The 55596-nt window shown below is 48.1% G+C and carries 62 protein-coding genes (1 of these 62 only partly in view); 24 read left to right on the plus strand and 38 right to left on the minus strand.

Annotation, left to right across the window (positions count from 1 at the left end):
* Positions 1-14: 14 nt before the first annotated feature.
* Positions 15-158: a T9SS type B sorting domain-containing protein gene (locus tag HC229_RS16675; protein ID WP_332871661.1), complete on the plus strand. Its 144-nt coding sequence runs from the start codon at positions 15-17 to the stop codon at positions 156-158.
* A gap of 257 nt (positions 159-415) precedes the next feature.
* On the opposite strand, the gene HC229_RS14805 is transcribed toward HC229_RS16675, so the two are convergent.
* Positions 416-1609, minus strand: a complete 1194-nt coding sequence (locus HC229_RS14805) for a pyridoxal phosphate-dependent aminotransferase (RefSeq protein WP_191021283.1) — start codon at positions 1607-1609, stop codon at positions 416-418.
* Positions 1610-1733: 124 nt separating this feature from the next.
* Between HC229_RS14805 and HC229_RS14810 the strand changes: the two genes are divergently transcribed.
* A complete protein-coding gene (locus tag HC229_RS14810; protein WP_191021284.1) occupies positions 1734-3059 on the plus strand; it encodes a PDZ domain-containing protein in 1326 nt (441 codons plus the stop codon).
* Positions 3060-3095: 36 nt separating this feature from the next.
* Here HC229_RS14810 and HC229_RS14815 read toward each other — a convergent pair whose 3' ends face one another.
* Positions 3096-3533 carry a DUF1573 domain-containing protein gene (locus HC229_RS14815; RefSeq protein ID WP_191021285.1) on the minus strand — a complete coding sequence of 146 codons (438 nt, stop codon included), beginning with the start codon at positions 3531-3533 and terminating at the stop codon, positions 3096-3098.
* A gap of 156 nt (positions 3534-3689) precedes the next feature.
* Here HC229_RS14815 and HC229_RS14820 point away from each other — a divergent pair, with 156 nt between their 5' ends.
* The gene (locus tag HC229_RS14820; protein ID WP_191021286.1) at positions 3690-6317 is read left to right on the plus strand and encodes a valine--tRNA ligase; all 2628 of its coding nucleotides are present in this window, start codon (positions 3690-3692) and stop codon (positions 6315-6317) included.
* Positions 6318-6391: 74 nt separating this feature from the next.
* On the opposite strand, the gene HC229_RS14825 is transcribed toward HC229_RS14820, so the two are convergent.
* From HC229_RS14825 to rsfS, 8 genes are all read right to left on the minus strand, one after another.
* Positions 6392-6763: a pentapeptide repeat-containing protein gene (locus HC229_RS14825; protein WP_191021287.1), complete on the minus strand. Its 372-nt coding sequence runs from the start codon at positions 6761-6763 to the stop codon at positions 6392-6394.
* Between the two features lie 141 nt (positions 6764-6904).
* Positions 6905-7669, minus strand: a complete 765-nt coding sequence (locus HC229_RS14830; RefSeq protein ID WP_191021288.1) for a superoxide dismutase — start codon at positions 7667-7669, stop codon at positions 6905-6907.
* A gap of 2 nt (positions 7670-7671) precedes the next feature.
* Positions 7672-7941, minus strand: coding sequence for an acyl-CoA-binding protein (locus tag HC229_RS14835; protein ID WP_191021289.1), 270 nt, complete (start codon positions 7939-7941; stop codon positions 7672-7674).
* Entirely contained in the window at positions 7934-8593 is a 660-nt protein-coding gene (locus HC229_RS14840) for a phosphatidylserine decarboxylase family protein (protein ID WP_191021290.1), read from the minus strand. Before HC229_RS14840 ends, HC229_RS14835 begins: the two co-directional genes overlap by 8 nt.
* Positions 8583-9383 (minus strand): phosphatidate cytidylyltransferase, encoded by an 801-nt coding sequence (locus HC229_RS14845; RefSeq protein WP_191021291.1) that lies wholly within the window; start codon positions 9381-9383, stop codon positions 8583-8585. The genes HC229_RS14840 and HC229_RS14845 overlap by 11 nt, the downstream gene beginning before the upstream one ends.
* A 1-nt stretch (position 9384) precedes the next feature.
* On the minus strand, positions 9385-9984 hold the full coding sequence (locus HC229_RS14850) for a lactate utilization protein B/C (RefSeq protein WP_191021292.1): 600 nt from the start codon (positions 9982-9984) through the stop codon (positions 9385-9387).
* A 105-nt stretch (positions 9985-10089) separates the two neighbouring features.
* Positions 10090-12018: an ATP-dependent zinc metalloprotease FtsH gene (gene ftsH, locus HC229_RS14855; protein ID WP_191021293.1), complete on the minus strand. Its 1929-nt coding sequence runs from the start codon at positions 12016-12018 to the stop codon at positions 10090-10092.
* Positions 12019-12032: 14 nt separating this feature from the next.
* Positions 12033-12404: a ribosome silencing factor gene (gene rsfS / locus HC229_RS14860; protein WP_191021294.1), complete on the minus strand. Its 372-nt coding sequence runs from the start codon at positions 12402-12404 to the stop codon at positions 12033-12035.
* Between the two features lie 96 nt (positions 12405-12500).
* Between rsfS and HC229_RS14865 the strand changes: the two genes are divergently transcribed.
* Complete coding sequence (locus HC229_RS14865) at positions 12501-13229, plus strand: biotin--[acetyl-CoA-carboxylase] ligase (protein WP_191021295.1); 729 nt, start codon at positions 12501-12503, stop codon at positions 13227-13229.
* Here the strand turns inward: HC229_RS14865 and HC229_RS14870 are convergent.
* The 9 genes from HC229_RS14870 to pyrE form a co-directional block, all read right to left on the minus strand.
* The gene (locus tag HC229_RS14870) at positions 13226-14554 is read right to left on the minus strand and encodes a TolC family protein (protein ID WP_191021296.1); all 1329 of its coding nucleotides are present in this window, start codon (positions 14552-14554) and stop codon (positions 13226-13228) included. The two genes, HC229_RS14865 and HC229_RS14870, sit on opposite strands and share 4 nt — an antisense overlap.
* 1 nt (position 14555) lies before the next feature.
* Positions 14556-15785 (minus strand): HlyD family secretion protein, encoded by a 1230-nt coding sequence (locus HC229_RS14875; protein ID WP_191021297.1) that lies wholly within the window; start codon positions 15783-15785, stop codon positions 14556-14558.
* Complete coding sequence (locus HC229_RS14880) at positions 15763-17214, minus strand: ABC transporter ATP-binding protein (protein WP_332871662.1); 1452 nt, start codon at positions 17212-17214, stop codon at positions 15763-15765. The genes HC229_RS14875 and HC229_RS14880 overlap by 23 nt, the downstream gene beginning before the upstream one ends.
* Positions 17106-18155, minus strand: coding sequence for a cysteine peptidase family C39 domain-containing protein (locus tag HC229_RS16635; protein WP_223845632.1), 1050 nt, complete (start codon positions 18153-18155; stop codon positions 17106-17108). The genes HC229_RS14880 and HC229_RS16635 overlap by 109 nt, the downstream gene beginning before the upstream one ends.
* 197 nt (positions 18156-18352) lie before the next feature.
* Positions 18353-20614, minus strand: coding sequence for an ATP-binding protein (locus HC229_RS14885; RefSeq protein WP_191021299.1), 2262 nt, complete (start codon positions 20612-20614; stop codon positions 18353-18355).
* On the minus strand, positions 20611-21198 hold the full coding sequence (locus HC229_RS14890; RefSeq protein ID WP_191021300.1) for a biliverdin-producing heme oxygenase: 588 nt from the start codon (positions 21196-21198) through the stop codon (positions 20611-20613). The genes HC229_RS14885 and HC229_RS14890 overlap by 4 nt, the downstream gene beginning before the upstream one ends.
* A gap of 5 nt (positions 21199-21203) precedes the next feature.
* Complete coding sequence (locus tag HC229_RS14895) at positions 21204-21644, minus strand: response regulator (RefSeq protein ID WP_191021301.1); 441 nt, start codon at positions 21642-21644, stop codon at positions 21204-21206.
* A gap of 280 nt (positions 21645-21924) precedes the next feature.
* Positions 21925-22317 (minus strand): SRPBCC family protein, encoded by a 393-nt coding sequence (locus HC229_RS14900; RefSeq protein WP_191021302.1) that lies wholly within the window; start codon positions 22315-22317, stop codon positions 21925-21927.
* A 10-nt stretch (positions 22318-22327) separates the two neighbouring features.
* Positions 22328-22975, minus strand: coding sequence for an orotate phosphoribosyltransferase (gene pyrE, locus HC229_RS14905; protein WP_191021303.1), 648 nt, complete (start codon positions 22973-22975; stop codon positions 22328-22330).
* 7 nt (positions 22976-22982) lie between these two features.
* Here pyrE and HC229_RS14910 point away from each other — a divergent pair, with 7 nt between their 5' ends.
* The 5 genes from HC229_RS14910 (at position 22983) to HC229_RS14930 (ending at position 26005) form a co-directional block, all read left to right on the plus strand.
* Positions 22983-23585, plus strand: coding sequence for an NUDIX hydrolase (locus HC229_RS14910; protein ID WP_191021304.1), 603 nt, complete (start codon positions 22983-22985; stop codon positions 23583-23585).
* A gap of 110 nt (positions 23586-23695) precedes the next feature.
* Positions 23696-24112, plus strand: coding sequence for a DUF1801 domain-containing protein (locus tag HC229_RS14915; RefSeq protein ID WP_191021305.1), 417 nt, complete (start codon positions 23696-23698; stop codon positions 24110-24112).
* 2 nt (positions 24113-24114) lie between these two features.
* A complete protein-coding gene (locus HC229_RS14920) occupies positions 24115-24759 on the plus strand; it encodes a DNA alkylation repair protein (protein WP_191021306.1) in 645 nt (214 codons plus the stop codon).
* 212 nt (positions 24760-24971) lie between these two features.
* Positions 24972-25544 (plus strand): Crp/Fnr family transcriptional regulator, encoded by a 573-nt coding sequence (locus tag HC229_RS14925; protein WP_191021307.1) that lies wholly within the window; start codon positions 24972-24974, stop codon positions 25542-25544.
* A 71-nt stretch (positions 25545-25615) separates the two neighbouring features.
* Positions 25616-26005 (plus strand): RidA family protein, encoded by a 390-nt coding sequence (locus HC229_RS14930; protein ID WP_191021308.1) that lies wholly within the window; start codon positions 25616-25618, stop codon positions 26003-26005.
* A 53-nt stretch (positions 26006-26058) separates the two neighbouring features.
* Here HC229_RS14930 and HC229_RS14935 read toward each other — a convergent pair whose 3' ends face one another.
* From HC229_RS14935 to HC229_RS14945, 3 genes are all read right to left on the minus strand, one after another.
* On the minus strand, positions 26059-27786 hold the full coding sequence (locus HC229_RS14935; protein WP_191021309.1) for a M14 family metallopeptidase: 1728 nt from the start codon (positions 27784-27786) through the stop codon (positions 26059-26061).
* A 344-nt stretch (positions 27787-28130) separates the two neighbouring features.
* Positions 28131-28592: a pantetheine-phosphate adenylyltransferase gene (gene coaD, locus HC229_RS14940; protein ID WP_191021310.1), complete on the minus strand. Its 462-nt coding sequence runs from the start codon at positions 28590-28592 to the stop codon at positions 28131-28133.
* Between the two features lie 55 nt (positions 28593-28647).
* On the minus strand, positions 28648-29625 hold the full coding sequence (locus HC229_RS14945) for a D-alanine--D-alanine ligase (protein WP_191021311.1): 978 nt from the start codon (positions 29623-29625) through the stop codon (positions 28648-28650).
* A 244-nt stretch (positions 29626-29869) separates the two neighbouring features.
* Between HC229_RS14945 and HC229_RS14950 the strand changes: the two genes are divergently transcribed.
* The 3 genes from HC229_RS14950 (at position 29870) to yaaA (ending at position 32629) form a co-directional block, all read left to right on the plus strand.
* Complete coding sequence (locus HC229_RS14950; protein ID WP_191021312.1) at positions 29870-30478, plus strand: PASTA domain-containing protein; 609 nt, start codon at positions 29870-29872, stop codon at positions 30476-30478.
* 4 nt (positions 30479-30482) lie between these two features.
* Positions 30483-31538, plus strand: coding sequence for an RluA family pseudouridine synthase (locus HC229_RS14955; protein WP_191021313.1), 1056 nt, complete (start codon positions 30483-30485; stop codon positions 31536-31538).
* 332 nt (positions 31539-31870) lie between these two features.
* Complete coding sequence (yaaA, locus tag HC229_RS14960; protein ID WP_191021314.1) at positions 31871-32629, plus strand: peroxide stress protein YaaA; 759 nt, start codon at positions 31871-31873, stop codon at positions 32627-32629.
* A 45-nt stretch (positions 32630-32674) separates the two neighbouring features.
* Here yaaA and HC229_RS14965 read toward each other — a convergent pair whose 3' ends face one another.
* The 15 genes from HC229_RS14965 to HC229_RS15035 form a co-directional block, all read right to left on the minus strand.
* Positions 32675-33028: a hypothetical protein gene (locus HC229_RS14965; RefSeq protein WP_191021315.1), complete on the minus strand. Its 354-nt coding sequence runs from the start codon at positions 33026-33028 to the stop codon at positions 32675-32677.
* 98 nt (positions 33029-33126) lie between these two features.
* Positions 33127-34716: a DHA2 family efflux MFS transporter permease subunit gene (locus tag HC229_RS14970; RefSeq protein ID WP_191021316.1), complete on the minus strand. Its 1590-nt coding sequence runs from the start codon at positions 34714-34716 to the stop codon at positions 33127-33129.
* A gap of 235 nt (positions 34717-34951) precedes the next feature.
* A complete protein-coding gene (locus HC229_RS14975) occupies positions 34952-36049 on the minus strand; it encodes an HlyD family secretion protein (RefSeq protein ID WP_191021317.1) in 1098 nt (365 codons plus the stop codon).
* 8 nt (positions 36050-36057) lie between these two features.
* Positions 36058-37389, minus strand: coding sequence for a TolC family protein (locus HC229_RS14980; protein ID WP_191021318.1), 1332 nt, complete (start codon positions 37387-37389; stop codon positions 36058-36060).
* Positions 37376-38002, minus strand: a complete 627-nt coding sequence (locus HC229_RS14985; protein WP_191021319.1) for a TetR/AcrR family transcriptional regulator — start codon at positions 38000-38002, stop codon at positions 37376-37378. The genes HC229_RS14980 and HC229_RS14985 overlap by 14 nt, the downstream gene beginning before the upstream one ends.
* A 93-nt stretch (positions 38003-38095) precedes the next feature.
* The gene (gene trpA, locus HC229_RS14990; RefSeq protein WP_191021320.1) at positions 38096-38857 is read right to left on the minus strand and encodes a tryptophan synthase subunit alpha; all 762 of its coding nucleotides are present in this window, start codon (positions 38855-38857) and stop codon (positions 38096-38098) included.
* A 191-nt stretch (positions 38858-39048) separates the two neighbouring features.
* The gene (gene trpB, locus HC229_RS14995; RefSeq protein ID WP_191021321.1) at positions 39049-40230 is read right to left on the minus strand and encodes a tryptophan synthase subunit beta; all 1182 of its coding nucleotides are present in this window, start codon (positions 40228-40230) and stop codon (positions 39049-39051) included.
* Positions 40227-40829 (minus strand): phosphoribosylanthranilate isomerase, encoded by a 603-nt coding sequence (locus HC229_RS15000; RefSeq protein WP_191021322.1) that lies wholly within the window; start codon positions 40827-40829, stop codon positions 40227-40229. Before HC229_RS15000 ends, trpB begins: the two co-directional genes overlap by 4 nt.
* A complete protein-coding gene (locus tag HC229_RS15005; protein WP_191021323.1) occupies positions 40826-41620 on the minus strand; it encodes an indole-3-glycerol phosphate synthase TrpC in 795 nt (264 codons plus the stop codon). The genes HC229_RS15000 and HC229_RS15005 overlap by 4 nt, the downstream gene beginning before the upstream one ends.
* A complete protein-coding gene (trpD, locus tag HC229_RS15010; protein ID WP_191021324.1) occupies positions 41617-42609 on the minus strand; it encodes an anthranilate phosphoribosyltransferase in 993 nt (330 codons plus the stop codon). The genes HC229_RS15005 and trpD overlap by 4 nt, the downstream gene beginning before the upstream one ends.
* Positions 42610-42648: 39 nt before the next feature.
* Entirely contained in the window at positions 42649-43212 is a 564-nt protein-coding gene (locus HC229_RS15015) for an anthranilate synthase component II (RefSeq protein ID WP_191021325.1), read from the minus strand.
* Positions 43213-43261: 49 nt separating this feature from the next.
* Entirely contained in the window at positions 43262-44659 is a 1398-nt protein-coding gene (locus HC229_RS15020) for an anthranilate synthase component I family protein (protein WP_191021326.1), read from the minus strand.
* 332 nt (positions 44660-44991) lie between these two features.
* On the minus strand, positions 44992-45561 hold the full coding sequence (locus HC229_RS15025) for a YceI family protein (RefSeq protein ID WP_191021327.1): 570 nt from the start codon (positions 45559-45561) through the stop codon (positions 44992-44994).
* A 33-nt stretch (positions 45562-45594) separates the two neighbouring features.
* Entirely contained in the window at positions 45595-46230 is a 636-nt protein-coding gene (locus HC229_RS15030) for an NAD(P)H-dependent oxidoreductase (RefSeq protein ID WP_191021328.1), read from the minus strand.
* A gap of 16 nt (positions 46231-46246) precedes the next feature.
* Positions 46247-46702, minus strand: coding sequence for a MarR family winged helix-turn-helix transcriptional regulator (locus HC229_RS15035; protein WP_191021329.1), 456 nt, complete (start codon positions 46700-46702; stop codon positions 46247-46249).
* 120 nt (positions 46703-46822) lie between these two features.
* On the opposite strand from HC229_RS15035, the gene HC229_RS15040 reads away from it, so the two are divergent.
* The 11 genes from HC229_RS15040 (at position 46823) to HC229_RS15090 (ending at position 54708) form a co-directional block, all read left to right on the plus strand.
* Positions 46823-47365 (plus strand): TlpA disulfide reductase family protein, encoded by a 543-nt coding sequence (locus tag HC229_RS15040; RefSeq protein ID WP_191021330.1) that lies wholly within the window; start codon positions 46823-46825, stop codon positions 47363-47365.
* Positions 47366-47368: 3 nt separating this feature from the next.
* A complete protein-coding gene (locus HC229_RS15045) occupies positions 47369-47974 on the plus strand; it encodes a thioredoxin family protein (protein WP_191021331.1) in 606 nt (201 codons plus the stop codon).
* 79 nt (positions 47975-48053) lie between these two features.
* Positions 48054-48365 carry a rhodanese-like domain-containing protein gene (locus HC229_RS15050; RefSeq protein ID WP_191021332.1) on the plus strand — a complete coding sequence of 104 codons (312 nt, stop codon included), beginning with the start codon at positions 48054-48056 and terminating at the stop codon, positions 48363-48365.
* Positions 48366-48511: 146 nt separating this feature from the next.
* On the plus strand, positions 48512-50089 hold the full coding sequence (locus tag HC229_RS15055) for an NADP-dependent glyceraldehyde-3-phosphate dehydrogenase (protein ID WP_191021354.1): 1578 nt from the start codon (positions 48512-48514) through the stop codon (positions 50087-50089).
* Positions 50090-50109: 20 nt separating this feature from the next.
* Positions 50110-50400: a thioredoxin gene (gene trxA / locus HC229_RS15060; RefSeq protein ID WP_191021333.1), complete on the plus strand. Its 291-nt coding sequence runs from the start codon at positions 50110-50112 to the stop codon at positions 50398-50400.
* A 99-nt stretch (positions 50401-50499) separates the two neighbouring features.
* Entirely contained in the window at positions 50500-50778 is a 279-nt protein-coding gene (locus HC229_RS15065; protein WP_191021334.1) for a hypothetical protein, read from the plus strand.
* A 101-nt stretch (positions 50779-50879) separates the two neighbouring features.
* Positions 50880-52163, plus strand: coding sequence for an MFS transporter (locus HC229_RS15070; protein WP_191021335.1), 1284 nt, complete (start codon positions 50880-50882; stop codon positions 52161-52163).
* A gap of 274 nt (positions 52164-52437) precedes the next feature.
* The gene (locus HC229_RS15075; RefSeq protein ID WP_191021336.1) at positions 52438-52989 is read left to right on the plus strand and encodes a helix-turn-helix domain-containing protein; all 552 of its coding nucleotides are present in this window, start codon (positions 52438-52440) and stop codon (positions 52987-52989) included.
* Between the two features lie 25 nt (positions 52990-53014).
* Complete coding sequence (locus tag HC229_RS15080; RefSeq protein WP_223845633.1) at positions 53015-53476, plus strand: response regulator; 462 nt, start codon at positions 53015-53017, stop codon at positions 53474-53476.
* Between the two features lie 214 nt (positions 53477-53690).
* Entirely contained in the window at positions 53691-54242 is a 552-nt protein-coding gene (locus HC229_RS15085; RefSeq protein ID WP_191021337.1) for a helix-turn-helix domain-containing protein, read from the plus strand.
* Positions 54229-54708: a response regulator gene (locus HC229_RS15090; RefSeq protein WP_223845634.1), complete on the plus strand. Its 480-nt coding sequence runs from the start codon at positions 54229-54231 to the stop codon at positions 54706-54708. The genes HC229_RS15085 and HC229_RS15090 overlap by 14 nt, the downstream gene beginning before the upstream one ends.
* 73 nt (positions 54709-54781) lie before the next feature.
* Here HC229_RS15090 and HC229_RS15095 read toward each other — a convergent pair whose 3' ends face one another.
* The gene (locus tag HC229_RS15095; protein ID WP_191021338.1) at positions 54782-55411 is read right to left on the minus strand and encodes a YciE/YciF ferroxidase family protein; all 630 of its coding nucleotides are present in this window, start codon (positions 55409-55411) and stop codon (positions 54782-54784) included.
* 150 nt (positions 55412-55561) lie between these two features.
* Between HC229_RS15095 and HC229_RS15100 the strand changes: the two genes are divergently transcribed.
* Positions 55562-55596, plus strand: the 5' portion of a protein-coding gene (locus HC229_RS15100) for a SemiSWEET family sugar transporter (RefSeq protein WP_191021339.1). It continues 241 nt past the right edge of the window; only the first 35 of its 276 coding nucleotides appear in the window; it begins with the start codon at positions 55562-55564; the stop codon falls past the right edge of the window.

Genomic DNA, 55596 nt, shown 5'->3' on the forward strand with positions numbered 1-55596 from the left:
AGATCGCCCCGGATATCAATGGAGCCAACGGATGGGACGGAACCTTCAACGGAAGCCAGATGCCATCGACCGATTACTGGTTTACCGTGGAATACCCGGACCCGAATGCAAACGGAGCCATGAAAGAATTTAAAGCCCACTTCTCTTTGAAGCGATAACGTTTATAAAACGGACATAAAAAAACCGCGATCAAAAAAGATCGCGGTTTTTTATTTTGGGATAGGGTAGGCAAACCAATGGATGATGCTACCGGATTTTTTGTTTGGTGACGCTAGCCCGGATAAAGCGTGTTAGCCTTTTGAAGGACGGGGCTGGTTGGGTTGGGTTGGGGCGGCGACCGCAGGAAGCCGCCCCAACCCTTACCAAAACCGCCCTGGCCAAAAAAGCTAATAGCGGTAGCCGGATCAGCTCCTGATTATTTCGAATTGTAAACGCTAAGTGCTTCTTTAAGTATTTCTACCGAGCGTACCAAATCTTCTTTCTTCAGGACGTAGGCCATGCGGATTTCGTCTCGTCCGGCGCCGGGAGTTGAGTAGAAACCGGCCGCTGGGGCAACCATCACCGTTTCGCCTTTGTGGTCGAACGATTCGAGCAGCCATTGGGCAAAGTCGTCGGCGTTGGAAACGGGAAGCCTGGCGATGCAGTAAAAAGCGCCTTTTGGATTGGCTACCGTCACGCCTTCGATTTTGCTTAGTTCAGCAACCAGGATGTTGCGACGCTCGAGATATTCGGCAGACACTTCGTCAAAGTAACTTTTTGGCGTATCAAGTGCGGCTTCACTGGCGATTTGCGCGAATGTCGGCGGGCTCAAACGGGCTTGTGCGAACTTCATCGCGGTAGTCATGACTTCTTTGTTTTTGGATACGATGCATCCGATCCTTGCGCCGCACATGCTGTAACGCTTGGAAACCGAATCGATCATGATGGCGTGTTGCTCGAGGCCTTCGAGGTTCATTACCGAGTGGTGCACGCCTCCGTCGTAAACGAATTCGCGGTAGACTTCGTCGGCAATCAGGAAAAGGTCGTGTTTTTTGACGAGTTCGGCCAATTGCTGCATTTCCTCTTTCGAATACAGGTAACCTGTCGGATTCCCGGGATTGCAGATCAGGATGGCTTTGGTCTTTGGCGTGATGAGTTTTTCAAAATCGGCGATAGGAGGCAAGGCGAATCCCGTTTCTATGCCCGAAATCACAGGGACGACCTTCACGCCGGAAGCGGTCGAAAACCCGTTGTAGTTGGCATAAAACGGTTCAGGGATAATGATTTCGTCTCCCTGGTCCATCGTAGTTCCCATGGCGAAAAGCAGGGCTTCGGAACCGCCGGTGGTAATGATGATGTCCTGGGTTGCTATGGGCAAACCGTGGGACGTATAATATGCCGCGAGTTTCTTGCGATAGCTTTCGAAACCGGCCGAATGGCTGTATTCGAGCACTTCCATATCGACGTTGCGGATGGCTTCGAGCGCGACCTCGGGCGTTTTGATATCGGGCTGGCCGATGTTCAGGTGGTAGACTTTATGTCCTTTCTGTTTGGCGGCTTCGGAATACGGAACGAGCTTGCGGATAGGCGATTCGGGCATGTCGTGCCCTTTGGTCGAAATTCTTGGCATGTTGCTTAATTTAGTGTTGCAAATTTCGGCATTTTTTTGAAAGTATTCGTTAGGTATTTTTGGTTTGGGATGACGATTCTTAATTTTTAGATCGTTAAATTACTAACTTTATAAAAAAAGATTAATGAGGCGTTGGCTGCTTTTATGGGTCGTATTTTTTTCGGTCACTTCGCTGCGCGCCCAGGGCAATTTCCGGTTTGCCGAAAAATCATCCAAGACGACGCTTCCGTTTAAATTCATCAACAACCTTATTATTCTGCCGGTTGAACTTAATGGCGTCCAGCTCAATTTCCTGTTGGACACGGGCGTGGAAGAAACCATTTTGTTCAGTCTTGAAGAAACCAAGGAAATCGCGTTCGAGCACGTAGAGAAAGTAAAACTTCGAGGTTTGGGCAGCCAGGAACACATAGAAGGGTTGAAGTCGACGGGGAACAAACTGGGCTTCGAGGACATGCTCGACGACAATCACATGCTCTATATCGTCATGGATGAAAGCTTCAATTTTTCGTCCCACATCGGGATTCCGGTAAACGGCATCATCGGCTACCAATTTTTCAGGAACAATCTGGTAGAGATTGATTACGACAGGCGGCGCATCATCATTTACCACGATTCCGACAAGGCGCGCAGGAAAATCCAGAAAAAAATGACGCGGGTACCCGTTACCATAGAATTGCGCAAACCGTATCTCGTTACAGAGGTTAAGCAGAACGGGAATGCGGTCGAGGCAAAGCTGCTCATCGACACCGGTAGCAGCGATGCCGTTTGGCTGTTCGAGGAATTGTCTGACGAGATTGGGTTGCCTGGTAAGTATTTCGAGGATTTTCTTGGCAGGGGATTTAGCGGGGAAGTCTACGGAAAGCGAGGCAGGATCGACGGTTTTTTGGTTGGCGGATTCTTGTTCGAGGCGCCCATCGTGGCGTTTCCAGATTCGGTTTCGATCCGTCATGTGAATATGGTGAAAGACAGGATGGGATCGGTCGGAGGAGAGATACTGAAGCGTTTTTCTGTAGTGTTTGACTATCCGAACAAACAGATTTTCCTGAAAAAAGCGAAAAGCTATTACGATCCTTTCCACTATAATATGAGCGGGCTGGAGATCGAGCATAGCGGGCTTCAATGGATCAAGGAAACCGTGGAACTGAACACCAATCTCAAAGGCGACGATTACAGCGCGGACTTCAACAAGCGACAATCAGACTTCCATTATAAATTCGAACTCAAGCCGCTTTATTCAGTGACGAGTGTGAGGCCGGACTCTCCGGCTGCCGAGGCGGGAATCCTCAAAGACGATAAGATCATTTCTGTAAACGGACGCCTGGCCTACCGCTACACGCTGCAGGACATCATTGACGTATTGCGTTCGGAACCCGATCGCCAAATCGTGCTTCAACTCGAGCGAAACGGGCTCAAGATCAATGTGAGTTTCAGGCTCCGGAAATTATTGTAAATAAAAAAGCCTTTCGGGAAGGAAAGGCCTGGTGGGTTATCGCAGCATTGGACTTGCGCTTTTTTTCTCGAGGAGATTTTCCTCCTTTTTGACGATGACGTCACCTTTTATTTTCAGGGCGATCCGTCCGCCATCGTAGTTGACCGCATTGGACTCTACTGTTATCGTTTTGCGGATGGGTCCCGGATTCATATTGTATTTTACGTCGATCTTACCGGTTTTTCCTGGCATGATTGGTTGGGTAGGTTTTGACGGGACGGTACAGCCGCAGGTCGATTTGACATCCGTGATGATAAGTGGCGCGTCTCCGATGTTCTTGAATTCAAACGTGCGTACGCCGCTGTCGCTGTCTTTGGATACCGTGCCGTAATCGACGGTATTGTCCTTATTCAGAAATTCGATTTTTGGCCCGTGTTGCGCGGTTGCAGCAGAACCGACGGCCAGAAAAGCCAACAAAAGGAAGAGTTTTCTCATGGGAATGTTGATTTGGTCTGTAAAAATAAAGCGTTTTGGGAGATGCGCAAATTATTACTTCTTAATTTTTTATACGACACGAATGGATTACTTTTGTGCCTCGCCCGGAATTTCAACAATCGGGCCAAACTTTATTCGTTTTACGCACAGACAATTATGGCAATCCCGTCTCAATTTGAACCAGCAAGCATAGAAAAGAAGTGGTATGACTACTGGATGGAAAACCGCTATTTCCATTCGACGCCAGACCACAGGAAACCGTACACCATCGTAATCCCGCCTCCGAACGTGACCGGCGTCCTGCACATGGGGCATATGCTCAACAACACGATACAGGACGTTTTGATACGACGTGCGCGCCTCAAAGGGCTGAACGCCTGTTGGGTTCCGGGCACCGATCACGCCTCGATTGCGACCGAAGCCAAGGTCGTGGCCAAACTCAAGGCCGAAGGCATCAACAAAACCGATCTTTCCCGAGAGGAATTCCTCAAGCACGCCTGGGAGTGGACCGACAAATATGGTGGCGTCATCCTCGAGCAACTGAAGAAACTCGGCGCGTCATGCGATTGGGACCGTACGAAGTTCACAATGGATCCTGATATGTCGGCATCGGTAATCAAGTCGTTCGTCGATTTGTACAACAAAGGCTTGATATATCGCGGTTTTCGAATGGTGAACTGGGATCCGGAAGCCAAGACGACGTTGAGCGACGAGGAAGTCATTTACGAAGAAAGACAAGGGAAACTGTATTTTCTTAAATACAAAATTGAAGGTTCGGAAGAATTCGTGACGATTGCAACAACGCGTCCCGAGACGATCCTGGGCGACACGGCCGTCTGCATCAACCCGAACGACGAGCGATACACACATCTGAACGGCAAAAAAGTCATCGTTCCGATAGCCAATCGCGTCATTCCGATCATCGAGGACGATTACGTCGACATGGAATTCGGTACCGGATGCCTCAAGGTCACGCCGGCACACGATGTCAACGACAAAGCCCTTGGCGAAAAACACAACCTGGAAATCATCGATATTTTCAACGAAGATGCCACTTTGAATTCCTTCGGACTGCACTACGCCGGAAAAGACCGTTTTGTCGTGCGCGATGAGATCGCCAATGAGCTCGAAACGCTCGGCAATATGGCTAAGGTCGAAACGCACCTGAACAAGGTCGGCACATCCGAAAGGACGAAAGCCGTTATCGAGCCCCGTCTTTCCGATCAGTGGTTTTTGAGTATGGAAGAAATGGTCAAACCGGCTCTCAAAGCGGTTTTGGAAGAAGAGGAAATCAAATTGTATCCGAAGCGTTTCGACAATACCTATCGCCATTGGCTGGAAAACATACGCGACTGGAACATTTCGCGACAGTTGTGGTGGGGACAGCAAATCCCGGCTTATTACTATGGAGACGGCAAAGAAGACTTTGTCGTAGCGGAGACCAAGGAGCAGGCGCTTGAGATGGCGAAAGCAAAAAATCCTGGCATCACGTCCGAAACGCTGCGACAGGACGCCGATGCCCTCGATACGTGGTTTTCGTCATGGCTCTGGCCGATAGCGGTATTCGGCGGGATTCTCGATCCTGAAAACGAAGATTTCAAGTATTATTATCCGACGAACGACCTCGTTACCGGCCCGGACATCTTGTTCTTCTGGGTGGCGCGGATGATCTTCGCCGGTTATGAATACACTGGAAAGAAGCCGTTTACTAACGTTTACCTTACCGGATTGGTGCGCGACAAGCAGCGACGCAAAATGTCGAAGTCACTCGGCAATTCACCCGATCCGCTTGACTTGATCGAGAAATTCGGGGCCGATGGCGTCCGCGTTGGTTTGCTGTTGAGTGCATCGGCCGGAAACGACATTCTTTTTGACGAGGAATTATGTGCCAACGGACGTTCGTTTGCGCACAAAGTCTGGAACGCTTTCCGACTTGTAAAAGGTTGGGAAGTAGACGAAACTATCCCTGCTCCGGAAGCATCTCAAAAAGCGGTCGAATGGTTCAACGCAAAATTGCAGCATTCGCTTGTCGAAATCGAAGATCACTTTGAGAAATACCGCATTTCGGACGCGTTGATGGCGATTTATAAATTGGTTTGGGACGATTTCTGTTCGTGGTTCCTCGAGATGATCAAACCGGCTTACCAACAGCCTATCGATGGCAAGACGTTCGATTCTGCAATAGATGCGCTCGAAAACGTGTTGCGATTGTTGCATCCGTTCATGCCGTTCCTTACCGAGGAAATCTGGCAGTATATTGCCGAGAGGACGAAAGAGGAAGCGTTGATCGTCAACCATTGGCCTCAAGCGAAACCCTTCGATGCCAAACTGATTTCCGACTTTGAATTCGCATCCGAAGTAATTTCAGGAGTGCGTACGATCAGGAAGGACAAAAACATTTCGTTCCGCGATGCCATCGACCTCAAGATACTCAATGGCGAAAAGGCCTCGCAAAGTTTCGATTCAATAATCTCAAAACTTACCAACGTTGCGAACCTCGAATACGTGAGCGATAAGGTAGACGGCGCGCTTTCGTTCCGCGTCAAGTCCAACGAATATTTCATTCCGGTGACGGGAAATATCGATGTTGCGGCCGAGATCGGGAAACTCAACGAGGAATTGAAATATACCCAGGGATTCCTGAAGTCGGTTCAAGCCAAGCTGTCGAACGAGAAGTTCGTAAGCGGTGCGCCGGAAGCCGTGATCGCAAACGAACGCAAAAAGGAAGCCGATGCACTGGCAAAAATCGAAACGATCGAACAAAGCCTGTCTTCGCTGAAATAATCGACTTTAGGTCGCGAAAATGTTAAGCTTCTCAACGGTTCACTTGAATCGTGGGGAAGTTTTTTTTTGACGTGTCATTTGCGGTTAAACAGCTCCTGGATAAGAACGCCGTTTATTTTAAGGCCGGAAATATCACAGTCGACAATTTCGACGCCGCTAAGGTCGCAGTTGTCGAATGTGCTTCCGTTCAAATCACATTTCCTGAACGTCAGCGGACGTTGGCGCAATGCAGGATCGTGACCCGGATGATCTTCCGGAGGCAAGCCGATGTTCTCGAAATATGCCCCACCGAGTTGCGCGCCTTCGATGTGGAGATCGCTTAGGTCGGCATCGGTAATCCGGATATTTCGCATGCTGACGTCCATGAACTTGGAACCGTCGAGCATGGCGCTTCGGGCGGTTATTTCAGCGCAATTCTCTTCTAAATTGATGTGTCTCGTCTCCATCTGGATTTGTTTCAGATAAAAGTACGAGTCCCGAAGAAAATTCCCGAATGGGCATTGCGACAAAAACCGGGTGGTACGCGACAATTCTGTTTGGGCTGGCTTCTCATGCGAAAGCGTAAAAAAAGCCCCAAAAAGGAGCTTCTATTTTTTTATCGCGTTTTCATATCGTTCGCCAACTTTGTCCCAATTGACGATGTTGAAAAAATTTGAAATGTACTTTTTGCGTCGGTATTGATAACTTAAGTAATAGGCGTGTTCCCAGACGTCAATACCGAGGATAGGCGTACCTTTTACCGGCATTCCCGGCATAAGCGGATTGTCCTGGTTCGGTGTTGCGACCACTTGCAGCCTGCCGCTCTTATCGGTAATCAGCCACGCCCAACCGGATCCGAATTGGCGTTCGGCCGCGTCCTCGAACTTGGTCCTGAACAGCTCGAAAGAGCCGAAATCGCGTTTGATCGCATTTGCCAGCGTGTCTCCGGGCTGGCCTTGTCCTTTGGCAATCAGCGTTTCGAAAAACAAGGTGTGGTTGTAATAGCCGCCAAGGTTGTTGCGCAAATCGGCATCGCCCATATTGAGCTTTTTGAATACTTCTTCAATCGGTAATTTTGCCGATTCCGTACTGTCGATAAGACGGTTGAAATTGTTGGTGTATGTGAGGTAATGGCGGCCGTAGTGCATTTCCATCGTCATGGCGTCGAGATTGGGCGCCAATGCGTCGTAGGCGAACGGCAGCTTATACATCTCGAACGGCCCGGCGTTTGGGGAGACGTCGTCTGGTTTTCCAATCGTCATTTTTTCCTCGGCTGCCGGAAGCGGGACTTCAACGACTTCAGTCAACTTTTTCTTTTGGCACGAAAGTAAAGTGGCCGATGCGCAAAGTAGGAGCAAGGCGGTTTTTCTCATGCCTATCGTTGTTGAAGTGAATCGACCAATTCCACGTAAAGCTGTTTGGCTTCTTCGGGATTCATATTGCTGATTTGCATCCAGGCGTTGGTCTTGAAGGCGTTCCTGAGATCGATTCCCGTATTGACGTTCATCGACGGCTGGGTCTGGGATCCTTGTTTGTAATAAGCGTATAATCGCAATTGGGTGTCCTGGGGCAAATCTGCCTGGGACATTTGGGAAGCGATCTCGAAAGCTTCGCGAAAACGTTTATCTAATTCCTGGTCAGACATTTTTGGAGGCGATGACGGTTTTGTTTCCAACGGCTTTCTGTCCGAGTTTGACATCGATTTTGGTTCCTATCGGAAGATAGATGTCGACGCGTGACCCGAATTTTATAAAACCCGCGTCACTGCCCTGGACGACTTGCATGCCTTCCTGTGCATAATTTACGATGCGCTTGGCAAGTGCCCCGGCAATTTGTCTGTAAAGCACTTCTCCAAAAATGCGGTTTTCGATCACGACCGTGGTGCGCTCGTTCTCGGTGCTTGCTTTGGGATGCCACGCCACAAGGTATTTCCCTGGGTGATATTTGCTGAATTTTACTTTTCCGTTTACCGGATAGCGCGTTACGTGAACGTTTACGGGCGACATGAAAATCGACACCTGCAGCCGTTGGTCTTTGAAATATTCGCCTTCGTAGACTTCTTCGATCACCACGACTTTTCCGTCGACGGGAGCCGTGACGATATTGTCATCAGGGTTGTTGAAGCGCTTCGGATTGCGGAAAAACTGCAAAATCATAATCAGGAAAAACAACCCGATGAGCATGATGGTCATGCGCAACCAAGGTGTCGCCTTGAAAAAATAATCGGTTGCCAAAAGCAGCAATACGAAAACTGTTGTCGAGATGAGGATGATTTTCCCGCCTTCCTTATGAAACATAATGTACGATTTGGTAAAACAAAAATACGAACGGCGCTACAAATATAACACTATCCAGCCTATCCAGTATGCCTCCGTGGCCCGGCATGATGCGTCCGCTGTCCTTAACGCCGGCTATCCTCTTGAATTTGGATTCGACGAGATCGCCCAAAGTCCCTAAATAACTGACGATTGTGGCAATCACAAGCCAAAATGCGATAGGTTCTTCAAATAGCCAGATGGCGATCGGAAGCGAAAATAAAAGTGCAAAAAGCCACCCGCCGAGAAAGCCCTCGACCGTTTTTTTGGGAGAAACGCGCTCAAGCAGTTTGCGTTTGCCGAAGCCTTTTCCGATAAGGAAGGCGAAAGTGTCGTTGGCCCAAATCAGCACAAAGATCGAAATGGTGATCTCAGGCCTGAAGCTGCCATTTTCGAAAGGCAATTTGGCGATGAAGATGATCGGCAGGATTGCGTAGCCGATGAGATAGACGTATTTCGAAAGCTTGTCCAGCACCACGATGCGATCTGAAAACAGGAAAAAAAGCAACCTGACCGAAACGAACAACGTAAGGGCAAGCAGCGCCCATTCCATCTCGACGGAAAGCGGGAACGCGGTAAATAGGAAGTACAAAGCCGATGCGATCAACAACGGCAAAGGTTTGGAGAGGTTCGTCAGTTCGCAAAACTCAAAAACGGCGAGCAACAAAAAAATCCCGCAAAGGACCATGAAACTCAACGGGAACAATGCGCAACCCACTAAAATAATAATGTAAACCGCCCCGGAAAGCGTCCTGGTGAGCGTTTCGTTCATGTTAAAGATCTTCTAGAAGCAGCAAATATAAGTTTTTGGGAGCGCTTCCGTACTGAAGAAAATCCTCCTCTTTTGCTTTTTCGAAGTATTTTATCGTGGTGATGTTGGTCGGATAATCGGTTTCGTATTTTTTCTTGATCGCGCGCAGCCCGTCGCTTTTCGATTCAAGGATTTGGCTCGTAGTGGCCAGGATCACGATGTTGGACGGTAAATCGTTGGGTTTGTTCTGCTTGATTTGTTTGGACGAGAACAAAATGGAACCTTCATCGGCTACGAGATTCTCGCAAGAGGCCAACAAAAACTTCGGTTCCGGAGCGCCGGAATGTGCCACGTTATTGTCGTCAAGCATGCTGAAAAGCTTGGCTTCATAACAAACCGCTTCCGATTCGAACCAGTCGTTTTCCTGCAGGATGTTCTCAAACTGCTCGTGAACCTCGTCGAGATTTTCGCAATAGATGAATTTTCCTCCGTTTTTCTTGAAGTTATAAGTAAACAGTTCATCGACCGCCATATTGGGCTGCGCCTGTTGATGGTACTCGCTTTCTTTCTCTTCGCCTTGGCCGGGTTCATTCGACCCGAAAAATTTTCTGAACAGACTCATATATGATCTGGCGGTTTCCCTAGTGGTTCGTATTCATCCAAAGATAAAAAAATCTTAATTCAAACGGTTTTTGAATTAAGATTTTTATACAATGCCGGTGCCGTTTTACAGGTCGGTTTCTTCGTGGAGATTTTTATCGAATGGGCGTTTCCCGAAAATTGTCTCGAGATCATCCTTGAAAATCACTTCTTTTTCGATCAGGATGTCGGCCAATTGGAACAACTTTTCCTTGTTTTGTTCGAGAATGTCGATCGCGCGTTGGTATTGGCTTTCAATAAGTACCGATATTTCCTTGTCGATGACAATCGCCGTATCTTCCGAGTAAGGCTTGGAAAAGTTGTATTCGGATTGACCGCTGGAGTCGTAATAGGTAACGTTGCCCAGTTTCTCGTTGAGTCCGTAAATCGTAACCATGGCGCGTGCCTGTTTGGTCACCTTCTCCAAATCGGACAACGCGCCCGTGGAAATTTTGTCGAACGTCACTTTTTCAGCGGCACGTCCGCCCATCGTTGCGCACATTTCGTCCAGCATCTGGTCCGGCCTGACGATAAGCCTTTCCTCTGGCAGATACCAGGCGGCACCGAGACTCTGGCCGCGGGGAACGATCGTGACCTTTACAAGCGGAGCAGCGTGTTCCAGCATCCAGCTTACGGTCGCGTGACCGGCTTCGTGTATGGCGATCGCGCGTTTTTCGTCCGGAGTAATGATTTTGTTCTTTTTTTCAAGGCCGCCTACGATACGGTCTACCGCGTCGAGGAAATCCTGTTTGTCGACAGCTGTTTTGTTCTTACGGGCCGCAATCAATGCCGCTTCGTTACAAACGTTGGCGATATCAGCTCCCGAAAATCCAGGAGTTTGCTTGGCGAGAAAGTCGGTATCGAGATTTTCAACCTTTTTAAGTGGAGCCAAATGCACCTCAAAAATTTCTTTGCGTTCGCGAATGTCCGGAAGGTCGACGAAAATCTGTCTGTCAAAACGCCCGGCGCGCATCAGGGCTTTGTCGAGGACGTCGGCCCGGTTCGTGGCCGCAAGCACGATGACGTGGGAATTCGTACCGAAACCGTCCATTTCGGTCAACAATTGATTGAGCGTGTTTTCGCGTTCGTCGTTCGACCCTGAAAAGTTGTTTTTTCCGCGAGCCCTTCCGACAGCGTCGATCTCATCGATAAAGATGATGGCCGGCGATTTCTCCTTGGCTTGCTTGAAAAGATCGCGAACACGGGATGCCCCGACGCCAACGAACATTTCGACGAAATCCGATCCCGAAAGCGAGAAAAACGGAACTTTGGCTTCTCCGGCAACGGCTTTGGCAAGCAACGTCTTACCGGTTCCCGGCGGCCCCACAAGCAAAGCACCCTTAGGGATTTTACCTCCGAGGCTCGTATATTTTTCAGGATTCTTGAGGAATTCCACGATTTCCTGGATTTCTTCTTTTGCGCCTTCGAGTCCGGCGACGTCCTTAAATGTAGTTTTTATGTCGTTCTTTTCATCGAACAGGCGCGCTTTGGATTTTCCGATGTTGAAAATCTGACCGCCTCCACCGGGACCACCGGCCGACATCCGTCTCATGATAAAGATCCAGATTGCCACGATAACCAATACGGGCAACAAGGTGAGGAAAATATCGGTCCAATTGCTTTTTGGCTGGAACGAGAAGTCGCGCAATTTCTTTTCGGAAACAGCTTCTTCGAGTTTTTTCTGGAAAATTTCGTCGTTCCCGATATCGAAAACGTAATGAGGCCCTTTATTCTCGCGCTGCAACATGTCCTTCGACACCTCTTTGTGCGCGGCTTCTTTTAATGCATCAGCCTTGAGGAAAACCTCTCCCTCTGTTTTATTGTAGATGACAACTTTGTCGACTTGTCCCGATTCGAGGAAAGTGTCGAATTTGGGCAAACTTATTTTTTTCGGTTCCTGGAATGCGGCATCCCCTGTCATAATGCTGATGATCAGAAAAATAAGGGCGACAGCGGCATAGAGCAGCCACGGATTGATCCGCATTCTCGGGTTCGGATTATTGTTTTCTTTAGACATTTATCGTAAACGAATTAGTATTTGTTTTGGATGCTTGTGATTTTGGCGTCTCCCCACAAGCTCTCGATATCGTAATATTCCCTGATGTGTTTTTGGAACACATGGACCACGATGTGGACAAAATCCATAAGCACCCACTCGCCGTGTTCGTTGCCTTCGACGTGCCATGGTTTTTCGTGGATTTCCTTGGAGACGGTTTTTTGGATGGAATTGACGATGGCGTTGACCTGGGTATTTGAGTTACCGTTGCAGATCACGAAATAGTCGCAGGCTGAATTGTCTATTTCCCTAAGGTCAAGAATGTCGATATCATTGCCTTTTACTTCTTCGATTCCTTTGATGATCAGCGCCAGCAGAATATCATTATTATTAGTCTTTTTCGCCATTTAACAATTTTATATAAGTTCGCAAAGTTACCATTTTTTGTCTTTAATTTTGACACTTAACAAAAGATTAAACACGCGATTCCCGCGCATTTTCGTATGCATTTCATCAAACTCGATGCCATCGGCTCCACAAACGATTTTTTAAAAGATTTGGCAAAGCGCCAAACCCTCCGCGATTTTACGGTCGTCACGGCCAATTCCCAAACCGATGGTCGCGGTCAAAGGGGATCGGTATGGAAATCCGAACCGGGTAAAAACTTGACAATGAGTGTTTTCTTTAGGTTGTCTGATTTGGATACGGCCGCGCTTTTCATGCTCAATGCCGCCGTCGCTCTGTCTGTCCTTGAGGCGCTGAAATCCATGGATATCCATGAGTTGACCCTTAAATGGCCAAACGACATTATGTCAGGCAACAAGAAAGTTGGCGGGATCCTCATCGAAAACAATGTCAAAACGGCCACTGAATTTGAATCGGTGATCGGAATCGGGATCAACGTCAACCAGGACAATTTTGAAGGTTTGCCCAACGCCGGATCGCTGCACACGGTCAGCGGCAAATTTTTCGATAAGGACGATTTGGGCTTGCAGGTCGCGCGAAGCCTCGAAACGCAACTGTCCGCTATCAAATCGGAAGGCGACCGAATCTGGGAACGCTACAACGAGAGTCTCTTCCGCAAAGGCAAACCAACGGTATTTGTGGACGAATCCGGTAAACGGTTCATGGGGATTGTCATCGAAGCATCGAAAGATGGCACGCTTGCCATAATGCACGAAGACGATTCGGTAACGTCATACGGAATAAAACAACTCACGATGTTGTATTAAAGTGTGAACGCTTCGCCGAGATAGAATTTGATCAGCGCGTTGTTGAACAACAATTCATAGCGTGCCTGGATTAGTTCCGCCTGGGCTTTGTTAAAGTTCATTTTGGTCAGGCTCCACTCGTTTATGTTGATTTTCCCGAGTTGGAATTTGAGGTCGTCCGCATCGAGGCTTTTTTGGGAAAATTCAAACGCAAGACCTGATGCGTCGCGTTTTTTGATCGAGGTTCGCGTATCGGTGATCGACTTCATGACTTCTTTCGAAAGTCGGTTCTGTTCGAGTTTGGTAAAGATTTGCGCCTGCTTCCATTCGAGCTTGGCCGTTTGTACTTCAGACCATGTCTCGAACCGGTTGAAAATCGGGATTTCGAGACCGAAACGCAGCGAGGTGGCCGTATTTTCCTTGATTTGCATCCGAAAAGTTTCCTCGTCGTTATCGCTGTAATTGCTGCGGTGTTGTACCCTCATGTTGAGCAGCGGGAAACGCAATCCCCTGGCGATCGAGAGGTCAGTACGTGCACGTTGCTCACCAAAAACGCTCATTTTGTAGGCCGGGTGCAGCATCACGGCCTGTTTCGTCAGTTCGTATTGCCTGTCTTCAAGGTTTTCGAGGATACGGAAGTCAAGTTCCGGTTCGCTGAGCGCGATCTCGGTCTCTATCGGCAAGTTCATGAGTTGCTTGATGCTGATGAGATTGTCGGTCAAATTGTTTTGATTGGTCAGCATCGACAGTTCTTCGTTGGCTTTTTGGGCCTTGATTTTGAAGACTTCGCTTTCGGAGATTGTGCCGTTGTCGAATTTTAGCTGGGCCAGTTCGATTTGTTTTTCACTCGAGCGGATTTGTTCGTGATTGGCTTCGATGATTTCCTGCAGGTACAAGATCGTGATGTAGCGCTGGGCCAGATCGATCGTAATCTCGTTTTTCGTAAGGCTGATGTTTTCCCTGCTGATTTCGCGTTCCTGTCGCATCGCCCGTATCGAATTGAGCACGCGGAATCCCGAAAACAGATTAAAATTCGCATTCACTGAACCTTCATAGGTTTTGAGTTGCGTATTGACGAAGAGATTCGTCGTATTGTCGATTTCCTTTCCCCAAGAATAGCGGTTGTCTCCGCTGGCGCTGATCGCAGGCAGGATTTGCCCGTAACTGGCTTTGTATTGCGTGTGCGCTATTTTTTCGTCTAGTAGCGCGCTTTGGAGGGAAAGGTTGTTCTGCATCGCCAATTCGAGGCAATCGTCGAATCGGAGGAACTTGATCGTACCGGTTTCCTGGGCAAAGGACGTCCAGGCAAAAAAAACAAACAACACTTGAGGCAACCGTATTTTCATTTCAGTTTACGCTGTTGTCGATCTTGTTGAACAATTTCTTCATGATATACTGGAACATTTTCATCTCTTCAATGATGACTTCACCTTTAAGTCGATAACCCGCTTTGAGGTTGATATTCGGATTGTACTTCTTGATTTGGGCCAAACAATAGAAGGTACGGTCGATGTCAGACGGGGAAACATAGGTGATGTTGCCTTTGATCGGGCCATATCTATAATAGTTGTACGCATCGAGCTTGAGGTTGATCTCCTGTCCTTCCTTCACGTAGGCGAGATCTTGTTCGTCAAGTGTGACTTTTGCGTAAAAATGCTCGCGATCTGGTGCGACGATCGTCAAAAGGTCGCCTTTATTGACGATCTGTAAATTTTGGCGGGCATTGTAAAGATTGGAGATCGTGCCGTCTACGGGAGCCGTGATGGTCATTTTTCCAAGCTCGTCCGAAATGTAGGTAAGGTTCGACTTCCCGTTCTTGATCAGGTTGCGGAGTTCGAGAATGTCGCGCCTGTAATTGTGGATTTGGTTGTCGACATCGATGATGCTGCGCTGCAAATCGTTTTTTGTGCGTCCGTAATTGTTCTTGAGGTTTTCGAAATCGTAATTCTTTACCGAATGGTTCGATTTGATGTCGAGCTGGCTTTTCGTGTCGTCGAGGTTGCGGTTTTTGGTCTCGGTCATTTCGTATCTGGAAATCGCTCCTTTGGCGTACAAAAGAGAATCGGTCTTGAACTTGTCCGACAAAATCGAATGTTGCTGGGTCGAAACATTGAGTTTGTTGTTGAGCATGGCGATCTCGTCGGCGGTTTTTTTGCGGTCGGTCGAATAGATGCGCGATTGTATGCCGAGCAATTGCTGTAGCGATTTTTTGCGGGCTTCGGTATTTAGGATCAACTGGTCGATAATCTTGATTTTGTGTTCCATCGCCGCGAGATCTGCGTTGAGCACGTCGTAGTCGGATTGGGTGCGTTTGTTTTCCAAAATGAAAAGTGTGTCGCCTTTCCTGACTTTCTGGCCTTCCTTGACGGATACCTTGATCACTCGCACTTCATTCGGGGCGTTGATTTTCATCTGAGGCGTATCCGAAAAGATCTGTCCTTCCTTGAAACTTACCGTGTCGTTGATGTTCAGCGCAATTATGAGCAACATCACGATCACGAAAAAGGCTACCAATATCCGATGCAGAATCCTGATGAAATTGATCGAACGCGTGTTATAATACATTGAGTTCTCCATCTTTGATCTTGTATTGCTTGGTGAAATTGATGTTGTTGATCGGTTCGTGGGAAATGATGATATACGTTTTGTCCTCGGCATCTTCTTCTATCAGGAGTTCAACGTTGTTGCGCGATTCGACATCCATCCCGGACAACACTTCGTCCAAAATGATGAATTCCGCCGTAGAGAAAATCGCGCGCAGCAACAGGATTTTCTTGCGTTGTCCCGTCGAAAGATTCTTGCCGTTTTCACTGATCATGAACTCGAGGCCGTCCTCCTTGTTGGCGATGAAATCATAGAAATTGATGAGTTTGGCCTTGTCGATGATGTCGGCTATCGGAATATGCCGGCCGAGTGCGATATTGTTGTAAATCGTGTCGTTGAACAAAATGTCCTCGTTGGTCACGAGCAAAATCTTGTCGCGCATCTTTTCTTCGTCATAGAATTTTTTGTCGCGCGAATTGATCAGGATGTGGCCGGAATTCGGATGGTAAAGCGTCGTAAGGATTTTGCTGAACGTCGATTTTCCCGATCCGTTCGTGCCCTCGATCTTGATCTTTTCGCCAATCCTTATCTTGAGGTTGATGTCTTTGAGGATCATTTCGTTTGGCACATATCCGTAATTGAGATTTTTGAATTCGATTTTATGGATGCTGAAATCGGCAATGCCGTTTTTGGTCCTGGCCGATGTGTGCTCGTCAAAGTCGAGATAGCGTTTTAAGATGACCTCGTTTTCCTGCAAATTCAGGTTGTCGTCGAGAATGCCCTTGAGAGACGAAAAAATCTTCGACGAAAGCGCGATGAACGTCACGATCTGTCCCAATGTGATCAACTGTGTCGTAATGGCCGACTTCGTCAAGAAAACGATGATCAAAACCGATGCGATCACGATGATTACCGCCACGACGATCTTGTTTACCAAATCGACAAAACCGTTGCGGAGCTGGATTTTGAGGTAATCGTTGACGCTCGTGAATACTTTTTCGGAATGGAACCTTTCGATCTTAAAGCTTTTGATGACCTGTAAGCCGTCTACTTTTTCCATCATTTTAGACAGGAAATCAGCCTTGCGCATATAACGCATACGCTCGTTTTGCTTGAGATAAGGCGTAATGAAACGGAACCACATCACAAAGGCGATCATCACACCAACCACGATCAGGGTAAGTTTGGCGTCGATGAAAAATAGGATGATAAGCGAATAGAGCGAGACGAAAATGTCTACCATCATCCCGGTGAAAAACTTCATGAAAAAACTCTTGAGTTTCAGCGAATCGCTCACGCGCTCCATCAAATCGCCTTTCTTGAACGTCTGGATGTACGCAAGCGAGGAATTGTTCACTTTTTCGTCGAACGAAGCAAGGAAATGGCGATCGAGAATATTGCCCAGATGCATCGACACGAAATTCTTGTAAATGGTCGTGGCCAGGTCAAAAAGCTTGTAAATGCCAAGCCCAATCGCAAAAGTACCAGCGTATTGATGTTGTAGGTCGGCAGGATGTCGTCGATCAGGATCTGGTTCGTGAACACGGCGATCTGGGCGGTCGTTGCCGAAAATAATGCAGCGAAAATGTAGATGTACCACAATTTGCGGTGCTCGCCAAGTTGCTTGAAGAGCTGCCAGTAAAGGCTTTTGCGTTCTTCTTCCGGATAAACCGGCGCGTTGTCCGGTTCCGCCGAGGCTTTCGCCATCAAGACCATAGGGGAATTGTTGCGCAATTTACCTTTGTCGTACTGAAGCGTCTTGAAATTGTGCGGAACGCTGGAAATGTCCTGGTTTTTGAGCAGGTCGCCTAGAAAATTCTTCTCTGCCGCGACGTCCTTGAACCCAAAGTTTTCCTTGAGGTATTTAAAATAGGTAAGTTTGTTGAACAGCGTCGCGTGTCCGTATTCTTCCAGCGCTTGGGCGACGTCGATGCGGTAATCCACAAGATCGCGCGAGCAAATCGACAAGATCTTGTCCTCCGCCTCCGCCATGTCCCAATGATTCTTGTTGAAGTGAGCAAGTTTCTTTATTTCCTGGAGACTCAGGTAATATTCTTTCGCTTTTGCCGGATCGTGGATCTTGACCTTGTTGCCTTTGGCCTGGGCCGCCACGACATAGTGAAGTCCTTTTTTGTTCTGGATCGGAAGGATGAACGGAAGCATCGCCTCCAATTTCTCCGTATCGCCGTGCAACCCGTTGATATCGAGCAAGCGATATTTTGTCTCAAAACCGTGATTGTCGAGAAATTCCTTCAGGTCGGAAATACGAGAGCCCTTTTCTTCCGTCGGAAGCGATTGCTCTACATATTTTCTCGAAATGCTTTTGCCGTTAAGGTTGAACAGCGTTTTTACGGCGCTTATCCCGCAGTCGTTGCTTTTTAGTTGCGGATCTGTTGTAGCCATATTGGTGTAGCTTTACCTGCATAATTTAATTTCGTTTACGGGCGGGTGGCATTTGTTTGTTAAGGCAATATTAATTTAATGTTAGGCGATGTCGATAAAAACTCTACCAATTGCACTAAAAATCGTTGAATTGAACATTGCGGAAAACGCAAAAAAAATCCTCTGTAAAGAGGATGAGCGGAGAATTGTGCATTTTTCTAGACGACCGGAAAATACAACGTAAAGACCGAACCTTTACCAAGTTCGCTTCGTGCCTCGATAGTGCCGTTATGGGTTTGCATGATTTTTTTGCAGAGCGCCAGCCCGACGCCCGATCCCTTGTATTCCGAAGGGGCGTGAAGTCTTGTGAAGATGTTGAAGATCGTCTCGGCAAATCGCGATTCAAACCCGATGCCGTTGTCAGACAGCGAAATTACGTGGTAATCGGCCTCTACTTTCGCCGAAGCCGCATTTTTTCGGATTCCAAGGTAATCCACAGAAATTTCCGGCTCGATCTCGTGTCTCCCGTATTTTATGGAGTTCGATATGAGGTTCGAAAACAGTTGCTTGAGCAGGAACGCATTTCCGTTGACCGTCGGCATTGCCGATACGGTTATCGCAGCCGATCGCTCCATCGTGGTTTCCCGAAGTTCGTCAGCCGTTTGCCGGATGAGTGCGTTGAGTTCCACGGCCTCGAACGTGCCCTTGCTGTGCTGGATGCGCGTATACTTGAGGATGTCGATAAGCAATGTTTGCATGCGGTTGGCCGAATTGTTCATGCGCACCAGAGAATCGTGGATTTCAGGCGAGATTTCGTGATTTTCCTTTGACAGCATGCGAGAGGCGATCAGCTGTATTTTGCGCAGCGGCTCCTGAAGGTCATGCGTGCTTATCCAGTTGATGTTCTCCAATTCCGAATTGGTCTCCTCGAGTATCTTGTTGAGTTCGAGGTTGCGGCGTCCTTCTTCGGTAAGCAGGATAAGGTTCATCTGGCGTTGAAGCGAGTGGGCGTAATTGGCCGCCGTATTCAATTCGGGCGTCGACCACGGCTTGCTCTGGAATTTTACGAATTCCTTCCAAAGTTCGAACGATTTTCTTGGGAAAAGCCCTTTCTCATCCTTGACGATGGCTTTGGCAGGGTCGCCGGCCCAGTTGACTTCGGTAACCGTTTCCGGACGATACCAGATGACGCAATTTTCCTTATCGGTCCCCAACGAATAATATGCGACGCCAGGCACTTGCTGGCAAAGTTCTTTTTGGTCGGGTAAATGTCCGAGCAGTTTATCAGTCTGAAGCTGACCTCCGTTGGTATAATCGTAAAGACGGTCGGAAAGCGTTGCGATAGCGGCTTCCGAAGGCACGATCCCACTCGTGAAAATCTTGCTGCCGAAACGTATCGAAACTCCTGAGGCATTGCACAAATCGAGCAATTCGTGGCAGGAGACGATCTTCTCGAACGATTCCGCTTTTGGCTGAAGATGCAACGCGTTGAGACGCTCGAGTGAACTGTTCGACTTTCGAGAGACCTCGTATTCTTCATACGACTGGCGCACGTCGATTTGGGACGTGAGAAAATTTCCTTGCAATTGAGCCGCAAGCCGTATTTCCGGCGTCAGGTTTTTAGCCGAATAATGGTGGCACGCAATCAATCCCCAGAGCTTTTTTTGGTGGATAAGCGAAATGGTCAGTGTTGCCCCGACGCCCATGTTCTGTAAATACTGGATATGGATGGGCGACGTACTTCTCAGGATCGAATGGCTCAGGTCGAGGTTTTTGCCGTGGGCATCATCTACCGTAAAAATCGGGACAGGGGAATAATTGATGTCGGCGATAAGTCGCAACAAATTTTTGAGGTAAAGTTCCCTGGCCTGGACGGGAATGTCGGTATGCGGATAATGCAATCCCAGGAACGGCTCAAATGCCTCATTGTGGCTCTCAGCAAAAACTTCCCCATTGTAATCTTTGTCGAACCGGTACACCATGACGCGGTCGTATCCGGTAATTTCGCGGGTTCCGTCGGCAACCAACTGGCAAAGTTCCTTTAGCGTATGGGTTTCGTTCATATACGAAAGGAACTGGGACGTCTGATCGTAAATGCTCCAAAGCGGTTGCTCGGTATGATCTATGGGTTCGGCCTCGACAATGTAAGAAGTGTCGCTGGCGTGGATCGTGCAATTGAAGAGTTCCCCACATAAGTTGAGCCGAAGAGGGGAGGTGAGCAACGTATAATTGATATAGTCCTGCAACAATCGCTTTTGGTCGGCACCAAATACCGAGTCGAAAGATTTTCCCAGCAATTCGCCGTGAGGTGTGTTGATAAAATCAACCGTATTGCGGCTGCAAAAGTCGATGTCAAGGCTGTCTTGCTTTAACCCGAGCAAAAACCCGTGTGGCTGTATGCTTCCCGGAATGTGAATAGGCTCGTGCTCACAATTGGTGAGGTTGACGATTTCCCTGTTCAGAATATCCTTGATCTTCATCGCGCAGACAGGTGCTCGTGAATGGTAGTGAAGGCGTAATTGGCTCCGGCGATGACGTCGTCTTCACAAGAAGTTTCGGAAACGTACTGCGTCATTTGCGAAAGGAACGATTTCCACATGCTTCCCGTCTTGTTCCCGTATCCGGCAAAATAGGAAGCACCCGAATTCTCGTCATGCCCTAAAACTGCCTGAATGTTTTTTAGGATAACACGGCCACCTAATGTCGAACCTTCGACCACATAAGCGATTCCGAGCGCGAATCCGACATTGCCCGTAGCTTCGAAAACAGCTTTGGATCTGACCGGGATTTCGCATCCGATCTGCTTTAGGTCAGCTTCGATATCTTTTGCTTTTTGCCGTTGGTCAAGATCAGTGACAACCATGGCGATTTTAGGATGGATGTCGGTTTCCAACGAAGCCACCACATCATACATCAACCGCAAATATGCGGCATACTGTTCGTTCGTGACGGAAGTTTTTAGGATCGCCCCAGAGACGGGAACGCGTTCCAATGAAGTATGGGCCTGGGCAGTTTCAGATCTCAGTTTTTCGAGAAATGATACAGTAGCGATGTCTTGGGTCATAAAAATCAGGCGGCGTAAACAAAATTTTCTGCTGTCGTCTTAAAGGTAGACCAGTCTATTTTCAATGCGTGTTCAATCGATTTTTTGAGGTTCGGGAAACTTCCGGATTTCTGTACGAAGAAATTGGCACCCAAACGCAGGCTGCGATCGATGATGACCTGGTCGTTAGAAGTCGTGAACATGATGACCGGCAACTTTCTGAAATTTCCGGTATTGCGCACCTTTTCGAGCACATCGAATCCCGTAAGGCCGGGCATGTTGACATCGAGGAAAATCAGGTGGGGCCGTGGTGGTGGATTGTGCAGCACATCCAACAACGCCTCGCCACTGTTAAGCGTGACAAGTTCGACCGATTGGTTGAGGCTTTCCGTGGCTTCCCTGAAAAATTCGAGATCCTCAAGGTCGTCATCGGTGTAAAAAATAGTAATATCGGAATCAACTTTCATAAAAACGGTGTTGTTGCGTAAAAACAAATATAGCCAAATAAGGACATTTTGAATATTACAGGATTTCCATTTATGAGGTATTTTTTATTTTGTTTAATCATTATTGTGAAATGACAAACAAAATAGCGCCTTTTCTAGACATTTATTGTTGTGCGCGTTCGCAATTTGCTGGAAATCAAGTTGCGCAATGGCGAACGTCAGCGTCCGACAAAATTGTGCACAATTCCAATAAAGCGAAAAGCCTCCAAGATAGAAGGCTTTTCGTAGTCCGTGACTGTTTTTAAAGCTTGTTCATGTTGGCGGCCAGCGTCTCGATGAATTTGCTTATCGGACCTTTGACCATCATGGCCATCATGGCGTTGAATTCTCCTTCGAAAAACAATTGTACGCCGGACTCGCTTTCTGAGACCGTATCGATTTTGGCTTCGAGGCTAAACGGAAGTTTATCACTCGCGGCACCCAATTTTACATTGCTCGGCGCTGTCTTCTCTTTGAGTTTCAACTTGATCTCGGGCATTCCCTTCAACGCGAAAATAAAAGAATCTTCTCCCGTCAATTCGAATTTCGCGATCGAGTCAGGCATCAATTTCTCGAAATTTCTGACATCCGTCAGCTGATCGAATACATATTGTGCTGGCTTCGCTACGGAAACCTTTTGGCTTTCTAAGTTCATAGGTGGTTTTTTATGCTTCGACGCCCCATTCGGCAGGATTGGAATTCCACTGCTTGAGTGTCTCGAGCTCGTTTTCGGTAATATAGCGCTTGGCGACGGCGAGATTCAGCAGATTCTCATAATTGCTCAAGGTGTAAAGGTCGATTTTGGCGTTTTTAAAATTTTCTGTGGCCACCGGAAATCCGTAAGTAAAAATGCCCACCATTCCCTTTATGTTGGCTCCCGCTTCACGCAAGGCGTCGACGGCCATCAGGCTACTTTTACCGGTAGAGATGAGATCTTCTACGATCACGACGCTTTGTCCTTTTTGCAGAAAGCCCTCAACCTGGTTCTGGCGACCGTGTTTCTTGGCTTCCGGACGTACGTAAACGAACGGCAATCCGAGGTATTCCGCGACAAGCATCCCAATCCCGATGGCGCCCGTTGCGACACCGGCGATCACATCCGGTTTGCCGAATTGCTTTTCGATCTGTTTCGAAAATTCCTCTCGGATGTAATTGCGTATGGGAGGAAACGACAACACCATGCGGTTGTCGCAATAAATCGGAGATTTCCAGCCCGAAGCCCACGTAAAAGGATTTTTGGGATTCAATTTTATTGCATTTATTTGCAAAAGCAACTCTGCGGTTTTTTCGGCTGTATCTTTATTGAAAATCATACTGCAAATGTATAAAGTTTTTGTAAACGACAAACCACTTTTCCTGACTCAAGAGATACGGAAGGAGACCGATTTCCAACTTTTTCTCATGGAAGGGATCGACTTTTCGCAACTTATCGCCAAGATGTTCTCGAACAAAGTCAAGAAAGCCTATCTCTACCATCCTGACGAGAAGGAAATGTTCCGCACGATCAAGTCGAATGTTCCTGTCCACAAGGCCGGAGGTGGACTCGTCTACAACAGGAAAGGGCAGGTGCTTTTCATTTTCAGGAACGGCAAATGGGACTTGCCCAAAGGCGGAACCGAAAAAGGCGAAAAGATCGAATACACGGCATTGCGAGAAGTAGAAGAAGAAACCGGCGTCGAAAAACTTTCCATTGTGCGCAAGCTCCAAAAAACCTATCATGTGTTTCGCCGCAATGGGCGCTACAAACTCAAGGTGACGCATTGGTACGAAATGAAAACCGATTACGACGGGCCGTTGCGTCCCCAACTCGACGAAGGCATCGAAAAGGCGGCCTGGCTCAATCCGGAAGACATCGAACAAGCGTTGCTGAATTCGTACGAGAATATAAAGTTGTTGTTTGAGGAGCAGTTGACGGATAATTAGTTTGTTTAAAGTTTAAAGTTTAAGGTTTAAAGTTTAAGGTTTGAAGTTTAAAGTTTGACATGTCAGTTGATTTTGGAAAACGCCCTAACTTTAAGGCTTAAACCAATCAGATGGCTTACGAACCCAAAACAAAACCAACAGAAATTCCTGTTTCTGAGTTTATTGCCGGCATCGACAACGAGACAAAGCGGGATGACGCACGCCGCCTTGTTGAGATCTTCACGTCCAAAACAGGATTTGACGCCTATATGTGGGGCCCGACGATCATAGGATTCGGAAGCTACCACTACAAATACGACTCCGGTCACGAAGGAGACGCGCCTCTCGCCGGATTTTCACCACGCAAGGACGCCCTTGTCCTTTATCTGTCGGATTACGAAGGGCGCGAAATCCAATTGGCCAAGCTCGGCAAACACAAGCTCAGCAAAACCTGCATCTATCTCAAGAAACTGGAAGGCATCGATATTTCGGTTCTCGAAACCATGATCGAAGCGTCGGTTGAACATATGAAACGTCTATACCTTTGACCATGGAACTTTCAGCCAAAGCAACGGAAATCTATAGGCAGGTCGCAGGCGAAGCCACAAAACTTGGCGACCTGAGAAAAATCGCAAAAGAAATCAAGAAAAACCATCAGCTCGGTCTCGAACTCTGGTCGACCGGAAATTATTTCGCACGTCAATTGGCGGTGTTGTTATTCGATCCCAAGCTGCTTTCGCCGGATGCGGTCGACAAATTGGTGTCGGACATGCGCGACCATCCGATGGACGAGCGCCTGCAGCTCATCGATTGGCTGATGGCCAACCAACTTTCCAAAAACAAGAATGCGATAGCGTTGATGCAGTCGTGGCAAAATGACCCGGAAGCGCTCAAACGACGGACGTTTTGGTATTACGAAGCGCGCTTGAGATGGGTCGGGCAAAAACCGCCGTCAAATACCGAAGACTTGTTATTGTCGATATCAGAAAAAATTGAAACCGAAGTTCCCGAAGTACAATGGGCGATGAATTTCACGGCGGCGCAAATCGGCATCTTCCAACCGGAATACCGCGATCGGTGCATAAAACTTGGCGAACGCGTCGGATTGTACAAAGACGAGGTCGTACCAAGAGGATGCACGCCAAGTTATCTGCCGCAACACATCGCCGTCCAGGTAGCGAAGCTCAAAAAATAAGCGCACGATTGAGCGGAAATCAATAATTTGGGCGTGTCGGCGGCTGGCCAAAAGCCGATTGCATTTGGCCAGCCGCCGTCGGGCTTTGCGCTGCTATCTTTTCTCGTTCCTCGAAAAGGATATCCGCTGCAATCCCTCACGCGACACGATACGGCGACTTTTGTTTATCAGATGAAACATCAGTCATAACAAGAAATCCAACACGTACTCCATTGAACGAAAGCCAACTTTTCCTCAAGCGACATTTTGAAGCCGTCATAGACTTTACAGATGCTGAAGCAGAATATGTAGTGTCGCATTTCAAGCCGGGTCATTTCGCGAAAAAAGAATTTGTGTTTCGCGAAAACGACGAGGTCACGCATAACTTTTTTATCGTTTCCGGCTTAACCAAACTTTTTGTCGCCGATCCTGAAGGCAACGAGCATATCGTGTCTTTCGCTATGGAAGATTGGTGGGAAACGGATTCGCTCGCGTTTTTTACCCGAACCAAGGCGGTCACATCGATGCAATGCATCGAAAACACCACTTTATTTTCGCTGGGTTATGACCACTATCTTCAACTGTGCTCGGAAATGCCTAAAGTCGAACACTTTTTCCACCAAAAAGCCATCGCCTCACATTTGGCAGCCCAAAAGCGCATGCTTGCCTTGACCACACTCACGGCAAAAAAGCGGTACGAACAGCTGTTGGAAACGCGGCCGGCACTGTTTCAGAGGCTGCCCAAAACACTGTTGGCGTCTTATTTGGGCGTAAGCCGGGAAACCCTGAGCCGCCTGGTAGGATGAAATTGTGATTTTTATCACGCGCGTTTTCGATTCGGGCACCCGAATTTTGTATCAACTTAAAACGATACAAAATGCAAAAGAGAAACATCAATCCATGGACATGGCAAGACGAAAGAGGAGTAGTCCAAGCCATCGAAGTCACAAACGCCGCCGGAACATTATACGTTTCGGGCCAAGCCGCAATTGCTCCTGACGGCACGTCAAGTTCCGCTGACATGAAAACCCAGATTCCCGAAGCACTCCAAAACCTCGAACGCGTCATATCTGATTCGGGTTACGAGCTCAAGAACATCGTCCGGCTTACGATTTACTCTACTTCCACAGAAGAGTTCATCGCGAACTTTGCCATTTTCAAGAGTTGGATTTCGGACAATGGCGTCCAATCGGCGGTATCGCACATTGAAGTCGTGAACTTGTGGGAAACGTTGAAGATTGAATTTGAAGCGACGGTCGTCAGATAACGGGAAATGGAAAACGCCGGGTGAAGCAATCGAAAACGATGTGACACGCGTCTTTACCTGGCGTTCAAAATCCGGTACACCGGATAGTGCAAATGCGCTTTTTCGTAATGGACAGAATGCTTGTAAACCCAGTCGAGCTGAGCCTCGGGATTCCTGGCAAAGTCGGCATCGGAGTTGCGCCTCGCATCCAATTCAGCCTGCAACTCAGGATTTTCCCTGAGTATTTCCGCAGCAAGATCCTCGAACACATAATCCGAATATCCTTCTTTCTGCTGCAGGATCGTGTCGAAAAAATTCCAGTTGAAAAACGAATCGCCGGCTTCGGGCTCCAGGGTTTCCAACAGGTATTTCACGCCTTTCTGGCGCGTCGGAAACAAATAGTCGCCCGCCCGGAAGTTCATCTTTATTTTCGTGGCGACCACTTTTGTGTTATAATGCGGATAATGTCCCTCGTAAGCACTTCCTCGCGTTTTGTAGTCGGCGATGCGGTAGCTTTCGACCTCGATGACCGTGTCGTTTTCGATGCGTTCTGCCTCGATGCCGTTAGCCAGCAGCAGTCGCGTCGCATTCCACCAGCCTTTCGGGATCACATAATATTCGGGGATCGCAACTTGCTTGACAGGCTTGTATTCCTTGTAGAACGGTATCGGTTTTTTGTACGGCTTTTTCCTGTCGTAAAATAAGCGGTTGCCGGTAGTGACCTCGCTTTTCTTATAAATGCCTTCGTAACCTAGAAATTCCAGCTTCTCGACTTTTGCAGAATCGATCGCCCACGAAACCGAATATTGGGCTCCTGGAACGAACTCTTTTTGGTTCTCCAATCGTTTTTGGCGTATCAACTTGGAATTTTTCTCGGCAAAACCCAACGTCGAAACCATAAAATCATAGGTAGCCCGGACACGTTTGTCGTAGTTTTTTAGCATATGGGTTTCGACCACGAATCCGATCGAATGGAACAACGAAGTGTAACCTGTCGCATACCTCGGGCTGTCGTCGAACTGAGCAAACCCGCTTTTGTCCGGCGTTTGTCCCCAGGCATTGACATAAGGCGTCATTTCGGTCTTTTTCTTTTTGAGATCCGAAACCAGTTCCGGCATCATCGTTACGTTGAGATAATCGCCGAGACTTTTCCCCAAGCGGTTGTGGTTGGTCATGATGTAAGTCAGCACATATTGGTAATCGGCGCCGTTACTTACGTGATTGTCGATGACGATTTCCGGATCTGCCAAATGGTAAAATTGGTGGAATCCCCAAGTGTTGGCGGCGTCTGCCTTGATGAAGTCGCGGTTGAGATCGTAATTGCGCGCGTTTCCGCGGAAGCCGTATTGCTCGGGCCCGTCCTGGTTGACGCGTGTCGTCGCATTGCGGTTCAGGTAACCGCCGATGTTGTAGATCGGAATCGTAGCCAGGATGACGTTTTTAGGGGCTTTGATTTTACCCGTCGCCAAGTCCCGGAACAAAAGCATCGTGGCATCGACGCCATCGGGTTCTCCAGCGTGTATGCCGTTGTTGATCAGGATGACCGTCTTTTTGTGCTCGGGATCGAAAAACAGTTTGTCGGGATCGAAAACCACGAGTTGGAGCAGTTCGCCGCTGTCGGTGGGACGACCGTCGTTGATCGAAATCGTTTCGAAGTTCGCACCCAATTCCGCATAAAAAGCCAGCGTTTCTTCATACGTCGCACATTGGTTGCCATTGCCTTTTTCGAAGGGCGTCCTGAAATCGTTTTTCTGGGAAAGAACCGGAAGCGAAATTAATAAAGCGAAAAAAATTTTTTTCATTTGTAGCCGGAAATTGGAAACTTAAGATAATTACGATTAGTCAAGAGGAATCAAAAAAGTGACGCTCCAACCTTAACTTTCCTAAACGATCTTAATGGTTTAAAAATTAAAGTCAAGTTACCGCTACAACCTTAACTTTCTAAACTTTCTTAATTGTTTAAAAAATAAGTCTATTTGACACTCCAACCTAAACTTTCCTAAACTATCTTAATTGTTTAAAAATTAAAGTCAACCTGACGCTCCGACCTAAACTTTCCTAAACGATCTTAATGGTTTAAAAATTTAAAGTCAACTTGGCTCCCCAACCTAAACTTTCCCAAACGATCTTAATGGTTTAAAAAATATTAAATGTCCGAAACCCGAACCGCATCCGGCACCAAAACCGTATAATCGCCACCATTGCGCAACACATCGCGTACGATAGACGAGCTGATGTAAGACGTCTTTGCGGCAGTCAACAAGAAAACTGTCTCTATCTTTGAGAGTTGGCGATTGGTATGGGCGATGGCTTTTTCGAACTCAAAATCCGCAGGGTTGCGCAAGCCGCGCAGTATGAATTTCGCCCCGAGCTTCTTGCAAAGGTCAATCGTCAGGCCCTCGTAGGTAACCACAGAAATTGTCGGCTCGTCCTTAAACGTTTCCTCTATGAAACGCTTGCGTTCCTCGAGGCTGAACATGTATTTTTTTTCGGCATTGACGCCAATTGCGATCACGATTTCGTCAAACAACGGAATCCCGCGTTTGATGATGTCGTAGTGGCCGTTCGTAATCGGGTCGAATGATCCGGGGAATATTGCTTTTCTCATTTTTTACGAAAGTCGAAAGCCGAAGGTCAAGGACTCCGACATCCACATTAATAATTTATTTTCCAGACAGTGCCAGTTCGATGGAATTCGTAAACAAATCCGTCAGTGAGATCCCGGCGGCGCGCGCCTGTTGCGGAATCAGGCTTTCGGCAGTCAATCCCGGAATCGTATTCATTTCGAGCATGTGCGGTTCTCCGTCGACGATAATGAATTCCGAACGCGAAAAACCTTTCATCTTGAGCACTTCATAAGCCCGTTTGGCTACCGCGCGGACTTTTTCAGCCAGTTCTTCCGAAATTCTTGCCGGCGTGATTTCCTGGGATTTCCCGAGATATTTCGCCTCGTAATCGAAAAAGTCATTTTCGGACACGATTTCGGTTATAGGCAACACGATGACTTCGCCTTTGTAGTTGATGACGCCCACCGAAACTTCGGTTCCGTCCAAAAAGCTTTCTATGATGATCTCGTTGTCTTCTTTGTAAGCGACTTCAATGGCAATAGGCAATTCGGCTTCGGCCTTTACTTTGGATATCCCGAAACTGGAACCCGATTTGTTGGGTTTCACGAAACACGGCAAACCCACTTTCGAGACGATTTCGGCCGTGTCGATCTTGTCGCCTTTGTTCAGGTAATACGATGTCGCGGTCTTAATCCCGTACGGTTTCAGCACCGACAACATATCGCGTTTGTTGAACGTCAGGGCCGCCTGGTAGTAATCGCAGGAATTCTGTGGAATCCCGAGCAGTTCGAAATAGGCCTGTAGCAAACCATCTTCACCGGGCGTCCCGTGTATGGCGTTAAAAACCGCGTCAAACACGATTTTTTCGCCGTCCACGTCAACCGAAAAATCACTTTTGTCAATGGGAAATTCGCGGTTCCCGTCATCTGCATACACCCATTTGTCGCGCAAAATATGGATGCGATAGCCCTTGAACTTCGATTGGTCGAGATAGTCGTAAACGACATTGCCGCTTTTCAATGAGATCTCAAATTCGCTGGAATAGCCGCCCATGGCGATGGCGATGTTTTTCATTTGCGGGTATAATGGGTTAAAGGTTTGACGTTTAAAGTTTAAATTTTGGGCGTATCGGCGGGTTGAAAAAAGCTGGACGCATTTTTCAACCCGCCGCCGGGCTTTTCGCTCCAATCTTTTGGGTTCCTGCGCAAGCTGCGGAACCCAAAAGGATTTCCGCTACAATCCCTCACGCGGCCCACACCAAAATTAACCTTTTTTTCCAAACGCCTGTTTCATTATCTTTGCCCAAACCCGATTTTTGATGAGTCTCAAACAATATCTGACCAGCCGAGTTTTCGCGCTGCAATTGCTGGCCGCAGTCGCCATACTTTTTGTCCTTGGTTATCTGCTGATGCACTGGCTGACGTTCACTACCGATCACGGCAACGAAATCACCGTCCCTGATCTGCGCAAGCTGTCCGAACAACAGGTCGAAGAACAACTCGAGGCGCTCGATCTCGACTACGTCATCCTTGACAGCGTCGACTTTGTTAAAGATTATCCGAAACACAGCGTCGTTACGCAGGATCCGCTGCCGGGCCGCAAGGTTAAGGAAGGCCGCAAGATTTACCTCAAGATCAATTCATCAGGATTTACCTCGGTACGCATGCCGGACCTGATCGAGAAAACCTATCGCCAGGCGGTTCCGACGTTGGAAGCGCTCGGTCTCGTAGAAGGCAAAATCACTTACAAACCGTATCTTGGGAAAGACATGGTGCTCGAAATGCGTCACAAAGGCAAGAAACTCAAACCGGGTGACAAGGTTTGGAAGTCGTCCGTGATCGATTTGGTACTCGGCGACGGAAAAATAGGATTTGAAGAACCTGAAGAAGACCTGGACAGCTTGAACGCCGCTCCGTCGAACGATTGATAAAATGGAGAACAGCCAAGATTTCGATCTCGAAAGCCAGGAAGAAAGCCAGGAATTGTTCGAGCATTACAAATTCGACGTGCCCAAAGGCCAGGCGCTTTTGCGTATCGACAAATACCTGACGTATCTAATCCCGAACGCGACGCGAAACAAGATACAGAACGCCGCAGACAATGGCGACATTTACGTCAACGATCTTCCGGTGAAGTCCAATTACAAGATAAAACCGTTGGATGTCATCCGGATTTTGCTGTCGCATCCACCGTTCGAAAACCGCATCGACCCTGAAAATATCCCGATCGACATCGAATACGAAGACGAATCCCTTATCGTGCTCAACAAGCCGCCGGGGCTCGTCGTACATCCGGGACACGGAAATTACACCGGCACTTTGGTCAACGCACTCGTGTACCATTTCCAACAGCTGCCGATGAATTCCAGCAACCGACCGGGTTTGGTGCACCGCATCGACAAAGACACCTCGGGACTTTTGGTCGTGGCCAAGACGGAGCATGCTTTGGCCAACCTGGCCGCCCAGTTCGAGTTCAAGACGTCCGAACGTGAATATGTCGCGTTGGTCTGGGGCAATGTCAAGGAAGATTCCGGTACGATCGAAGGCAACATTGCGCGTCATCTCAAAGATCGTATGCAAATGGCGGTTTTCGAAGATCCCGAAATCGGCAAACCTGCCATCACGCATTACAAGGTTTTGGAGCGTTTCGGATATGTCACGTTGGTTTCCTGTAGGCTGGAAACCGGTCGGACGCACCAGATTCGGGCGCATATGAAATACATCGGGCATACGCTTTTCAACGACGACCGTTACGGCGGCTCACAAATACTCAAGGGTACGACGTTTACCAAATACAAGCAATTCGTCGAAAATTGCTTCAAGGCGTGCCCGCGACAGGCGTTGCATGCCAAGACGCTCGGATTCAAACATCCGGAAACGGGTGATTTCATGCGGTTCGATACCGAACTTCCGGACGATATGAAAGCACTTGTAGAAAAATGGCGCACGTATTCGTCGGCTCGCGAAATCGAGGAAGAGGAGGATTAATTAGATAATTAGAAAATTAGATAATTAGGGGATTTGCGAATTGGACAATTAGCGAATTGGGCAATTAGCGAATTAGCGAATTAGCGAATTAGCGAATTGAACAATTAGCGAATTAGGGAATAGCGAATTGGACAATTAGCGAATTAGCGAATGAATGAATTAGCGAATTGGTGTACCGTAAAATAGCCGGTCGTGTCAATTATCTAATTATCTCAATTATCTAATTATCTCAATTATCTCATCATCTCAATTATCTCATCATCTCATCATCTAATTATCTCATCATCATCCAATCGCGTTGATTCGTATCTTAGCAAAAAACGAAATTCCAAATGAAAATCGTCATTTCTCCGGCCAAAACACTCGATTTTGAAAGCCCGCTCCCGACGCAACGCCACACTCAACCCGCTTTTTTGACGCAAACGCGGAAAGTCCACAAAGCACTCAAATCCAAAAAGCCAAAGGAGTTGATGGAGCTCATGGATATTTCGGACAAGCTCGCCGATCTCAACTGGCAGCGCAACAAGGCCTGGAAAACACCGTTTACGCCAGAAAATGCCCGTCCGGCGCTATATGCGTTCAATGGGGATGTCTACGTCGGTTTGGATGCCTATTCGATCCCGAACGAAAAACTCGACGACATCCAACACAAACTGCGCATTTTGTCCGGACTTTACGGACTGCTCAAACCGCTCGACCTGATCCAGCCGTACCGGCTGGAAATGGGAACGCAATTGGCGGTCGGTGAAAACAAAAATCTGTATGCGTTCTGGAAAGAAACGCTGACGAAAGCGCTCAACAAGGAACTCAAAAAAGGGGAGCTGTTCGTGAATCTGGCCAGCAACGAATATTTTTCGGCCATTGATACAAAGGCGCTCAAAGTGGCGGTAATAACACCCGAATTCAAAGATTTTAAAAACGGGAAACTCTCGACGATCAGCTTTTTCGCCAAAAAGGCCAGGGGCATGATGGTTCGTTATATCATCGAGACAGGAGCCGAGACCGTTGATGACCTTAAAGCGTTTGACTACGACGGCTATGCGTTCGATGCAAATCTTTCGAAAGGCAACACGCTGGTCTTTACCCGTTAGGCAACAATAATAGACAAAAAAACCGCCCAATCCAGGCGGCTTTTTTTATTTCAGTTCGAATTCGATTTCTTCTATATCCCTCAAACTTTCAGATGTGATCTTGCGCTGGTTGCGCGAAACTTCATATAACGCATCGAGACCTTTTTGGGCATTGCGGTCTACTTTGGAAAAGCGCTGCAGAAAATCTTCGAGTTTGGCGGTATCGGCAGTGTCGAGTTTGCCGTTGAGTTCGTGTACGAAGGAATCGAAATCCGAGACCACATTGCTATGTTGGGCATAGTCCGATTTCAAATCGTCGATGAGTTCGTTGATTTCCTTGTTGAGGTCATTCGAATAATACTCGTTCCTCGCGCGTATCTCCCGGATGATTTTCTTGATGTTGTTGCCGAATAGTCCCATGTTATGGTTTGTTTTGCTTTTAGAGAGTGTCAAATATACACAGATTTAAACACACGGTAATGTTAAGTTTATGATTTTTTAATATCAACCATTGGTAATCAGTGCATTGCTTCAGACATGTCAACCTTGTTCTTGCTCTTTTTCACGAGCAAAATGATCGGAATACACAAAAGGAACAGGATTCCGAGATAAATGAAAATGTCCATATACGACATTACCGTGGCTTGTTTCATCACCGAACCATCGAGCGCCTGATAGGCTTTCGCGAGCGCTTCATTAGGCGAAAATCCTTTGGACATGAAGCTTTGCTGCAGTTGGTTGACGCGATCGGACACATTGGTTTTGGTAATGTCAAGATTGCCGACGAGATCCACGCGATGCACCTGTGTAAAACGCGTGATGAATGTCGTAATGATGGCAATCCCGAACGATCCGCCGAGCTGTCGCATCATTCCGGTAAAGGCCGCGCCTTCGCCAATGTGTTTGCCTTTTAGCGTCGAAAGCGCCATTGTCGTTATCGGAACGAACAACAAACCAAGTCCCATTCCCCTGAGGATCAGCGGCCAGAAAAAATGTTCGGCTCCCGTGTCAGGCGTCATCGCGTTGTGCATCCAGAACGTAAACAGGAAAAAGATCCCGAACCCGACGGCCACCATATACGTTTGAGGCACGCCTTTCTGGATGAGGTTTCCGATGATCGGCATCATAAATGCCGTGGTCAGCGATCCCGGAATCAACAATAACCCCGCTTCGGTGGCCGTCCATCCCAAAATGGATTGGGTATAGATCGGGATCACGAGTGTCGAGCCATACAGTCCGAAGCCAAGTATGAAACACATGAAGGTTCCCACGCGCAAATTCGAGTCCTTGAGCACGCTGAGATTTACCACGGGATATTTGTACGTCAATTCCCTCCAGACAAACGCAAGCAACCCAACCACCGAAACCACAGACAGTGTCGTGATCAAAGGATCGTCGAACCAGTCGTCCTGCTGGCCGTGTTCCAAGACGAACTGCAACGAACCGATGAACGCGATCAGGAAAACAATGCCCCACCAATCAACCTGGCTCGCTTTAAGTTTCTCGGCATATTTGGGGCTTTTGACGAATGTCAGCGTCAAAAAAGTCGCGACGAGTCCAATCGGAATGTTGATGTAAAAAATCCACGACCAATCCCAGTTGTCCGTGATCCAACCTCCCAAAGGCGGTCCCAGCGTCGGGCCGACGATCACGCCCATTCCGTAAATCGCCTGGGCCATTCCGCGTTTGGCCACGGGATAACTCTCCGTAATAATGGTTTGAGCCGTCACGAGAAGCGCTCCACCTCCGAGTCCTTGCACGAACCTGAAAGCGACGAGTTCCCAAATATTGGTCGCATTGCCGCAAGCGAACGAAGCCACGGTAAAAATCACGATAGAAACAGCAAAGTAATTGCGGCGCCCGAACTGTTGCGAAAGCCAGCTCGTAAGCGGAATCACGATCACGTTGGCAATCGCATAAGCGGTGATGACCCAGGCGACGTCGGTCAGGGTTGCGCCAAGGGAGCCGCGCATGTGCGTGAGGGCCACGTTCACGATGGTGGTGTCGACGATCTCGAGCAAGGCGCACATTACCGCCGTAATGGTGATGATCACGCGCCGGAAGCCGTATTCTACGAGCTCGTCTGGGTTATGGGTTGTTGCGGACAAGGAGGTGTGGAAGTTTAAGGTTTGAAGTTTAAGGTTTAAAGTTTGTTGGTAGCTTTTCCGGCTGCCCGTTTTTAGCTTTCTTGAAAATCCCGGTTTTGCATCGTTTCGGGACGAGCTTCCGTTGGTCGCTGTCCCGATACGGCAAAACGTCGGGTTTTCTGCGAAAGGCTAATCACTCGCATCCGGGCTAGATCAGCAATTCAGCAGTTCGGGACTTCGGCACAAGCGCAGTCGCTCACTTCAAAAAAACATCTACCTCCACGTTCATTCCCGGGCGCAAACGCTTGAGTTTCTCAGCGTCGTTTTTGTTCGTCAACGCAATCTTGACAGGCAGGCGCTGCACGGTCTTGACGAAGTTTCCGGTTGCGTTGTCCGGCGGAAGCAACGAGAAGCGCGCTCCCGTCGCAGGCGAAAACGAAATGACCTCGCCCTCAAATTCCGTATCGGGAAACGCATCGACGTGGATCGCCGCTTTTTGCCCGACGACCATTTTGGTAAGCTGGGTTTCCTTGTAGTTGGCCACGACCCAAACGTCTTGATTGTTGATGATGTAGAACAGCGATTGTCCCGGTTGCACCAATTGTCCCGGCTGCACGTTCACTTTCGAGATCTGGCCGTCGACTGCGGCGGTGACCACCGTGTAACTTTCGTTGAGTCGGGCGGCGGCGAGCGCGGCTTTCGCGCGGTTGATGTTGGCCGCGGCAACTTCGGTCTGTTTGCCTGAGACAGTGCTTCTGGCCTGGCTTACCGATTTTTGGTAGGCACTTGCCTTTTGTTGGTCCTGCAAAATCTTGACCTGGTTTTTAGCCTCGAGAAACGTTGCTTCGGCTTGCTCGAACTGTTGTTTGGTGATCGAACGCTTATCGTATAGGATCTTGTAGCGGTCGTAATCCTGTTGGGCGCGCGTCAACCGGATTTTCGCCGATTCGATATTCCCGCCCGCCGATTGCACGTTGGCTTCGGAAACCGAAACTCCCGCAGAGGCGCTTCCTACATCGGCTTTTGAAACGGCAAGGTTTCCTTCGGCTGCAGCCAAGGCAGCTTTGGCATCCTCAACGCGCACCACGTAATCCTTGTCGTCAATGGTGAACAGCGTATCGCCTTTTTTGACATAGTCGTTGTCTTTCACGTACACTTTCGTCACATAGCCTGAGACACGGGGAATGATGGGATTCATGTTCTTCTCCACCTGGGCGTCGTCAGTAGATTCGTGACCGAGCGAATGAATGTATTTGTAGATCCCGAATCCGCCGCCTACTACGATAAGCACTGCGAAAATCGCGAGGAATTTTTTGTTGGTCTTTTTCTTTTCCGGTTGTTTTTCTTCTTTCATGACGAGAATTAGTTGACTTTGAATGATTGGGTTAGTTGGCCGTTGGCTTCGAGCAGTTCGTAATACTTGAGCACGATGTTAGCCTTGGAATACGCCAGGTTGATCTTGGCATTGAGATCGTCGAGGTCCGCCTCGAGCAGGTCATTGGTGTCCACGAGGCCGTTGTCGTATTTGTCCTTGACGATTCGGAAATTCTCATCGGCCTGTCCGACAGCCTCGTTGTAGACTTCGTCCTGTTTGAGCGCCAGTTTGTAATCTTCATCGGCTTTGACCACTTCCTCTTTTATCTGGTCGCTGAGCAAGGCTTGTTGCTGCTCGATTTCGTTAGCGCGGCTTTTGGCAGTTTTGACGTTCTTCCCGTTTTTGAAGATCGAACTCAGATTGTACGAAATCCCAACGCCGACATTCATCGCGTTCTGCACCCTGACAACGTTCTCCAGATCGAGCGCGACATATCCGCCGGTAAGCGCAAGGCTAGGGTAATAATCTGCCCTGGCGACTTTTATTTGGTCTTCGGACGCCTTTTTCGCGTAGTCGAGCGCCTGAAGGTCTTTGCGGCTTTCGAGCGCTTGCTCCCTTGAATTCAGCGTCGTTGAGAACAGATCGCGGGAGACGTTTTCAGGGGAGATTTCCAATCGCGTCGACGCCGGTAATTTGAGCAAGGTCACAAGATAAAAGTTGATGACGCGCTCATTTTTTTCAGCCTCGTCCAGCGACAGTTGTATTTTTGATGCCGTGAGTTGGGCTTTCAGCAGGTCGTTCCTGGCAATCAGTCCGTTTTCTTCCATGTTCGTAAAATCGGTCACGCGTTGTTTGCTGCTGTTAAGGCTTTCGCGCAACAGTTCGATCGATTTCTGGACTTTGTAGAGATCGGCGTAATATTGCACGACCTGCATCGCGATTTCCGCTTTGGAATGGGCGGCCCGGGCGGCTTCCGACTTATACAAATTTTCGGATGCCTTGATGCTGTTGCGCAATTTTCCTCCCGAGAAGATCGGCATCGACAGACTCGCCTGGCCGAAAATCAGCTGGTTGACCTTCGGGCTTGAATTTCCTTCGGAATTTTCTCCGTCCGAATTTCCTGAACTTCTAAGATTGATGTCGGCATTGGTCAATCTCAGGTATTGTCCCGAAATCTTCAAATCCGGGTATTGGTTCATCTTGACCGATTGCGTCTCAAAGTTTGCGGTATTGACCTTCGTATCGGCCAACACTGCACGGTTGCTCGAGGTTACGGCCATCCTGACCGCTTCGTCAAGCGACAGGCTTGTCTTTTGGGCATGAAGGGCTGAGACGACAAAAAACGCCAGTGCGATGGCGCTTAACTTACTGATTTTCATTTTTTAACAGTGCTTTTAGTACTTGTTTGATATAGGGAATGAGATTGTGTTCGACGTATTGCTCGAAATCCTCATCGGTTTTGAGGTCGAGCACACTTTGATAGAACAGGCGGGTGTTGTGAAACTGGAAGTAAATGCCCAGAACCGTGGCTGGCAAGAGCTCCACGATGATATCTTTCCTGAATTGACCCGATTGCTGGCCTTCTTCAACAATCTGGCGGATCATGCCGAGATTGCGTTTTTTTACCTCGTTGAACTCTTCGATCTTGATGCTGCGTTGCGTATTGGCAAGCTCGAAGTGGATAATCCGGTAAATACAATGGTTTCTGCGAACGCGGTTGATGTAGAGCTCGATGAGCTTTTCGAGTTTTTCCCAAGGATCGGCATCGAGTTTCAGCAACGTTTCGAGTTGGAGCCGCATGTCCGAAGTTCGCCACAAAATCAACGCCTCCAGCATTTTATCCTTGCTTCCAAAGTAATAGGAAACCATGGCGATGTTGATGCTCGCTTCGCGGGCGATATCGCGAACGGACGTTCCGTCGAAGCCTTTTTCGGCAAATAACCGCTCGGCTACCTGAAGGATTTGGAGTTGCTTTTCGTTCAATTCGGTCATGTTCGTCAGAATTACGTCGCAAAATTAAACGACTGTTTAAGTTAAACGTTTGTTTAGTTTTGGTTTAACATTTTTTTAACGACTTCAAACGTTTTAGTGGAATTGCCTCACGAAGTCGGATATCGAACGGGCGCCGAATTTTTCGAGATGTCGGATAAATGCCGATCCCACAATTGCGCCCGAAGTGAATTTTGTCGCAGAATCGAATGTAGCCTTGTCGTGGATTCCGAATCCCGTCACAAGCTGGTTGTGGAGCGCCATATTGGAAACCCGCATAAAATAATCCTCGTGGTTTTTTCCGAAATCTGATTTGTTGCCCGTGAGCGCGGCCGATGAAACCAGGTAAATGAAGGCATTAGAAGTCGCATCGATCTGCCGGATACGGTCTTCCGAGGTTTGGGGCGTTACCAAGAAAACCATTCCGATCCCGAATTTCGCGAACAGCTGCTCGTAGTCCGAAACATAGATTTCGAGTGGTAAATCCGGGACGATCAGCGCGTCGATTCCGACTTCGGCGCACTTTTCAAGAAATTCGCCTACGCCGTACTGCAAAATCGAATTGAAGTAACCCATGATGACAAGCGGGATTTTCACGCTTTCGCGGATTCGGGAAAGTTGTGCGAACAGCAACTTGGCGCTCATGCCGTTTCGGATCGCGACGGAAGAACTGTGTTGTATCACCGGGCCGTCGGCCAACGGATCGCTGAACGGAAGCCCGATTTCGATAAAATCGACGCCGGATTTTTCGAGTTCGGAGATAATGTGAACGGTGTCGTCCCGCTGCGGGAAACCCGCTGTGAAATAAACGGACAGCAATTTTTTGTCGGTATCGGATATTCGGAAACGTTCTTTCATTTCTGTTTTTTAGTTAACCTCGGATTCTTCAATTGTTTAAAGGCGAATTATCTTAGGGATTGTTCAAAAAAGCGGATCGCATTAAAGCCGCGAATTCACTGAAACTGAAAACGAATTGACGATTCGCGAATTCGGTGCAGATTGAGAATTCAGTTCCTTGCAGGTCATAATGATCTAAATGAAATGGTCAACTATAAGTTGAAATAATCGATGTACGTCCCCAAATCTTTGTCACCGCGCCCCGACAAACAAACGACTACAACATCCTCTTTGTCAAACTTTATTTTTTTCAAAGCCGCCAACGCGTGAGCGCTCTCAATTGCCGGAATTATGCCTTCTAACTGGCACAATTCACGACCCGCTTCCATCGCCTCGTCGTCTGTAGCGGAAACAAATTCAGCCCTTCCCGATGCGAACAGATGCGCGTGCAAAGGCCCTATTCCCGGATAGTCGAGACCTGCGGAGATCGAATACGGTTCGGTAATCTGTCCGTCGTCGGTTTGCATCAAAAGCGTCTTACTTCCGTGGATGATCCCGGGTTTTCCCAAAACCGATGTCGCGGCACTTTCACCTGAATCGACGCCATGACCGCCCGCTTCCACCGCGATGAGTCTTACGCCCGGCTCGTCTAGAAAATGATAAAACGCTCCCGCCGCATTACTGCCGCCACCCACGCAAGCCAGCACAAAATCTGGATGCGCGCGGTTTTCTTTTTCGGATAACTGCCTGGTGATTTCCTCTGAGATCACAGACTGAAAGCGCGTGACAAGATCCGGATAGGGATGAGGCCCGACGACCGATCCTATCAGGTAATACGTGTCTTCCGGATTCGAAATCCAGTCGTGGATCGCTTCATTCGTCGCGTCTTTCAACGTTTTCGAACCTGATTTTGCCGGTCGCACTTCGGCCCCGAGCATCTTCATTCGCGCCACGTTCGGCTCCTGCCGTTTCATGTCGATTTCGCCCATGTAGACGATACACTCGAGGTTGGCCAGCGCGCAAACGGTAGCAGTGGCCACACCGTGTTGACCGGCTCCCGTTTCGGCTATGATGCGCGACTTGCCCAAGTGTTTGGCAAGCAGGATCTGGCCGATAGTGTTATTGATTTTGTGCGCTCCGGTGTGGCACAGATCTTCTCGCTTGAGGTAGATGTTGGCCCCGTATTTTTCCGATAGGCGGGAAGCGCGATAGAGAGGCGTCGGCCGGCCGGCATAGTCGCGCAGCAAATCGCGGAACTGCTTTTGGAAATCATCCGTTTCGCAGATTCGGCGGTAGTTGTCGCGCAGTTGTGCGAGGTTCGGATAGAGCATTTCCGGAACGAAGGCACCGCCAAAATCTCCGTAGAACCCGTTTTTGTCAACTTCATATTTCATTTGAGGGCGTATTTGAATTGTTTGATCGCTTCGACATTTTTGAGGCCGGGCGCAATTTCGAATTGGCTGTTGATATCAGCGGCTAAAATCGGTATGCCCAGATTTTTCAACGCTGACGCGGATTCGGGCGCAATGCCTCCGCTTAGGAATATCGGCTTCGGGCCATCGTATTTGCGCAAAAGCTCCCAATCGAATGCAATTCCGTTGCCGCCGGGTAATTTTCCTTTGGTATCGAACAGGAAAAAGTCGCAATACGGCTCAAAATCCTCGAGTATACTGAAGTCGAAATCGCGATCGAGCGCAAATGCCTTGATCAACCCAAGCCCGCTTTTTCGGATCGAGGCGCAGAACATCGGTGATTCGGCTCCGTGAAGCTGGACCAGGTCTAACCCGTAATGCGCCGCTTTTTCCAGTATTTCGGATTCGGTCGCATCGACAAAGACACCTACTTTCTTGATTGCCTTGGGAATTTCCGGTGTCGGACCCTGAAAATGGCGCAACGATTTCTCCCAAAAAATAAAACCGATAAAATCTGGTGAGAGTGCACAGACCGATTCGATATTTTCGCGAAACTTCATGCCGCAAACCTTGATTTTCATTGTACGACAGCCATGAGATCATCCATGAACCGTTTTGCGGCAAATCCCGGGTTTTCGGTTTTCATGAAGTGCTCGCCCATCAGGAATCCGCGGTAGCCGGCGTCTCTCAAACCCGCCACTACAGCGACATCGTTGAGCCCGCTTTCTGAAATTTTGACAAATTCGCTGGGAATGTGCTCGGCCATTTCATAGCTCGTTTCGATATTGGTGGTAAAATCCTTGAGGTTGCGGTTGTTGACGCCAACGAGCGATATTTCCGGGCATATCGAGCGCTCGAACTCCTCGGAATCGCGCACCTCGAGCAACACTTCCAATCCGAGGGACATCGCCAAAACGGAAAATTTCTTGATCTCATATGGCTTGAGCATGCATGCCAACAGTAAAATGGCGTCGGCTCCCGTAGATTTTGCCTCGATAATCTGGTAGTCGTCGAGTATGAATTCCTTTCGAAGTATCGGCGTCGAAACCGCGGCGCGCGCCATCAGGATATCGTCTACGCATCCGCCGAAATACGTCATGTCGGTCAATACCGAAATCCCGCAGACGCCGGCGTTGGCATAACCTTGGACGATGTCGGCCAACGGAAGCGATTGGTTGATTACCGGACGCGAAGGCGAACGTCTCTTGTGTTCGGCTATGATGCCCAATTCGCTTGTGACCAGGGCATCGGCCAGCGAAAACGTAGGGCGCTTGAAAAGTTGGGTATTCTCGAGCAGCGGGCGGGATACGACCTTTTTCCGAAGCTCGATCTCCCGGGCCTTGTTGGCCGCGATTTTTTCCAGGATGTTCATTTGATGATGGTTTGTAGTTTTTTTAAAGTGGTTAGGGCCGCACCCGACCTCAGGCTCTCAAGTGCCATTTCGAAGGCGTCCCGAGGGCTTTTCCCGGACATCATTTCGATGGCTTGACAGGCATTGGCACAAACGACATGGTTTTGGGCGTCGGAGCCTTTCCCGTTGAGGATGTCGAGAAAAATGGACGCGGCTTTTGCAACGGTCGTCCCTCCCGAAATGGCGATCGGATCTATCGTTGTCAACCCGAAATCGGATGGGGAAATTACAGATTCGCCTTGGTTTGAAATACGTTTCGCGGAATGGGTGAGCGAAATTTCGTCATATCCGCCAAGGTCGTGGATCACCCTGAAATTGACGTCCGTTCGCTGCAAAAGATAAGCATACATACGGGCAAGCTCCAAACTGAAAACACCCGAAAACTGATGTTGGGGCGATGCAGGATTGACCAAAGGCCCGAGTAAATTGAAAAATGTCTTGATCCCCAACTCCTTTCTTATCGGCCCCACGTTTTTCATGGCGGGATGGAACAACGGAGCGTGAAGTATGCAAATACCGGCTTGGTCCAGACAGCGTTTTAGCGCGTTCTCATCATTAGTGAATTTCACGCCGAGCTGCTCCATGACGTTGCTCGATCCCGAGATTGAGGAAACGCCGTAATTGCCGTGTTTGGCAACCTTGAGACCGCAACCGGCAACGACGAAGGACGCAAGTGTGGAAATGTTGAACGTATTCTTCCCGTCTCCTCCCGTACCACAAAGATCGATGGTCTCAAAATCCGAAAAGTCGATGCGCACGCACAAATCCAGCAGTGCCTGACGGAAGCCCGAAAGTTCGTCTATGCTTATCGGACGCATCATAAATACGGTAAGGAAGGCGGCTATCTGTGCCTGGTTGTGTTTGCCGTTCGAGATCGACACTAATGTTTCGTATGCTTCGTCTCGCGATAAAATGTCGTGGTTGATGAGCCTGTTCAGGATGGTTTTCATGATGATTTTTGGATTGGTGAGATAAAAAGCGGCAGCGTTTTACGACTCTAGCCAATTTTTTAAAATCGCTTTCCCCTGTGGCGTGAGCACGCTTTCCGGGTGAAACTGTACGCCTTTGAGGTCGTAGGACGCATGCCGAAGCGACATGACCTGGCCGTTTGCGTCTACCGACGTGGCAATCAGTTCGTCCGGTAAATCCGGGTTGACAACCCAGGAATGGTAGCGTCCCACATTGATTTCGGCTCCAAGCCCTGAAAACAATGACTCGGTCTGGTCGATGATCTTCACCTTGGTGGCAACTCCATGAAAAACCGACTCCAAATTTTCGAGCCGTCCGCCAAAAACTTCTGCAATGGCTTGTTGGCCCAGACAGACGCCCAATATGCTCTTTTGCTTTGCATAATCGCGTATGACGTCCTTGAGCAGTCCGGCTTCGTCGGGAATTCCCGGGCCTGGAGACAGCACGATTTTGTGGAAACCGTCGACTTCCTCGAGATCAAAAGCATCGTTTCGGAACACGGTTACCTCGGCCCCGAGATCTTCGAGGTAATGTACCAAATTATAGGTAAAGGAGTCGTAATTGTCTATGACGAGGACTTTCATGCGTTTGGATTTCTAAAATTAATGATTTTGCTGATTGGCCGATGTATATTCAAATGTTTTCTGCAAGTTCGATCGCTTTCTCCAGTGCCGCGATTTTGTTGTAGGTTTCCTGGAGTTCGCCTGCTTCGTCCGATGCGACCGTGATTCCTGCCCCGGCCTGGAAATGAAGCGTGTTGGACTTGCTGAGAAACGTCCGGATCATGATGGCGTGGTTGAAATTTCCGTCGAAGTCCATAAACCCGATGGCGCCTCCATAAAAGCTCCGATTTTGCGTTTCAAGCTTTTCGATAAGTTGCATCGCACGGTGTTTGGGTGCACCTGAAAGCGTGCCGGCAGGGAAAGTGTCGGCCACGGCCTGGAATGTATTTGCGCCGTCTTTCAGTTTTCCGATAACCTTGGAAACAAGATGGATGACGTGGGAAAAAAATTGAAGTTCGGCATATTTCGCCACCGTGACATCGGTAGCGTTGCGGCTCAGGTCGTTCCGGGCGAGATCGACTAGCATGACGTGTTCCGCATTTTCTTTCGGATCTTCAGACAATGCGCGCGCGAGCCGGGCGTCTTCTTCGTCATTGCCCGTCCTGCGGAACGTACCGGCGATGGGATGGATCTCCGCCTTTCCGTTTTCGACGACGAGTTGCGCTTCGGGCGAAGACCCGAAAATCCTGAAATTCCCATAGTCGAAATAGAACAGGTAAGGCGATGGATTGACGCTTCTCAAAGCGCGGTAGACATTGAAATCATCTCCGGTAAAACCTTGTGAAAAACGGCGCGACAACACCATCTGGAATACGTCGCCCCTTTGGCAATGCGATTTGGCATCCGACACGAGCGCCCGGAATGCCTCCTCCGAAATAGAGGAAATCTTTTCGGTCGATCGCCTGAAATCATATTTGGGAAGACTGGTGTTTTGCAGCAGCGACAAAACGGCGTCGAGATTGCTTTGGCCGTCGAGCGAGTGGCAGAACAAATGCGCTTTGTTGCGGAAATGGTCGATCGCAATGATGTTTCCAAAAAAGCTGTAGTGGAGATCGGGAATGTCGAGGTCGCCTTGTTTTTTGGAGATCGAAACAGTTTCAAAATAGCGCACCGCGTCGTAAGCGATATATCCGAACAGTCCGCCTTGAATGAATTTATGGCTGGTTTTGGGCAATTGGAAACGGTCGGCGAATTCGCGCACTATGGTTACGAGGTCTTCATCGCCGATCGGGCTAATTTCGGACGAACCATCGGGAAACATCCGAAAGACCGTCTCATCGGCAATCCTGATATGGGCGATGGGATTGAAACAGATGTACGAAAAGCTGTTGTTGCCCGCCTGAAAATCCGAAGATTCCAACAATATCGAATTGGCGAAGCGATCGCGCAGCCTCAGGTAAATGCCGACGGGCGTAAGCACATCGGACAGGATTTCTTTGTGGGTCGTATGGAAAGAATAGGTTTTCATGGTCTTGAAAATTGGGAATAAAAAAAGCCCGTCGTGATGACGGGCTTTCGTATTTATAAAAATTACAACAGCGGACGCTTCACGACATTCGACGTAAAGTTTTCCACCAGCTGTTATTTTTTTGTGTCTTGTACATGTGGCAAAGATAGGAAAGCTGATTTTGTCGACAAGCGTTCGGGCGATTTTTTGTTTGAAAGATTTTTTCCTGTCAGATCTTCCTGATTTTGATTGTCGCGCACACGCTAAAAAACAACAATGTCCAAATCGCCAATATCGTAAAAAAGAAAACCCTGAAGCGAACTCCAGGGCTTTCGAACAATCGTCTTAGGTAATTAGAATACGAGGTTGACGGTAACGTCGAAATCATCGTAGATCACGTTGTCGCCAAGGCTGTCGAAAAAGCTTTTGGAAGCATATTTCACGTCATATTTCGCACGGTCGATCTTGAAAGCCGTAGTCGCAGTATTTTTTCCTAGCGTAAGGTCGAATGTCACAGGAGCGGTTTTTCCTTTGATGGTCAAGTCCGCAGTAACGGTATACACGTTATTCGCTTTTGCCTGGACGGTCTTGAAGTCGATTTTGGCTGTCGGGTTTTTATCGGTAGCGAAGAAATCGTCGTTTTTCAAGTGGCCTTCGAGTTTCTCTTTTCCTTTTCCTGCTTCAAGGTCGGTCACCTTGATCGAAGTCATGTCCACTACGAAAGAGCCTCCGCTCAGTTTCCCGCCTTTAAGCGCCAAAGTCCCGCTTTTGAAATCAACGTTTCCTTCGTGTGAACCGGAAACTTTTTTGCCGACCCATTTGATCGAACTTTTCTTTACGTCAATCGCTTTGTTTTGAGCCGTTACGGCCAAAGTTCCGACCGAAAGGAAAAGTGCTACTGCAATTGTTTTGAAATTTTTCATTGGATGTAAGTGTAATTAAGGATTAAGTTATGATTATAATGTGATGAATAATTCTTGTTCGGGTTTGCGCACCTTCGTCAAATGTTGCGCTGGATCATCATGGTCGCGATAGCCAACGACAGCAGCTACTGACGCGGTCAATCCGATTTCGCCGAGGTTCAGTATTTCGTCATATGCCGCTTTCTGGAAACCTTCCATTGGCGTGGCATCGAGTTTAAGCGAGGCCGCCGCGCTCAAAAGGTTCGCCAACGCAATATAGGTTTGCTTGGATGCCCAGGTGCTTCTGGACTCGGGCGTCTGCTCAGAAAATGCCGATTTCAGGAAGCTTTCGAATCCCGCCAGCAATTCCCTTTCCACATTACGCGTGGTGGCCATGTTGTCGATATAAGCATCGATAGCGGCGTGGTCGACATCTTTGATATTGGCTAAAACGAACAAATGGGAAGCCTTCAGGATGGAATCTTTGTTGGAGAACGAAACTTCGGCCAGCTGGCTGCGGATCGCCTTATCTTTAATAATCAACACGCGGTAAGGCTGTAAGCCGTATGACGATGCGCTGTAGCGGACCGCTTGTTTGAGAACGTCCAAATCTTCTGGTGAAATAGTGCGCGATGCATCGTATTTCTTGGTGGCATAACGCCAGTTCAAATCGGATATAAAGGTATTCATAAGAGTGTTAACAGGATTATAAATTGCGGAATTTGTCGAGCAACGCGCTCAGCTGCTCCAGTTCTTCCACAGACATTTTTTGCCCGTAAGCGTGTTCGTGCGTAACGATGACGGGATCGAGTTCAGACAATAGTTCCAAACCTTTCGAGGTAATCCCGATTTCCATCTTGCGTCGGTTCGACGGACAGATTTTTCGCGTGACGAGCTCTTTCGCAAGCAATTTGTCTACGAGACGTGTCGTATTGCTTGTCTTGGCCAGCATGCGTTCCTGTATCAGCGACATATTGGCGGGCTTGCCTTTTTGGCCGCGTAAAATCCGTAAGACGTTGAATTGTTCGGCAGAAATATCAAAAGGCTTCAATACCGATTGGATCCCTTCGGCAAGCTTGTTTTGCGTGTATCCGATGTTAAGTACAACCCGTTTTTGAGGCGACATCGGAACACTGCTTTTGATAACTTCTTCTATTGTCATTTGTAATTACAAAATTTGTAGGTACAAATGTATTGCATTTTTATATTTGTAGCTACAAATGTCTTTGTTATTTTTTTGTTAAAGCAAATTCCGACGAGTCGAATTGGCTAATTTTATCAGATGGAAACAATTGCCGTTAATTTCAGGAAAGCCTTGTCGGTTGTGGCGATTTTCATTTTTGCCGTCGGATATTCCCAATCTGATCCAAAACCGCTGGAGATTTTTGCCCAAGGCGGAATTACCGTAAATTCATACGACTTCAAATCTTTCGCGCCTTATCTGAACCGCACCGACGATACGGTTTACGTCGTGAATTTTTGGGCAACCTGGTGCGCGCCGTGCATCGTCGAGCTTCCGCATTTCGAAAAATTGGGACAGGCGTATAAAGACAAAAAGGTAAAAGTGCTTTTGGTGAGTCTCGATTCCAAAAAGAATGTAGAGAAATCGCTGATTCCGTTTATCCGAAAGAAAAAACTCCAATCCCAATATGTGTTGCTTTCCGATCCCGACATGAACGGCTGGATCCCAAAGGTTGATCCGGATTGGTCGGGAGCGCTTCCGGCAACCGTGATTTATAACGGAAGTACGGGCCAGCGAAAGTTTTACGAACAGAGTTTTACCTATGGTCAACTCGAATCTGAAGTCAAATCTTTTATCCAATAATCCATGAAAACAATCAAGATTTTAGCAGCCGTGGCCATTGTGGCGTTTGTGTCGGCCTTTACCATTCCCGGAGGCGGTTACAAAGTGGGCGATGTCGCCACCGATTTCAAACTCAAAAATGTCGACGGCAAGATGGTTTCCCTGTCGGATTACAAATCGGCGAAAGGATTCATTGTCGTCTTTACGTGCAATCACTGCCCGTTTGCCAAAGCTTATGAAGATCGCTTGGTCGCACTGGACAAAAAATACAGCAAGCAAGGCTATCCGGTGATCGCGATCAATCCTAACAATCCCGAAAAGCAAAAGGAGGACAGTTATGATTTGATGAAAGTACGCGCCAGGGAGAAAGGGTTTACGTTCCCGTATTTATTCGACGATGGACAAAAGATCTATCCGCAATATGGAGCTACCAAAACGCCTCACGTCTACATTTTGCAGAAAACCGCAAAGGGAAATGAAGTGAAATACATAGGGGCGATCGACGACAATCATGAGGAGCCGTCTGCGGTAAAGGAAAAATTCGTGGAAAATGCGGTCGATGCGTTGCTCAAAGGACAATCTGTAAAGGTTACCGAGACCAAGGCAATCGGTTGTTCGATCAAGGCATAGCCGATAATTTATTGTTTAACTGTTTGTTTTTTTAAGCCAGGTTCGCACTATTATGGAATCGGCTCTACATTTTTATACTATGGATTTAAATCAACAGGATTGGCTCGACCAACTCCAAAAAGACACTGACGCAGTGATTCTCGACGTGCGTACCGAAGACGAATGGAATGACGGGATTATTCCCGGGGCGGTCAACATCGACATTTATAAAGGACAGGGTTTCATTTATGAGGTCGACCAACTCGACAAAAGCAAAAATTATTACGTGTATTGTAAAGCCGGCGGTCGTTCTGCCCAGGCTTGCGCGATAATGGGACAATTAGGGTTCGGCAATACGTACAACCTCGTCGGCGGATTCACGCAGTGGGAAGGCGAGAAAGTCATGCCGTGACGCCTTTTTAAGAGTGTCGATCGGAAGTGGTTCAGCTGCTTCCGATTTTTTTTGGGGAGAATGAACGCGACTTTTTCTGCTGGCCAATCCCTAACTTTTCTTAAATTTATAAACCTCACCGCGCAATGCGCACAATCACCAAAATCATGGCAAACATTCCGCAAGAATTCAAAGTAGCCCCGATAAAACAGGAAACCTGGCTCGTAAATGGCGAACTCAAGACCTGGACCGGCAAATTCACTGACGTCTTTTCTCCCATCTCCACAACCGACCAATACGAGCGCACACGCCTTGGAAGCATTCCTGCAATGGGCGAAGCTGAAGGGATCGAGGCTATCGAATCGGCGGCCAATGCGTACGGGAAAGGGCAGGGTTTGTGGCCCACCATGAAAGTCGCCGACCGCATCGACTGCATGCAAAAGTTCGTCTCGAAAATGAAAGGAACCAGGGAGGATGTCGTAAAGCTGCTTATGTGGGAAATCGGCAAGACGCTAAGCGATTCGCAAAAAGAATTCGATCGCACCGTCGAATATATCGAAAACACGATCGAAGAATATAAAAAAATGGATCGGGAAGGAGCGCGTTTCCAAAAATCGGAAGGCGTCCATGCGATGATTAGGCGCGGCCCGCTCGGCGTGGTGCTTTGCCTCGGGCCTTACAATTATCCGATAAACGAAACTTTTTCGCTGCTGATTCCCGCCTTGATCATGGGCAATACCGTCATTTTGAAACCACCAAAGTTCGGCGTTTTGTCGCTGTCTCCGATCTTGCCCGCATTTGCCGAGAGTTTTCCTCCGGGAGCGATCAACATTATTTACGGACGCGGACGCGACGTGGCAGGACCCATCGTGCAATCCGGCAAAGTCGATGTCCTGGCGCTTATCGGGAACAGCACGTCGGCAAGAGCGCTTCAGGACCAGCATCCGCACAAGAACAGGTTGCGCATGATATTCAGCCTCGAGGCCAAAAATCCGGCAATCATTTTACCAGATGCCGATCTCGACCTTGCCATTGAGGAATGTATCGCCGGAACTTTATCGTTCAACGGGCAGCGATGCACGGCTTTAAAAATCATTTACGTTCACGAAAAAATCGCGGACGAATTCAACCGGCAGTTTTCGCAAAAAGTCGATGCGATGAAATTTGGGAATCCTTGGGAAGAAGGTGTGAAATTAACGCCGCTTCCGGAGCCTGAAAAACCCGATTACATACAAGGCCTGATCGACGACGCCAAGAGTCACGGTGCGAGCGTTCTCAATGCCAAAGGCGGACAGCGCTACGACAACTATATTTTTCCGCCGGTGATTTATCCGGTAAACAAAAATATGCGGATTTACCACGAGGAACAATTCGGGCCGGCGATCCCGATACTTTCGTTTCGCGACATCAGCGAGCCGCTCGACGATATGGCCGAGTCGAATTACGGTCAGCAGGTAAGTCTTTTCGGTAAGGATCCGAAGGAATTGGCTCCGTTGATCGATGGCTTGACCAATCTCGTCTGCCGCGTGAATTTGAACAGTTCCTGCCAGCGCGGCCCGGATGTCTTTCCGTTTACCGGACGCAAGGATTCGGCAGCCGGAACCCTGAGCATACACGATGGCCTGCGGTCGTTTTCGATACGGACGATGGTCGCCGCAAAGGAAAATCAATACAACAACGGCATTATCACGGATCTGCTCGACAGCAAAAAATCCAATTTCATCAACACCGATTACATTTTGTAATCTGATCCAACAGAAGCGATATGAGTAGTTTTCAGGATATCATAAACCAGGACAAACCGGTGCTCGTCGATTTTTTTGCCGAATGGTGCGGACCTTGTAAAATGCTTGCTCCTGTTCTGAGTGAGGTAAAGCAAGAACTTGGGCAAGCCGTCTCCATCATCAAGATCGACGTTGACAAAAACCGGGAATTGGCGTCCCGATATAACGTTCAGGGTGTGCCGACTTTATTGCTGTTCAAAAACGGCAAACAGGTCTGGCGGCAATCCGGGGCGCTGCCCAAGCAAGAAATATTAAAAATCTTAAGCAGTTGATGATTTCGGGCACAAGCAGCACATCCGCAACGTAAACGGTAAATGGTATAAGGCGAAATGTCTGGGATTTCCGAACTTTATATTTCTAAATCAGCAATTATGGAAACCAGGAAACCCGATACGACCGTTCCCGGAATCGACCATCAGGAATCGGAAGTCAATGAGTATATCGTAAATGATGCAGAACGTGTTCACGCCAAAGAAATGCGCGAAGCTGTCAAAAAAGACCGAAATTTCTACGAAAGCGCCGACAATCCCGGCAAGCACTTCAACGAAAATGACCAGGCTTATTCGCAAACGAGTCCGGACGATTTTGTCAGGACGCATTCCAAATTCCATCATAACGATGATGTGATCGAAAATCACGACCCGGACTAACATCCGGGTTTTTTATGTAGATCGGTTTCGGAAAAAAGGATGGAGGTCGGCGGGATGTAGTCGTGTGCAGATGCTTATCTTTGCGCCTTCAAACATCCCCAATGCAAAACGAGCCCAAACCGAAGACATCGCGTTTCCTCAGTAAAAATCCGGCACTTTCAATCGTGGAGTTCCGGTATTTCCTATCGGTACGCTTCGGAATGATTTTCGCGCTCAACATGCAGTCGACGATCATTTACTATTGGGTGTATCACATCACGAACGACAAATTGTCGTTGGGATTGGTTGGTCTGGCTGAAGTGATTCCAGCGGTTTGTTTTTCCCTGTTCGCGGGGCACATAGTCGATCTCAATGAGAAGCGCAAAATGTTGTTGCTTTGCCTGACCGGCTATGTTGCGCTAGGAGCCGGATTGGCAGCACTGAGTTTGCCGCGGATGGAATATCTGACGATCGATACGCGGCTGCATATCATTTACTTTCTGGTTTTCCTCGGCGGAATGATACGCGCGTTCTATGGGCCATCCGGCTTCGCGATGTCGGGCCTCGTCGTGCCCCGGGATCTGTATCCGAACGCCACGAGCTGGAGCAGCATGGCCTGGCAGATGGGCGCCGTATGCGGGCCTCTGGTCGCTGGGTTCCTGATTGCGGGCATCGGAATTACCGCCGGAATGTTCGCGGTCCTGGCGGTAGAATTGTTGCTGCTTTTCCCGTTGCTGAAGATCGGCGTCAAGCCTGTGATCAAAAAAGAAAAAGAGCCTGTTTTGAGAAGCCTGACCGAAGGCGTGCGCTTTGTATGGAACACGCCTGCGTTATTGGGCGCCCAATGTCTCGACATGTTTTCTGTGCTGTTCGGCGGAGCTGTGGCCCTGCTGCCTGTGTTTCAAAAAGAAATCCTGATGGTGGACGAAACCGGATTTGGGATCCTGCGTGCCGCTCCGGGAATGGGTGCCCTGTGCACCATGGCGTTGCTGGCATTTCTCCCATTGCGGACCAATCCAGGACGAAAACTTTTTATATGCGTCACCGGATTTGCTTTATCGATTATTGTCTTTGGGCTCAGTAAAAGCTTTTTGCTGTCGTTTTTCGCGCTGATGTTTTCGGGTATGTTCGATGCCGTCAGCGTGGTAATTCGGGGCACGATCCTTCAACTCGTAACACCGGATCATATGCGCGGACGCGTTTCTTCGGTCAACACCATTTTCATCAGTTCTTCGAACGAACTCGGCGACTTTGAAAGTGGCGTCATGGCGCATTGGCTTGGGGCGGTCAGGGCGGTCGTGACAGGAGGGTGCATAACATTGGGTGTGATCGGAATCACATTCTTCAGTGCGCCCCAACTGCGGAACTTCACATTCATGACTCGCAAAGAAGAAGTCCGGGATTAATTGCCAATATTGTAATAGTGCAAAGGAATATGGGAATTTTGTAAACAGGTCGTGCCCATATTTCCCAATTTTGCCTCACTCAATTTAGCCGATTAATTCCAAAAACAGCATTTAATCGCCACATTTTTTGAAAAAAGATCAGCCAATCTGGAAACACTTGTGAAGGTGTGTCATAGTGGAAAGTGGAATAAGTCTGATGATCGTTATTCCATTTTTTTTTGAGGTTGCAAAAGCAGTAAGACTAACGAATAAAACAAAAGAGGAGCTTTAGCGAATGAGGTTCAACATAATTCGTCACGACAACATTCCGGTGATGACTATTTTGAGGGAGCAGTTCCGAAAACTCGACATACCGTTCCGATTGCTCGAATCAGGAGAGATTGAAGTTTCCGACGAAATTTCAGAAACCAAAATGCTCCGACTGTCCGAGATTCTCAGGAACTATAGTATCGAGATACTCGAAGACGAGAAGAGCCAACTCGTGCAAAAAATAAGGAATATCCTGATCGAGCTTGTGCACGACAACAAGCCGCAGCTCATGACCATTTCGTATTACCTGTCTGAAAAAATGAACCTCAGTTATGGCTATCTTTCGTACCTGTTTGCCTCGCATACACACTATTCGATAGAGAAATACATCATCCTGTTGCGGATAGAGCGCGCCAAGGAAATGATCATCGAAGGACGGCTTACGCTTAAACAAATCAGTGCGGCACTCAATTACAGCAGTGTCCAACATTTTTCAAGACAGTTCAAAAAAACGACGGGATTGACCATTTCTTCGTTTAAACGCGTCATCCAGCTCAAACGGGCGGCTAATTCATAACACGTTAAAAACTATAAATAAAGACATGATGGTAGAAAAATACGAAAGGGATACAATGAACATCATGTTGGCTGATGACGATGCTGACGACCGCATGTTTTTTGAGGAGGCCCTTTCTTCGACGCCAATAAAATTCAATTTGACACTTTTTAAAGACGGTTTTGAGCTGATGGACTATTTTTCAAATCCGGAAAGTGAATTGCCGCATATACTTTTCCTCGATTTGAACATGCCGGGAAAATCAGGGATACAATGTTTGGAGGAATTGCGCGCCATTCCACGCCTTCGGGAAATGTCGGTGGCGATTTACTCGACTTCAAGCGCAGACCGCGATATCGAGGACACTTTATCGAAAGGGGCCAACATCTATATACAGAAACCGAGCAATTTCGAGAAACTTCGGAAAGTGATCAGCCACGTCCTCAAGACCAATTGGCAGTTTCATATGTCAGGGCTCAATAAGGAAACTTTCTTTCTGAACATCTGATTTTAACTATCAAAGCTGCAACCGAAAGTGGAAAAATTGCAAACTGCGACTAACTTTATGAAGTAACTTTACATAAGTCCTTAGGGTTAGAAACATTGAGGGTCAGACGATATACAGCTTTTTGTAGTATTTTGTCGCTAAAATAGGGTGGAATGGCGTGAGTTGCGTGCTCCACTCTTTTTTTTGAAAAACAACCAACAAAACAACCAACGCAATGAAGTTTCATTTTTCATGCAGTTCGCTATTGCCCGCCATTACGGTGCTTGAGGATCAGCTTGCGAAATTCGACATCAGTTTCAGGAGGCATGATGACGGCTATCTCGAAACCAACCAGGACATACCCGAAGCCTATCGATCGAGGATACAGGATTCGCTCGAAAAGTACAGTATCCGAATCATCGACGACGAGCGTGAATGCCTCGTTCAGCGGATCAAAAATATCCTTTTCGAAATCGTCTACTCAAAAAAGCAGCCGCAGACCACATTGTCGTCTTACCTCGCCGACCGGCTGGGATACAGTTACGGTTTCCTGTCCGGGATTTTTGCCGCACAAACGTTCTGCTCGATCGAGCAATATGTGATCATGATCAAGACGGAACGCGCCAAGCGACTCATAATTGAAGACGAAATCTCGCTAAAGGAAATCAGCGATTTGCTGGCTTACAGCAGTTTAGGGCATTTTTCCAAACAATTCAAGAAATGTACGGGAATTACGTTGTCAGAATTCAGGAAAATTATAATCAGACGCAAAAATGGCGACAATTAAACAGGGCGACACGCGCAATCCGGGTTTGAAAATGTCGGTTTTTCTCGCAGACGACGATTCGGACGACCGGACGATTTTCAGCGAGGCTTTCGAGAAGATACGCGACGACCTACAGACGGAGCTGTTACTGTTCGAGAACGGCCTTGAACTCATCGCACACATGAAAAGCACCACTGAACTGCCCCACATTATCTTTCTCGATCTGAACATGCCGTTGAAATCCGGAAAGGAATGTTTGCGCGAATTGCGGCAGGACAGGAGGTTCGATGGCGTCTCCATCGCTATTTATTCCACTTCCAACGCAGCTTCCGATATCGAAGACACCTTCAGCGGAGGCGCAAATGTCTACATCCACAAACCCGATAATTTCGACCAACTCAAAAAAGCGTTGAGGCAAGTATTGAAACTCAACTGGCAGTTTCACATGACGGGCATGAACAAGGAAACATTTTTCCTCAATATTTAAAAAGAGAAAAGCGGGTTTATCGCCCGCTTCCCTCTAACCAAAATAATCAACTTAATCCCGGATAACATTCCGATTATTCCTCTGACGAATCGTCTTCGTCTGCGGCATCGAAATTTATCGTGTTGTAGGCTTTTTCGGTCAAGGTCATATCGGCCTCTTTCTCCTCGTCAAGCGTCATCTGTAACTGCTCGGCCGCTTCTTCTTCACCTATCGTCTTAGCCCACGCGACCAATGTCCCGTAAGTTGCGATTTCGTAGTGTTCGATTTTTTGGGAAGCCCCGATGATGCCGGCATCGCGCACAGCTCCAATTTCGGTTTCTTCCATGATCGATTCGCCTTCCTTGATAAGGCCGTCCATGGCGTCACATTTTTTGGCCACCGCTTTTTCACCCATCATTTCGAAAACTTGCTCGAGTCGGGTCACCTGGTTTTCAGTTACCGTCAAATGTTCTTCGATTGCCGCAACGAGTTCCGGGGAGGTAGCGTTCTTGGCCATTTTCGGCAAGGCTTTGGTCAATGCCTTTTCTGCCCAGTAAATGTCTTTCAATCCGTCTACGAATAGTTCGGTCAAACCTTCGGCTGCAGAATTTTTTGCCTTTACCTGACCTCTTGTAGTCGTAGTTTTCGATGCGGTTTTTGCCGGAGTTGCAGTTTTAGCGGGCGTTTTTTTGGTTGTGGTTGTCTTTGGTTTTGTAGTTGCCATATTTTTGAATTTTATGATTTAAATCTTTTACAAAGTTCAAACCGACACGCGATCAGAAAATTACACGATTCATGTCTTCCCTTGTACAATAAAAAATCCGCGTCCATTGGCTAATATTAATGATTACCTTAGGGTACTGATCGATATATTATGGACGAAGTAAAATGGTTGGGCCTCGTAGCGGC

The sequence above is a fragment of the Flavobacterium selenitireducens genome, from assembly GCF_014748335.1.
Classification (GTDB): domain Bacteria; phylum Bacteroidota; class Bacteroidia; order Flavobacteriales; family Flavobacteriaceae; genus Flavobacterium; species Flavobacterium selenitireducens.

Excerpts from the sequence above, each read along its gene's own strand:
- HC229_RS14930 (WP_191021308.1), top strand. The coding sequence starts at position 25,616 with ATGCAAAAGAGAAACATCAATCCATGGACATGGCAAGACGAAAGAGGA.
- HC229_RS14935 (WP_191021309.1), bottom strand. The coding sequence starts at position 27,786 with ATGAAAAAAATTTTTTTCGCTTTATTAATTTCGCTTCCGGTTCTTTCC.
- pyrE (WP_191021303.1), bottom strand. The coding sequence starts at position 22,975 with ATGATTTTCAATAAAGATACAGCCGAAAAAACCGCAGAGTTGCTTTTG.
- HC229_RS15020 (WP_191021326.1), bottom strand. The coding sequence starts at position 44,659 with ATGAAAACCTATTCTTTCCATACGACCCACAAAGAAATCCTGTCCGAT.
- ftsH (WP_191021293.1), bottom strand. The coding sequence starts at position 12,018 with ATGTCTAAAGAAAACAATAATCCGAACCCGAGAATGCGGATCAATCCG.
- HC229_RS15045 (WP_191021331.1), top strand. The coding sequence starts at position 47,369 with ATGAAAACAATCAAGATTTTAGCAGCCGTGGCCATTGTGGCGTTTGTG.
- HC229_RS15000 (WP_191021322.1), bottom strand. The coding sequence starts at position 40,829 with ATGAAAATCAAGGTTTGCGGCATGAAGTTTCGCGAAAATATCGAATCG.
- trpA (WP_191021320.1), bottom strand. The coding sequence starts at position 38,857 with ATGAAAGAACGTTTCCGAATATCCGATACCGACAAAAAATTGCTGTCC.
- HC229_RS15075 (WP_191021336.1), top strand. The coding sequence starts at position 52,438 with ATGAGGTTCAACATAATTCGTCACGACAACATTCCGGTGATGACTATT.
- HC229_RS15080 (WP_223845633.1), top strand. The coding sequence starts at position 53,015 with ATGATGGTAGAAAAATACGAAAGGGATACAATGAACATCATGTTGGCT.
- HC229_RS15005 (WP_191021323.1), bottom strand. The coding sequence starts at position 41,620 with ATGAACATCCTGGAAAAAATCGCGGCCAACAAGGCCCGGGAGATCGAG.
- HC229_RS15070 (WP_191021335.1), top strand. The coding sequence starts at position 50,880 with ATGCAAAACGAGCCCAAACCGAAGACATCGCGTTTCCTCAGTAAAAAT.
- HC229_RS14825 (WP_191021287.1), bottom strand. The coding sequence starts at position 6,763 with ATGGAGACGAGACACATCAATTTAGAAGAGAATTGCGCTGAAATAACC.
- HC229_RS14885 (WP_191021299.1), bottom strand. The coding sequence starts at position 20,614 with ATGAAGATCAAGGATATTCTGAACAGGGAAATCGTCAACCTCACCAAT.
- HC229_RS14810 (WP_191021284.1), top strand. The coding sequence starts at position 1,734 with ATGAGGCGTTGGCTGCTTTTATGGGTCGTATTTTTTTCGGTCACTTCG.
- HC229_RS15025 (WP_191021327.1), bottom strand. The coding sequence starts at position 45,561 with ATGAAAAATTTCAAAACAATTGCAGTAGCACTTTTCCTTTCGGTCGGA.
- HC229_RS14895 (WP_191021301.1), bottom strand. The coding sequence starts at position 21,644 with ATGAAAGTTGATTCCGATATTACTATTTTTTACACCGATGACGACCTT.
- HC229_RS16635 (WP_223845632.1), bottom strand. The coding sequence starts at position 18,155 with ATGGCTACAACAGATCCGCAACTAAAAAGCAACGACTGCGGGATAAGC.
- HC229_RS14845 (WP_191021291.1), bottom strand. The coding sequence starts at position 9,383 with ATGAACGAAACGCTCACCAGGACGCTTTCCGGGGCGGTTTACATTATT.
- HC229_RS14910 (WP_191021304.1), top strand. The coding sequence starts at position 22,983 with ATGTATAAAGTTTTTGTAAACGACAAACCACTTTTCCTGACTCAAGAG.
- HC229_RS15030 (WP_191021328.1), bottom strand. The coding sequence starts at position 46,230 with ATGAATACCTTTATATCCGATTTGAACTGGCGTTATGCCACCAAGAAA.
- HC229_RS15035 (WP_191021329.1), bottom strand. The coding sequence starts at position 46,702 with ATGACAATAGAAGAAGTTATCAAAAGCAGTGTTCCGATGTCGCCTCAA.
- HC229_RS15090 (WP_223845634.1), top strand. The coding sequence starts at position 54,229 with ATGGCGACAATTAAACAGGGCGACACGCGCAATCCGGGTTTGAAAATG.
- HC229_RS14875 (WP_191021297.1), bottom strand. The coding sequence starts at position 15,785 with ATGGAGAACTCAATGTATTATAACACGCGTTCGATCAATTTCATCAGG.
- trpD (WP_191021324.1), bottom strand. The coding sequence starts at position 42,609 with ATGAAAACCATCCTGAACAGGCTCATCAACCACGACATTTTATCGCGA.
- trxA (WP_191021333.1), top strand. The coding sequence starts at position 50,110 with ATGAGTAGTTTTCAGGATATCATAAACCAGGACAAACCGGTGCTCGTC.
- coaD (WP_191021310.1), bottom strand. The coding sequence starts at position 28,592 with ATGAGAAAAGCAATATTCCCCGGATCATTCGACCCGATTACGAACGGC.
- HC229_RS14850 (WP_191021292.1), bottom strand. The coding sequence starts at position 9,984 with ATGAGTCTGTTCAGAAAATTTTTCGGGTCGAATGAACCCGGCCAAGGC.
- HC229_RS15065 (WP_191021334.1), top strand. The coding sequence starts at position 50,500 with ATGGAAACCAGGAAACCCGATACGACCGTTCCCGGAATCGACCATCAG.
- HC229_RS15055 (WP_191021354.1), top strand. The coding sequence starts at position 48,512 with ATGGCAAACATTCCGCAAGAATTCAAAGTAGCCCCGATAAAACAGGAA.
- trpB (WP_191021321.1), bottom strand. The coding sequence starts at position 40,230 with ATGAAATATGAAGTTGACAAAAACGGGTTCTACGGAGATTTTGGCGGT.
- HC229_RS14840 (WP_191021290.1), bottom strand. The coding sequence starts at position 8,593 with ATGTTTCATAAGGAAGGCGGGAAAATCATCCTCATCTCGACAACAGTT.
- HC229_RS14975 (WP_191021317.1), bottom strand. The coding sequence starts at position 36,049 with ATGAAAGAAGAAAAACAACCGGAAAAGAAAAAGACCAACAAAAAATTC.
- rsfS (WP_191021294.1), bottom strand. The coding sequence starts at position 12,404 with ATGGCGAAAAAGACTAATAATAATGATATTCTGCTGGCGCTGATCATC.
- HC229_RS14900 (WP_191021302.1), bottom strand. The coding sequence starts at position 22,317 with ATGAACTTAGAAAGCCAAAAGGTTTCCGTAGCGAAGCCAGCACAATAT.
- HC229_RS14965 (WP_191021315.1), bottom strand. The coding sequence starts at position 33,028 with ATGGGACTATTCGGCAACAACATCAAGAAAATCATCCGGGAGATACGC.
- HC229_RS14815 (WP_191021285.1), bottom strand. The coding sequence starts at position 3,533 with ATGAGAAAACTCTTCCTTTTGTTGGCTTTTCTGGCCGTCGGTTCTGCT.
- HC229_RS15050 (WP_191021332.1), top strand. The coding sequence starts at position 48,054 with ATGGATTTAAATCAACAGGATTGGCTCGACCAACTCCAAAAAGACACT.
- HC229_RS14985 (WP_191021319.1), bottom strand. The coding sequence starts at position 38,002 with ATGACCGAATTGAACGAAAAGCAACTCCAAATCCTTCAGGTAGCCGAG.
- HC229_RS15085 (WP_191021337.1), top strand. The coding sequence starts at position 53,691 with ATGAAGTTTCATTTTTCATGCAGTTCGCTATTGCCCGCCATTACGGTG.
- HC229_RS14955 (WP_191021313.1), top strand. The coding sequence starts at position 30,483 with ATGGAGAACAGCCAAGATTTCGATCTCGAAAGCCAGGAAGAAAGCCAG.
- HC229_RS14820 (WP_191021286.1), top strand. The coding sequence starts at position 3,690 with ATGGCAATCCCGTCTCAATTTGAACCAGCAAGCATAGAAAAGAAGTGG.
- HC229_RS14950 (WP_191021312.1), top strand. The coding sequence starts at position 29,870 with ATGAGTCTCAAACAATATCTGACCAGCCGAGTTTTCGCGCTGCAATTG.
- HC229_RS15040 (WP_191021330.1), top strand. The coding sequence starts at position 46,823 with ATGGAAACAATTGCCGTTAATTTCAGGAAAGCCTTGTCGGTTGTGGCG.
- HC229_RS14945 (WP_191021311.1), bottom strand. The coding sequence starts at position 29,625 with ATGAAAAACATCGCCATCGCCATGGGCGGCTATTCCAGCGAATTTGAG.
- HC229_RS14865 (WP_191021295.1), top strand. The coding sequence starts at position 12,501 with ATGCATTTCATCAAACTCGATGCCATCGGCTCCACAAACGATTTTTTA.
- HC229_RS15015 (WP_191021325.1), bottom strand. The coding sequence starts at position 43,212 with ATGAAAGTCCTCGTCATAGACAATTACGACTCCTTTACCTATAATTTG.
- HC229_RS15095 (WP_191021338.1), bottom strand. The coding sequence starts at position 55,411 with ATGGCAACTACAAAACCAAAGACAACCACAACCAAAAAAACGCCCGCT.
- yaaA (WP_191021314.1), top strand. The coding sequence starts at position 31,871 with ATGAAAATCGTCATTTCTCCGGCCAAAACACTCGATTTTGAAAGCCCG.
- HC229_RS14870 (WP_191021296.1), bottom strand. The coding sequence starts at position 14,554 with ATGAAAATACGGTTGCCTCAAGTGTTGTTTGTTTTTTTTGCCTGGACG.
- HC229_RS14890 (WP_191021300.1), bottom strand. The coding sequence starts at position 21,198 with ATGACCCAAGACATCGCTACTGTATCATTTCTCGAAAAACTGAGATCT.
- HC229_RS14830 (WP_191021288.1), bottom strand. The coding sequence starts at position 7,669 with ATGAGAAAAACCGCCTTGCTCCTACTTTGCGCATCGGCCACTTTACTT.
- HC229_RS14805 (WP_191021283.1), bottom strand. The coding sequence starts at position 1,609 with ATGCCAAGAATTTCGACCAAAGGGCACGACATGCCCGAATCGCCTATC.
- HC229_RS14835 (WP_191021289.1), bottom strand. The coding sequence starts at position 7,941 with ATGTCTGACCAGGAATTAGATAAACGTTTTCGCGAAGCTTTCGAGATC.
- HC229_RS14915 (WP_191021305.1), top strand. The coding sequence starts at position 23,696 with ATGGCTTACGAACCCAAAACAAAACCAACAGAAATTCCTGTTTCTGAG.
- HC229_RS14920 (WP_191021306.1), top strand. The coding sequence starts at position 24,115 with ATGGAACTTTCAGCCAAAGCAACGGAAATCTATAGGCAGGTCGCAGGC.
- HC229_RS14980 (WP_191021318.1), bottom strand. The coding sequence starts at position 37,389 with ATGAAAATCAGTAAGTTAAGCGCCATCGCACTGGCGTTTTTTGTCGTC.